At 65.0% G+C, this 55500-nt stretch carries 49 protein-coding genes; 32 read left to right on the top strand and 17 right to left on the bottom strand.

The genetic code is table 11. From position 1 onward, the window contains the following. Positions 1 to 216, top strand: a 216-nt coding sequence (locus Q0982_RS13770; RefSeq protein WP_299396501.1) for a LysR substrate-binding domain-containing protein, incomplete at its 5' end; no start/stop codon positions are given. Positions 217 to 410: 194 nt separating this feature from the next. Here the strand turns inward: Q0982_RS13770 and Q0982_RS13765 are convergent. After that, positions 411 to 2366 (bottom strand): transketolase, encoded by a 1956-nt coding sequence (locus tag Q0982_RS13765; RefSeq protein WP_299396500.1) that lies wholly within the window; start codon positions 2364 to 2366, stop codon positions 411 to 413. Positions 2367 to 2516: 150 nt separating this feature from the next. On the opposite strand from Q0982_RS13765, the gene Q0982_RS13760 reads away from it, so the two are divergent. The 7 genes from Q0982_RS13760 (at position 2517) to Q0982_RS13730 (ending at position 8959) form a co-directional block, all read left to right on the top strand. Further along, complete coding sequence (locus Q0982_RS13760; RefSeq protein WP_299396498.1) at positions 2517 to 3371, top strand: transketolase; 855 nt, start codon at positions 2517 to 2519, stop codon at positions 3369 to 3371. Further along, a complete protein-coding gene (locus Q0982_RS13755; RefSeq protein ID WP_299396497.1) occupies positions 3368 to 4396 on the top strand; it encodes a transketolase family protein in 1029 nt (342 codons plus the stop codon). The genes Q0982_RS13760 and Q0982_RS13755 overlap by 4 nt, the downstream gene beginning before the upstream one ends. 20 nt (positions 4397 to 4416) lie before the next feature. Then, a complete protein-coding gene (locus tag Q0982_RS13750) occupies positions 4417 to 5169 on the top strand; it encodes an SDR family NAD(P)-dependent oxidoreductase (RefSeq protein WP_299396495.1) in 753 nt (250 codons plus the stop codon). Between the two features lie 52 nt (positions 5170 to 5221). Beyond that, positions 5222 to 6133, top strand: a complete 912-nt coding sequence (locus Q0982_RS13745) for an NAD(P)-dependent oxidoreductase (protein WP_299396494.1) — start codon at positions 5222 to 5224, stop codon at positions 6131 to 6133. A gap of 63 nt (positions 6134 to 6196) precedes the next feature. Continuing rightward, complete coding sequence (locus Q0982_RS13740; RefSeq protein WP_299396492.1) at positions 6197 to 7153, top strand: TRAP transporter substrate-binding protein; 957 nt, start codon at positions 6197 to 6199, stop codon at positions 7151 to 7153. Further along, complete coding sequence (locus Q0982_RS13735) at positions 7150 to 7698, top strand: TRAP transporter small permease (protein WP_299396490.1); 549 nt, start codon at positions 7150 to 7152, stop codon at positions 7696 to 7698. Before Q0982_RS13740 ends, Q0982_RS13735 begins: the two co-directional genes overlap by 4 nt. Before the next feature lie 4 nt (positions 7699 to 7702). Beyond that, complete coding sequence (locus Q0982_RS13730) at positions 7703 to 8959, top strand: TRAP transporter large permease (protein WP_299396489.1); 1257 nt, start codon at positions 7703 to 7705, stop codon at positions 8957 to 8959. Here Q0982_RS13730 and Q0982_RS13725 read toward each other — a convergent pair. Further along, on the bottom strand, positions 8953 to 9933 hold the full coding sequence (locus Q0982_RS13725) for a LysR substrate-binding domain-containing protein (RefSeq protein ID WP_299396487.1): 981 nt from the start codon (positions 9931 to 9933) through the stop codon (positions 8953 to 8955). The genes Q0982_RS13730 and Q0982_RS13725 overlap by 7 nt on opposite strands. An 892-nt stretch (positions 9934 to 10825) precedes the next feature. Between Q0982_RS13725 and Q0982_RS13720 the strand changes: the two genes are divergently transcribed. The 10 genes from Q0982_RS13720 (at position 10826) to Q0982_RS13675 (ending at position 20580) form a co-directional block, all read left to right on the top strand. Next, positions 10826 to 11392, top strand: a complete 567-nt coding sequence (locus Q0982_RS13720) for a hypothetical protein (RefSeq protein WP_299396485.1) — start codon at positions 10826 to 10828, stop codon at positions 11390 to 11392. A 185-nt stretch (positions 11393 to 11577) separates the two neighbouring features. Continuing rightward, positions 11578 to 12411 (top strand): hypothetical protein, encoded by an 834-nt coding sequence (locus Q0982_RS13715; RefSeq protein ID WP_299396484.1) that lies wholly within the window; start codon positions 11578 to 11580, stop codon positions 12409 to 12411. A 155-nt stretch (positions 12412 to 12566) separates the two neighbouring features. Further along, complete coding sequence (locus Q0982_RS13710; protein ID WP_299396482.1) at positions 12567 to 13604, top strand: homocysteine S-methyltransferase family protein; 1038 nt, start codon at positions 12567 to 12569, stop codon at positions 13602 to 13604. A gap of 3 nt (positions 13605 to 13607) precedes the next feature. Further along, complete coding sequence (locus tag Q0982_RS13705) at positions 13608 to 14534, top strand: alpha/beta fold hydrolase (RefSeq protein WP_299396480.1); 927 nt, start codon at positions 13608 to 13610, stop codon at positions 14532 to 14534. An 80-nt stretch (positions 14535 to 14614) separates the two neighbouring features. Further along, complete coding sequence (locus tag Q0982_RS13700) at positions 14615 to 15928, top strand: O-acetylhomoserine aminocarboxypropyltransferase/cysteine synthase family protein (RefSeq protein ID WP_299396478.1); 1314 nt, start codon at positions 14615 to 14617, stop codon at positions 15926 to 15928. Positions 15929 to 16115: 187 nt separating this feature from the next. Next, positions 16116 to 17054: a dihydrodipicolinate synthase family protein gene (locus tag Q0982_RS13695; protein ID WP_299396476.1), complete on the top strand. Its 939-nt coding sequence runs from the start codon at positions 16116 to 16118 to the stop codon at positions 17052 to 17054. Beyond that, positions 17051 to 18508: a dihydropyrimidinase gene (gene hydA / locus Q0982_RS13690; protein ID WP_299396475.1), complete on the top strand. Its 1458-nt coding sequence runs from the start codon at positions 17051 to 17053 to the stop codon at positions 18506 to 18508. Before Q0982_RS13695 ends, hydA begins: the two co-directional genes overlap by 4 nt. After that, complete coding sequence (locus tag Q0982_RS13685) at positions 18509 to 19360, top strand: DUF2927 domain-containing protein (RefSeq protein ID WP_299396473.1); 852 nt, start codon at positions 18509 to 18511, stop codon at positions 19358 to 19360. A 1-nt stretch (position 19361) separates the two neighbouring features. Beyond that, entirely contained in the window at positions 19362 to 20033 is a 672-nt protein-coding gene (locus Q0982_RS13680) for an aspartate/glutamate racemase family protein (RefSeq protein WP_299396472.1), read from the top strand. Between the two features lie 58 nt (positions 20034 to 20091). Next, positions 20092 to 20580, top strand: a complete 489-nt coding sequence (locus Q0982_RS13675) for a YtoQ family protein (protein WP_299396470.1) — start codon at positions 20092 to 20094, stop codon at positions 20578 to 20580. Positions 20581 to 20759: 179 nt separating this feature from the next. Here the strand turns inward: Q0982_RS13675 and Q0982_RS13670 are convergent, their stop codons facing one another. The 6 genes from Q0982_RS13670 to Q0982_RS13645 all read right to left on the bottom strand — a co-directional run bounded on the left by Q0982_RS13670 (position 20760) and on the right by Q0982_RS13645 (position 27298). After that, entirely contained in the window at positions 20760 to 21650 is an 891-nt protein-coding gene (locus Q0982_RS13670) for an N-formylglutamate amidohydrolase (RefSeq protein ID WP_299396468.1), read from the bottom strand. Next, positions 21640 to 22665 (bottom strand): ABC transporter ATP-binding protein, encoded by a 1026-nt coding sequence (locus Q0982_RS13665; RefSeq protein WP_299396467.1) that lies wholly within the window; start codon positions 22663 to 22665, stop codon positions 21640 to 21642. The genes Q0982_RS13670 and Q0982_RS13665 overlap by 11 nt, the downstream gene beginning before the upstream one ends. Then, complete coding sequence (locus tag Q0982_RS13660; RefSeq protein WP_299396465.1) at positions 22662 to 23678, bottom strand: ABC transporter ATP-binding protein; 1017 nt, start codon at positions 23676 to 23678, stop codon at positions 22662 to 22664. Before Q0982_RS13660 ends, Q0982_RS13665 begins: the two co-directional genes overlap by 4 nt. 7 nt (positions 23679 to 23685) lie before the next feature. Further along, positions 23686 to 24627: an ABC transporter permease gene (locus tag Q0982_RS13655; protein WP_299396463.1), complete on the bottom strand. Its 942-nt coding sequence runs from the start codon at positions 24625 to 24627 to the stop codon at positions 23686 to 23688. Continuing rightward, entirely contained in the window at positions 24624 to 25601 is a 978-nt protein-coding gene (locus Q0982_RS13650) for an ABC transporter permease (protein WP_299396462.1), read from the bottom strand. The genes Q0982_RS13655 and Q0982_RS13650 overlap by 4 nt, the downstream gene beginning before the upstream one ends. A 92-nt stretch (positions 25602 to 25693) precedes the next feature. Further along, complete coding sequence (locus tag Q0982_RS13645) at positions 25694 to 27298, bottom strand: ABC transporter substrate-binding protein (protein ID WP_299396460.1); 1605 nt, start codon at positions 27296 to 27298, stop codon at positions 25694 to 25696. A 307-nt stretch (positions 27299 to 27605) separates the two neighbouring features. Between Q0982_RS13645 and Q0982_RS13640 the strand changes: the two genes are divergently transcribed. From Q0982_RS13640 to Q0982_RS13630, 3 genes are read left to right on the top strand one after another with little or no spacing between them, the layout of a single operon-like run. Further along, positions 27606 to 28568: a LysR family transcriptional regulator gene (locus Q0982_RS13640; RefSeq protein WP_299396459.1), complete on the top strand. Its 963-nt coding sequence runs from the start codon at positions 27606 to 27608 to the stop codon at positions 28566 to 28568. 44 nt (positions 28569 to 28612) lie between these two features. Beyond that, positions 28613 to 30145 carry a M81 family metallopeptidase gene (locus tag Q0982_RS13635; RefSeq protein ID WP_299396457.1) on the top strand — a complete coding sequence of 511 codons (1533 nt, stop codon included), beginning with the start codon at positions 28613 to 28615 and terminating at the stop codon, positions 30143 to 30145. Positions 30146 to 30183: 38 nt separating this feature from the next. After that, positions 30184 to 31161: a M14 family metallopeptidase gene (locus Q0982_RS13630; protein WP_299396456.1), complete on the top strand. Its 978-nt coding sequence runs from the start codon at positions 30184 to 30186 to the stop codon at positions 31159 to 31161. A 36-nt stretch (positions 31162 to 31197) separates the two neighbouring features. Here the strand turns inward: Q0982_RS13630 and Q0982_RS13625 are convergent, their stop codons facing one another. Both Q0982_RS13625 and Q0982_RS13620 read right to left on the bottom strand, forming a co-directional pair. Then, entirely contained in the window at positions 31198 to 32361 is a 1164-nt protein-coding gene (locus tag Q0982_RS13625; RefSeq protein ID WP_299396454.1) for a DegT/DnrJ/EryC1/StrS aminotransferase family protein, read from the bottom strand. 266 nt (positions 32362 to 32627) lie between these two features. Further along, positions 32628 to 33602, bottom strand: coding sequence for a Gfo/Idh/MocA family protein (locus tag Q0982_RS13620; RefSeq protein WP_299396453.1), 975 nt, complete (start codon positions 33600 to 33602; stop codon positions 32628 to 32630). A 255-nt stretch (positions 33603 to 33857) separates the two neighbouring features. Here Q0982_RS13620 and Q0982_RS13615 point away from each other — a divergent pair, with 255 nt between their 5' ends. The 4 genes from Q0982_RS13615 to Q0982_RS13600 all read left to right on the top strand — a co-directional run bounded on the left by Q0982_RS13615 (position 33858) and on the right by Q0982_RS13600 (position 37880). Then, positions 33858 to 34463 carry a CDP-alcohol phosphatidyltransferase family protein gene (locus Q0982_RS13615; protein ID WP_299396451.1) on the top strand — a complete coding sequence of 202 codons (606 nt, stop codon included), beginning with the start codon at positions 33858 to 33860 and terminating at the stop codon, positions 34461 to 34463. Between the two features lie 132 nt (positions 34464 to 34595). Beyond that, a complete protein-coding gene (asnB, locus tag Q0982_RS13610; protein ID WP_299396450.1) occupies positions 34596 to 36518 on the top strand; it encodes an asparagine synthase (glutamine-hydrolyzing) in 1923 nt (640 codons plus the stop codon). 132 nt (positions 36519 to 36650) lie between these two features. After that, the gene (locus tag Q0982_RS13605) at positions 36651 to 37067 is read left to right on the top strand and encodes a RidA family protein (RefSeq protein ID WP_299396448.1); all 417 of its coding nucleotides are present in this window, start codon (positions 36651 to 36653) and stop codon (positions 37065 to 37067) included. 147 nt (positions 37068 to 37214) lie between these two features. Further along, entirely contained in the window at positions 37215 to 37880 is a 666-nt protein-coding gene (locus tag Q0982_RS13600) for a trimeric intracellular cation channel family protein (RefSeq protein WP_299396447.1), read from the top strand. A gap of 90 nt (positions 37881 to 37970) precedes the next feature. Here Q0982_RS13600 and Q0982_RS13595 read toward each other — a convergent pair whose 3' ends face one another. The 4 genes from Q0982_RS13595 to Q0982_RS13580 all read right to left on the bottom strand — a co-directional run bounded on the left by Q0982_RS13595 (position 37971) and on the right by Q0982_RS13580 (position 41536). Next, positions 37971 to 39248, bottom strand: coding sequence for a sorbosone dehydrogenase family protein (locus Q0982_RS13595; protein WP_299396445.1), 1278 nt, complete (start codon positions 39246 to 39248; stop codon positions 37971 to 37973). A 343-nt stretch (positions 39249 to 39591) separates the two neighbouring features. Beyond that, a complete protein-coding gene (locus tag Q0982_RS13590) occupies positions 39592 to 40296 on the bottom strand; it encodes an SH3 domain-containing protein (protein ID WP_299396444.1) in 705 nt (234 codons plus the stop codon). Positions 40297 to 40366: 70 nt separating this feature from the next. Then, positions 40367 to 40684, bottom strand: a complete 318-nt coding sequence (locus Q0982_RS13585) for a c-type cytochrome (protein WP_299396442.1) — start codon at positions 40682 to 40684, stop codon at positions 40367 to 40369. 210 nt (positions 40685 to 40894) lie between these two features. After that, entirely contained in the window at positions 40895 to 41536 is a 642-nt protein-coding gene (locus Q0982_RS13580) for a VOC family protein (protein WP_299396441.1), read from the bottom strand. Positions 41537 to 41825: 289 nt separating this feature from the next. Between Q0982_RS13580 and Q0982_RS13575 the strand changes: the two genes are divergently transcribed. Beyond that, positions 41826 to 42257: a GFA family protein gene (locus Q0982_RS13575; RefSeq protein ID WP_299396439.1), complete on the top strand. Its 432-nt coding sequence runs from the start codon at positions 41826 to 41828 to the stop codon at positions 42255 to 42257. A gap of 97 nt (positions 42258 to 42354) precedes the next feature. On the opposite strand, the gene glxR is transcribed toward Q0982_RS13575, so the two are convergent. From glxR to gcl, 3 genes are all read right to left on the bottom strand, one after another. Continuing rightward, positions 42355 to 43269, bottom strand: coding sequence for a 2-hydroxy-3-oxopropionate reductase (gene glxR, locus Q0982_RS13570; RefSeq protein WP_299396437.1), 915 nt, complete (start codon positions 43267 to 43269; stop codon positions 42355 to 42357). 53 nt (positions 43270 to 43322) lie between these two features. Then, a complete protein-coding gene (gene otnI, locus Q0982_RS13565) occupies positions 43323 to 44120 on the bottom strand; it encodes a 2-oxo-tetronate isomerase (RefSeq protein WP_299396436.1) in 798 nt (265 codons plus the stop codon). 61 nt (positions 44121 to 44181) lie between these two features. Then, complete coding sequence (gene gcl / locus Q0982_RS13560; protein ID WP_299396434.1) at positions 44182 to 46008, bottom strand: glyoxylate carboligase; 1827 nt, start codon at positions 46006 to 46008, stop codon at positions 44182 to 44184. A gap of 314 nt (positions 46009 to 46322) precedes the next feature. On the opposite strand from gcl, the gene bhcR reads away from it, so the two are divergent. From bhcR to Q0982_RS13530, 6 genes are all read left to right on the top strand, one after another. Next, complete coding sequence (bhcR, locus tag Q0982_RS13555) at positions 46323 to 47186, top strand: HTH-type transcriptional regulator BhcR (protein ID WP_299396433.1); 864 nt, start codon at positions 46323 to 46325, stop codon at positions 47184 to 47186. 315 nt (positions 47187 to 47501) lie between these two features. Continuing rightward, positions 47502 to 50849: an adenylate/guanylate cyclase domain-containing protein gene (locus Q0982_RS13550; protein ID WP_299396431.1), complete on the top strand. Its 3348-nt coding sequence runs from the start codon at positions 47502 to 47504 to the stop codon at positions 50847 to 50849. Between the two features lie 5 nt (positions 50850 to 50854). Further along, positions 50855 to 52183, top strand: a complete 1329-nt coding sequence (locus Q0982_RS13545) for a YcaO-like family protein (protein ID WP_299396429.1) — start codon at positions 50855 to 50857, stop codon at positions 52181 to 52183. Beyond that, the gene (locus tag Q0982_RS13540; protein ID WP_299396427.1) at positions 52180 to 53580 is read left to right on the top strand and encodes a TfuA-like protein; all 1401 of its coding nucleotides are present in this window, start codon (positions 52180 to 52182) and stop codon (positions 53578 to 53580) included. The genes Q0982_RS13545 and Q0982_RS13540 overlap by 4 nt, the downstream gene beginning before the upstream one ends. A 25-nt stretch (positions 53581 to 53605) precedes the next feature. After that, positions 53606 to 55024 (top strand): hypothetical protein, encoded by a 1419-nt coding sequence (locus tag Q0982_RS13535; RefSeq protein WP_299396426.1) that lies wholly within the window; start codon positions 53606 to 53608, stop codon positions 55022 to 55024. Positions 55025 to 55145: 121 nt separating this feature from the next. Continuing rightward, positions 55146 to 55500, top strand: a 355-nt coding sequence (locus Q0982_RS13530) for a hypothetical protein (RefSeq protein WP_322097024.1), incomplete at its 3' end; no start/stop codon positions are given.

Genomic DNA, 55500 nt, shown 5'->3' with positions numbered 1-55500 from the left:
CTGACCAGCACCGTTGCCATCAAGAACATGATTCTTGAAGGGCATGGCCTTGCTTGGCTCTCGACGGAAAGCATCGAGGCGGAACGGCAATCGGATACGTTGGTGCTGGCGCATCCCGACAAGTGGCAGATTCCACTGGATATCCGGCTTTATCGGCTGGACCGCCGAATAGGCCCTCAGGCCGAGGCTTTGTGGGAAGAGACAGAGGTCCTTTGAGCGGTTGTCTGGCTGCTTGGACCGGCGGCCACAGATCCCATAGCACAGACGAAAAGCCGATGGCGCTGGACCGTTTTGCCGAAGGGTTCGCCTGGCGGCCAAGTGAACTTTGGCGGCCTCAGATTCAATGACCTTGTTTTGGCGCCCGTAACGCGCGGCCATACTTTTTCAGTGAGGGATTTCAGCAGAGCAGTCTAAATCTTCGCTCTGACTGCCTTGATTACTGTGTCCACAGTAAGGCCAAAATGTTGGTAAAGCGCCTCTGACTGTGCCGAAGCGCCGAAGCCTGTCATGCCGATGAATGTATCTTCTGGCCGCAACCATCTTTCCCAACCAAAGCCCACGGCGGCTTCGACCGCTATCCTTGGGGCCTCGCCCAATACGCTTTTCTGATAGTCAGTGCTTGCTTCTGCAAAGAGGTCCCAGCTTGGCATGGAAACTACGGCCGCCTTGATGCCGTCCTGGCCCAGACGATTGGCAGCCTCGGTGATCAGGGCGACTTCGGTGCCCGTGGAGATGAGTGTCACATCGCGCTGCCCATCCGCTTCGTGCAACACATATGCGCCGTGACGACAGGGATTCTCACGTGCTCCCGTGCGCACCGGCGCTGCATCCTGCCGGGACAGGGCGAGCATGGACGGCCCGTCCCGGCGTTCCAGCGCGATTTGCCAGCACTCCGCGGTCTCAATCGCATCTGCTGGGCGGAACAGGGTCATGCCCGGCATAGCGCGGAAGCTGGCCAGGATTTCAACGGGCTGGTGTGTCGGCCCGTTCGAGCCGGCGCCAATGGAATCGTGGCTGAAGACATGAATAACGGGTAGCCCCATCAACGCAGCCATGCGCATGGACGCCCGTTCATAGTCGCTGAAGGCAAGATAGGTGACGGCGATCGGGCGCAGCCCGCCGTGGGCCGCAATCCCGTTTGCCATCGCGCCCATCAGGTGTTCGCGTACGCCGCAGTGGACGTAACTGCCAGCGCTGTTCTCAGCGTTGAACGCGGACCGGGACCGCTTGTGGTTGGTCGGTGCCTCCAGATCGGCACAGAGCACGAGGCCCTCGGGCATCGGAGCGGCGAGCGCGTCGCACACGTCGCCGGAAGAGTGGATCGTGCCACGCGGAGTGTTCTCGCGGCCAGCCTTTGCTGCGATATCGGAGAAGATGTACTGAAGGGATGTCGGCAAATCCGAGCCCATGCGCCGTTCAAACTCTGGCCGGTCCGGGTGCTGCGCCAAACGTTCAACCCAGGCGGCGCGTTCTTCCTTGGCAACCGCGAATGAGGCGCGCCAATCCCTGTAAACACCTTCAGGTACGGAAAAGGACGCATGCCGCCAGTTCAGCGCCTCTTGCGCATCGATCCGATCTTGAGGGATAAGCGGCGTGCTATGGCCGCCGCGCTGTCCTTCCAACCGCGGGATGCCGCGCGCGATCCGGGTTCGGCAGGCGATCATAGAGGGGCGCGGGTCCGCCTTCGCGGCCTTGATGGCAGCGTCGATCTGCTCAATATCATGACCGTCAACGCTTTGGACATGCCAATGCGCTGCCTGGAAGCGTGCCGCGACATCCTCGGAGATCGCCAGATCGGTCGCGCCGTCGTCGGTGATCTGATTGTCGTCCCAAAGGAAGGCGAGCTTGCCCAGTTCCAGGTGCCCGGCGAGCGATAGCGCTTCCTGTCCCATGCCTTCTTGCAGACATCCGTCCCCGACAAAGGCCCAGGTGCGGTGGTCCACGAGGCCGTCAAACTCTGCCGCCAGCCTGGCCTCGGCAACGGCCATGCCGACGGCAGAGCAAATCCCCTGGCCCAGCAGGCCGGTCGTCAATTCTATGCCTGCGTCCTGTTCGATTTCCGGATGTCCCGCGCAGACCGACCCCAACTGGCGAAAGGTCTTGAGCGCGTCGAGCGAGACCTTCTCGTAGCCGGACAGGTGAAGCAACGCGTAAAGCAGCATGGACCCATGGCCGTTCGACAGAACGACACGGTCGCGGTCCGGCCAAAGCGGATCGGCGGGATCGACTTTCAGATGGCGCGCATAGAGGGTTGCCGCGATTTCGGCCATGCCGAGTGGCACTCCCTGGTGGCCTTCCCCAGCGGCCAGAATCGAATCGATCGCAAGAAAGCGAATTGCATTCGCCATCGATTGAACATCCGCCACCTCGTGCCTCCCACTTCTCGTCGAGGCAAAGACTTACGATCTTTTTCGGGGCGGAGTTGTGTAGTTTTCCTAAACATGTTTTGCGTTTTTTTAAAGTTTCAAGGGAGGGACCGGCTGTTAGCGTCTCGTCCAGAAGCTGGGAGGAACGGCATGGGCGTGGCCAAACGCACGGCACCATTATCCAACGTCTCACTTGAGATGCGTGCGTGGAACATCCGCCGCAGAGCGCTTTTGATGGGTGAGGTTCAGGGGCAGGGCTATATCGGACAGGCGCTCGGCATTGCCGACGTATTGGCGGTCTCATACTTCAATGCGATGGATTATCGGCCGGAAGACCCCGAGTGGGAGGGCCGCGACCGATTCTACCTGTCGATCGGGCACTACGCGATTGCGCTATATGCAGCCTTGATTGAGGCCGGGGTCCTGCCCGAAGACGAAATTCCGACCTATGGCATGGACGACAGCCGAATGCCGATGTCGGGCATGGCGTCCTATACGCCGGGAATGGAGATCACGGGCGGCTCGCTTGGTCAGGGTCTGGGGATCGCGGTCGGGGCTGCCTTGGGGCTGAAGCGCAAGCGTAACCCGGCGTTCGTCTATAACCTGATGTCGGACGGTGAGCTTGGCGAGGGCTCAACCTGGGAAGCCGTCATGTCGGCTGTCCAATGGAAGCTCGATAATCTGATCTGTGTTGTGGACTTCAATAACCAGCAGGCGGACGGGCCGACGCGGGATGCCCTGGCTGTAGGCGCTGAGGCGCCAAAATGGGAGGCCTTCGGCTGGCACGCGCAGGAGGTGGATGGCAACGACTTGGACGCGCTCGTGGCGGCTTTCGATGCGGCCCGCGCGCTCGATGATCCGCGGCCCCGCGTGATCATCTGCAACACGACGATGTGCAAGGGTGTCGATTTTCTGGAGGCGCGGGAAATCACGCATTTTGTGCGGGTCGAGCCGGATGAATGGGCGGAGGCCCTGGCCAAACTGGATGAGGGGAAGCCGCAATGACGACCGCTTCCATGGCCCGCAAATACGAGCCCCGCACAGCGCCAGATACCAAGGTCGCCACCTCTGCGATGATCGCATCGCTCGCGGCAGAAGGGTATGACACGGTGTCTGCGCCCTTCGGCACTGCACTCGTCGAGGCCGCGAAGTCGAATGATCGCATCGTCGGCCTGTCGGCAGATTTGTCGAAGTATACCGACCTGCACGTCTTTGCGGATGCGATGCCGGAGCGGTTTTACCAGATGGGCATGGCCGAGCAGCTCTTGTTTTCCGCTGCCGCCGGGATGGCGCGGGAAGGGTTCTTGCCGTTTGCCACCACCTATGCGGTCTTTGCCTCGCGCCGTGCCTACGACTTTATCGCCATGGCGATTGCCGAAGAAAATCTGCCGGTGAAAATCGCCTGCGCTCTGCCCGGCCTGACCACAGGATACGGTCCAAGCCACCAGGCCTTCGAGGATCTCGCGATTTTCCGAGGGCTGCCCAATATGGTGCTGATCGACCCCTGCGATGCCTGCGACGTGGCGGGCATGGTGCCCGCGATGATTGCAGAGCCCAGCCCGGTCTATGCCCGCCTTTTGCGAGGCAAGGTGCCAAAGGTGCTGACCCGCCACAAGCCAGACTACAAGTTCCAACTTGGCAAGGCGCAGATGATCCGCGACGGCAAGGACGTATTGGTGATCTCCTCGGGAATCATGACCATGCGCGCGCTTGATGCAGCCGAGCAATTGGAAAGAGACGGCGTCGATGTTGCGGTGCTGCACGTGCCGACGATCAAGCCGCTGGATGCTGGCACGATCATCTCCGAGGCGGGCAAAGGTCGACTCTGCGTGACGGCAGAGAACCATACCGTCATTGGCGGCTTGGGTGAGGCCGTCGCCGGGACGTTGATGCGCGCGGGCGTTCACCCGACATTTCGCATGATTGGTCTGCCCGACGAATTTCTTGAGGCCGGCGCGCTGCCAACGCTTCACGATTTGTACGGCCTCTCGACCCAAGAGGTCGCAACACAAATCAAAGACTGGCTCTGAGACCGGCAGGAGGACACAGAGTGCTTTTAGGTGCCAAGATCGCAATCGTAACCGGGGCGGCAAGCCCGCGCGGGCTCGGTAAGGCGACGGCGAAGCTCTTTGCAGAGCACGGGGCAAGGGTTGTGATTACCGACCTTGACGCGGGTGCCTCCGAAGCCGCGGCATCCGATTTGCCGGGCGATGGTCATATCGGCCTTGCGGGCAATGTGGTGGACAAAGCAGATTGTGCGCGGGTGGCAAAACATGTCGCGGATCAGTTCGGTCGCATCGACATTCTGGTCAACAACGCCGGGATCACGCAGCCGCTGAAACTGATGGAGATTGCGCCTGAGAACTACGACGCGGTCACGGACGTCAGTTTGCGTGGCACACTTTACATGAGCCAGGCCGTGATCCCGACCATGCGGGCGCAGAAATCCGGCTCCATCGTCAACCTGTCTTCTGTCTCGGCGCAGCGGGGCGGCGGTATCTTTGGCGGGCCGCACTACTCGGCGGCCAAGGCGGGCGTGCTTGGGCTGACCAAGGCGATGGCGCGCGAGTTGGCGCCGGACAACGTGCGCTCCAACGCCATCTGCCCCGGCTTCATCGCCACCGACATCACCGCAGGCAAGCTGACCGGCGAAATGCGCGCCCAGGTTCTGGCGGGCATCCCTATGGGCCGTGCCGGGACAGCCGAAGACGTTGCAGGCTGTGCCCTTTTCCTCGCATCGGACCTGTCGGCCTATTGCACGGGCTCCGAGGTCGATGTGAACGGCGGCTCGCTGATCCACTGAGGTTTTGATGACGCGGATAGTCTTTCTCGATCGTGCGACCATGGGACCCGGGGTGGACCTGATCCACCCCAACGCGGCTCATGAGTGGATCCAGCACGACCGCAGCACCGCCGAAGACGTCGTCACCCGACTTGCCGGGGCCAAGGTGGCCATTACCAACAAGGTCCCGATAACAGCAGGGGCTTTGGCGCAATTGCCTGACCTTCGGTTCGTCACCGTTGCTGCGACGGGATATGACTGCATAGACCTTGACGCCTGCAACGCCTGTGGCGTCACGGTTTCTAACGTGCGCGGCTATGCGAAGAGCACAGTCCCCGAGCACACCTTTGCGCTGATCCTCGCGCTGAAACGGGCGATCCCCGGCTATCGCAACGCCGTACTCAAGGGGCGTTGGCAGGAAGAGCAGCAGTTCTGTTTCTTTGACTATCCGATCAGCGATCTGGCAGGCGGCAAGATTGGCATCATCGGCGAAGGCGTCATTGGCCAGGCGGTCGGCAAGATTGCCGAAGCCTTTGGCATGGAGGTGATGTTCGCCGCCCATAAAGGGGTTGAGGGGCTTGGCCCACTATACACGCCATTCGAGCAGGTGCTGGCGGAGGCCGACGTGATCACCTGCCACGCCCCTCTGACCCCTGGAACCCGCAATGTTCTGGCAATGCCTGAGTTTCGCGCGATGAAACGGCGACCCATCATTGTCAACACGGCCCGTGGTGGCCTCGTGAATGAAGCAGATGCCGTGGCGGCTCTGGAAGAGGGACTGATTTCCGGTTTGGGCTTCGACGTTTTGACGTCAGAGCCGCCCAGTCCCGACAATCCGATTTTCGGGGCGGCGGCACGTCCCGACGTCATTCTGACGCCCCATACCGCCTGGGCAAGCGATCAGGCCATGGCCGAAGTCTGGCGGCAGGTTATTGAGAGTATTGATGCGTTCTTGTCGGGCGCTCCGGTGCGCACATTGACATGAACATCTTAGAAGAAGGCCGGATGACCGGTCACAACATGGTCATAATCAAGGGAGGAAGACCAAATGAAGACGAAGCTTCTGGCAGCCGTGGCCGTTCTGGCCATGACCGGGGCCGCTCAGGCCGAGGTCATCTTTGCGCATGGGGCCAATCCCGGCAACCCGCGCTATATCGCTGCTGAAAAATGGGCTGACCTCTATGCGGCCTGCGCCGGTGAAGAGGTGAACCACGCGCCCGCGGCGACCATGGGCAACGATGCGGAAATGCTGACTTCGGCCCAGTCCGGCGTCATTCAGGTTTCCGCAAACAGCCAGGGCGCCATGAGCCAGATTGTGCCCGAAGTTGGCCTTCTAGGGCTGCCGTTCCTGTTCAGCGACCTGCCGACCGCCTGGGCCGTTGTGGACGGCGAGGTCGGTGACATGATCGACGAGCGCGCGCAGAGCGCTGGCCTGAAAGTGCTTGGCTTCTGGGACAACGGCATTCGCAACATCACCCATACAAGCAAGCATGTGTCGTCGCCCGAGGATGTCGCGGGCATGAAGATCCGTACGCCCCCTGATCCGATGACGCTTGCCATCTTTGAAGCGCTTGGCGCGAACCCGGCTCCGCTGGCCTGGTCCGAACTGCCGTCGGCCCTGCGGTCGGGTGTGTTCGAAGGGCAGGAAAACCCGCTGGTCAATATCCATTCGGCAAAACTGCATGACATCACGCCCTACGTGACGATGACCGGCCACAAATACGAATCCACGCCCGTGGTCGCGAGCATGGCCTGGTGGTCCGGTCTGGATGCGGCAAAGCAGGAATGCGCCTTGAACGCGACAGCCGAGGCCGGAGAAATCCAGCGCGGCTTGTCCTTGAAGGGTGACGCAACGCTGCGTCCGCGCATGACCGAGGAAGGCGCGCAGTTCGCCGAAGCGGACAAGGCAGCCTATATCGCAGCGACCGCGTCGGTCTATGACCAATACGCAGCCGACTACCCAGAGCTGGTTGCCGCCCTGAAAGCGGCCGCTGGTCTGGAGTGAGCGAGCCGACACGAGACATGGGACAAGGGCCTACGGGCCCTTTCCTTTCCGCCTGCCGTGGCCTGACGGCCCTCCTTGACTGGAGCGGCCGGATTGTCGCCGTTGCTTGCCTTGCGGTGATGTTCGTTCTCTTGTTTGTCAATGTCGTTCTGCGCTATGCGGTCGGAGACGGGATCCCCTGGGCCTATGAGATCCATGCCATCCTGTTGCCTTGGCTCGTCGCTGGCGGTGTCCTGATCGCCGCCGCACAGGGGCGCAACATTGCGATCACGATTCTGCCCAACCTTATGAGTGCCAACGCTTTGCGGTGGCTGATGGTGATGGTCAGTCTCCTGATTTTTGTCATCTGCGTTTCCGTGGTGTGGACGGGCCAACCCACATTCCGGGCCGCGCAGTTCCAAAGCCTCGCGACCCTGGGGCTGAAGCAAGTCTGGGGCTATGCCAGCCTGATCTATGCCTTTGGGGGTATGGCCGTTATCGCTCTCATGGATGCGACCCGCGCCTTGCTGGGCGATATCAGACACGCTGGCACGAGCCTGAGCTAAGTCCATGACCGCGCCGCTTCTCTGGGCCTTCTTTCTGCTTCTCGTGCTCTCGGTGCCTGTCGCGCATGCGATGCTGGGCGGTGCCGCAGCCGCCCTGTGGCTTGACGGCAGACCGATGGCCGTGTTGGCCCAGCGGCTTTACACGCCCACCCAGAGCTTCCCGATGCTTGCCATTCCGTTCTTTATTCTGGCGGGCAACCTCATGATGTCGGGCCGCTTTGGCGAGTATCTTGTCAACATTGCCCGGCTTCTGGTCGGGCGATTCAAAGGCGGGATGGGGCAGGTTTCCATCCTTGGATCGGTGATGTTTGGTGGCGTCTCGGGCTCTGCTGTGGCTGACGCGAGCGCCTTGGGAAATGCGCTGATCCCGGTGCAGAAGAAGGCGGGTTATCCCGGCGGCTTTGCCGCCGCTATCAATTCGTCATCGTCGACAATCTCCGTGCTGATCCCGCCCTCGATCCCGTTGATCCTCTACGGGCTGATTTCGAATACCTCGGTGATTGATCTGTTTGTGGCCGGACTTTTGCCGGGCCTGATGCTCGGGCTTGGCATGTTTATCATGGTCTGGATCATCGCCCGGCTGCGCAACCTGCCAAGCGCACCGCTTGAGGGAGGCTTTGCTGCATTCAAAAGTCAGGTCTACGCCGCGATTCCAGCCATGCTCATGCCTGTCTTCGTGATCGGTACGCTCCGCTTTGGGATCGCAACGCCCACCGAGGTCAGCGTCATGGCAGTTGCCTATGCGCTTTTGGTCAGCGGCTTTGTCTACCGGGACCTGAACCTAAAGCTCTTGTGGCGCGCCGGCGTGGATACTGCCGCCATGACTGGTGCCGTCATGATCATCATCATGGCCTCGTCAACGATCCAGTGGGTGCTGACTGCAGAACGCGTACCACAGGACCTTGCTGCCTGGGTAGCAGTCTCGATCTCCGAGCCCTGGATGGTCATCATTGCGCTGAATATCGTAATGCTCGTGGTCGGCGCGTTTCTCGATCTGCCCGCGGCTGTTCTGCTCCTTGGTCCGATTTTCGTGACGATTGCCAAGGCGATTGGGCTTGATCCGGTGCAGCTCGGCCTGATGATCGTGGTCAACCTGTCGATCGGGCTTTACACACCGCCGGTCGGCACCACGCTCTTCATATCCTCATCCATTGCCAAAGTAGGGATCGGCGAGGCGGTGAAGGCCCTTTTGCCTTTCTATCTCGTCGCGCTCACGGTCTTGGCCCTGATCTCATTCGTCCCTGCATTGACGATCTACTGACTGGTCTCTCCAGACAAAAGCTCATCATTCGGTGCGACCCGAAATGTGCAGCCGAGATTCTCCAACATTCTGCGCACCTTTCCCTGGTGCTCTTTCGCCTCGTCTGAGACCCATTCGAAGAATCTGTTGACAACACGGCGGTTCAGGTGCCGGGCCGGGCAGACAAACCAATAGGCCGCAAATTCGATAGCCGGCGTTTCAGGCAGAAACGGCACAAGCTCGCCGCGCTCGATCTCACCCCGGCAGAGCATGGCGCTGTCCAGCGCCACGCCGCCCCCCTGTTTGGCCATCTCAATGGACATAGAAGACCGGTCAAAACGGAAAGGATAGGTCAGGTCAGGGATCTCGAAACCGCTGGCGGCCAGCCAAAGCTCCCAGCGGTATAGCGACTTGACGCTGTCGATCAACTGCGCAGCCTGCAAACGCTCGACGGCGTTCGATACTTCTTTTGTCCGTTCGAGGAACCCTGGGCTGCACAGCGGCAGCACGGCATCATGCATAATGCACTCGACGGTCAGCCCGGCCCACTCGCCAAGCCCATAGCGCAAATCCAGATCAATCGCTTCCGTGTCGAATTCCGAGAACTCTGGCGTGGCATCAATTCGGATGTTCCAGTCAGGGTTGTCAGAAGCAAAACCGGCAATCCTGGGGCCCAACCAGCGCACGCCATAACTTGGGGATACCCGCATGTTCAGGCTACGCTGTCCCCGCTGCTGTCCGATTGCGTTCCGCGAGTTTCGCAGTGCTGCAAAAGCTTGCGTCGTGGTCTGAAACAACCGGTCTCCATCCAAGGTTAGCTTCAAACGCCGCTTTTCTCGGCGAAAGAGCTTCACGCCGAACTGCGTTTCGAGAAGCTTGATTTGCTGGCTCACCGCCGACGGCGACACACCCAACTCGGCAGCCGCCTTGGTCACTGTTCCAAGACGTGCTGCTGCCTCAAAGTATTCTGTCGCCTTTAGATTGATGTCACGCATGTCTTGACCCTAGACAAATCTGAATGCCTTTCAATCAAGTGGATGAAGCGCAGATCCTTTTTGAAGTTGCCTTTGTCCGTCCTTGCGGAAATTCGCCAAGGTCTCCCTCGTTCTCATATTGCGCCCTTCTATCCATGGGTAGCAGGGGCGCGTCCCCGCTCCTTGCTCGATTGGCCGCTGTATCCTGCCCCATACTTATGCGGACAAGAAACGCAAAAGAAACGGAGTTGAACAAGCGCTAACCAGGAGAAGCGCGGCCGGGCCTATGAGGCCACAAAGCTGCGCGACCCGATACGGCAAGCACGCCGACACATTCCTCGCCGGCATTCTCTTGGCGGCTTCCGTCTCTTGGTGGAGCAGTTGAGTCCCGACCCTAGTGCGGTCTTGCTGCTACGCTGCTGCCTCAAGCAGGTTTCGCAAGTATCGCTGGTATCGCGCCCTCGATTTGAACCTGCATTCAGATCTCACAATGCTACGTCCACACAATAGGGTTGTCGGTGGGCTTGCACTCCTAATCGGATCCAACTGATCGCTTAGGTAATAGTTGTGTGTCCTCACTCCGGTGGCTGGACTGGGTTGAGGGTGCAGTTCCCGTCCTTCAAACAATTGAACAGTCGAGCAGACCGCTGGAATAACCGGGCGCTGCCGGTTTAGAGCTTTGCCGGGTGCTACGAAGACTGCTGCAAACCGCTCATCGAGCAAACCGGTAACACATTGTTTTTGCGTGTATTTTAGGCCTCAGTGGCCATTCCCCAGGGGACGGCAGATACTTCCGATCTTCTGTCAGCCGGCCTGCCCCTTGGTCCCGCGTGCGGCCCGCCCCGCCTTCACCGTTTCTTTACCCTCTTCGGCGCACATTCGGGTGTGCAAAGCAACTTTAGATTGATGTGATATGCCGTACCGTTCGGTGAGCCTGACGGAGCTCCCGCCGGAGCATCCGGTCGCCGTCTTCGCCGCCAGTTGGCAGGAGGCCGCGAAAGGGCGCGGGCCGCTGCCCTGGTCGGGTTTCGACCCGGCCGCCCACAAGGCCGTACTGCCCTGGCTGCTGCTGCTCAAGCGCGAACCGGCCGCCGATCCGGCGCTGGCGGAGTCCTGGCACTACGCCCTCTGCGGCACCGGCTGCACCGAGCTCTTCGGCTTCAACAGCGAAGGCAGGGTCTTCGCCGAGTGCCTGCCGCAGGCGGCAGCAGCGGAGCGCCTGGAGGAACTGGCCCGCCTGGTCGAAAGCGCGGAGCCGCTGTTCGCTCACAGCGACGTCCCGATCGAGGGCCGGGAGTTCCTGCGGGTGTTCCGGGGCCTCTTTCCCTTTGCCAGCGATGAAGCACCGGACGGCGTCATCGATCATGTGCTCTACGTCATCGCCCGCGAGGATGAGCGCGTGCTGCAGGCACGCTGTGCGCCGCGCGCGAAACCGGGTGTGGATGCGCCGGGCCGTGAAAACGGCCTCGGCGCGGAGTAAGCACGACCGCGGCGCGCACTGCGGCGTTGCCACGCTGTCTGCCGAAGCTTCTTCCTTCGCCGAAGTGCTGGCCCGGAGAAGTACTGGTCCGGTATCGTGATCCGGTGCCGCAACCCGATACCATAGCGACCCCTGCACCACACGTGGTAGACTGATGGTCTGTCAGGTCTGCGGAGAGACTCGCGATGGCGGTGAGGTTTCGCGTGGGTGCAGATGGCGTAGGTGCAGGAGCACCTGCGGCGGTTGGCATCTGGATGCTGCTGCTGGTGATTGGCGCCAGTCCGATCAGTGCCAGTCCGATCAGTGCCAGTCCGATCAATGCCAGTCCGGTGAACGCAAGCGCGGCGGGCATGGCCGCGGGAGGCCCATCGCCGGCGGCGATACCGGTGTCGGTGGAGGCGCCGCCTGACGGGACATCCCCCGGGACATCCCCCGGGACATCCTCCGGGACCTCCGGCAACGAGGCCACACCGCTGGCACCTCAACGCCCCGCGACCTCTCAAGGGCCTGCACACCGCAACGACATCCTGCGCCGGCTTCAGCGGGAGCCCCTGACGCTCTTCGACTGGGGGCTCGCCAACCTCGAACGCGATCTTCATCGCGCCAGCCAGCAGCTTGGGCAGGAGGACTTCGCCAACGTGCCGCCGCGCAGCAGCGCCACCTACCGCTGGCGCGACGGGCGGATCCGCCTCTCAGCCTCGTTCTTCGTGCCCGCCGCCGCACGCACCACGCAAGGCTGTGTCGTCCAGTTCCGCCGCCTCGTCGATGCCCTGGTGGCGGAGGCCCCCCAGGGGCCGGACGCCGCCAGCTGGTACCTGGGCAGCGCCTTTCAGCCCAGCGGCCACTTCTGGACAAGCCGCTTCGAGGACACCGGAGCCAAGCTGCTGCAGGTCGTCGATCTGCGGGTCTCGCTGCGCGCGCCGTCCTATGACAAGCTGGCCGGCGACACCCGCCGCATCGATTGCTCCGGCCCGCTAAACGCCGCTGAAGAGGCCTTGAGGTTCGAGGCAATCTCCTGATTTCAAAGAAAAATTCGAGGGTGCCGGCTTCGTTTCAGCGTTGCCGCGATACATTTCCTTTGTTTCTGATTCAGGAAATCATGGAGAAATAGACCACCGCTAGGGTGCCCTCCCGTCGCCGGAATTCATGCGCTGTTCCGAACCGGGAGACCCCAATGTCCGCAACCCAGAGCCCGCCCGAGGCCCAAAGCCCGGCCCGAAGCCGGGCCTCGAACCAGACGCCGAACCAGAGCGGGCGCCAGGCCAAGTACCGTGCCAGGCTGCCGCAGTTGGACGGCGGGCTGTTCCTGACCGATGGTGGAATCGAAACCACCCTGATCTTTCACGACGGCTTCGAACTGCCGCACTTTGCCGCTTTTGACCTGATGAGAAAGCGCGAGGGCCGTGACGCCCTGCGCCGCTACTTCTCGCGCTATGCGGAGATCGCCCGGTCCAACGATCTCGGTTTCGTCTTCGAAAGCCCGACCTGGCGTGCCTCTTCCGACTGGGGGCAGAAGCTCGGGTACTCGGATGCGGACATCGCAGAGGTCAACCGCGACTCCATCACCTTCCTGGCCGCCCTGCGCGAAGACTTCGAAAGCCCGGATACGCCCATGGTGATCAGCGGCTGCGTTGGGCCGCGTGGCGATGGCTACGATCCGGGCCGGATGATGACCGCGATGGAAGCGGAAGCCTACCATCGCAAACAGATCCGCGCCTTCGCCCGCTCCGAGGCGGACATGATCACGGCCATTACCATGACCTACGTCGACGAGGCCATCGGCCTGGCCCGCGCAGCCCTGGCCGAGGGCATGCCGGTGGTGATCTCTTTCACCGTCGAGACCGACGGGCGACTGCCGTCGGGACAGAGCCTGAAGGAGGCCATCGCGGCGGTCGATACGGCGACCGACAACGGTCCGGCCTACTTCATGATCAACTGCGCCCATCCGACCCACTTCGACGAAACCCTGAAGCCGGGCGAAGCCTGGGTCAGCCGGATCAAGGGGCTGCGCGCCAACGCCTCCTGCCTCAGCCATGCCGAACTGGACGAGGCCGAGGACCTGGACGACGGCGACCCGGAGGAGCTCGGTCAGCAGGTCCGCGCCCTGCATGGGGCGATGCAGCATATCACCGTGCTCGGCGGCTGCTGCGGAACCGACCACCGCCACATCGAGGCGATTTGCCGGGCCTGCACCACGGCCAAGGCCGCCTAGTCCATGATAGGCGCCGCATACCACCGCGCCTGCGCGCGTGACACCGGTTTCGACTCGGGGGCACAGCCCCCTCTGGGCGGAGAGGCTTTCCCGGAAGATCGGGCGCGCCGCCGCTTGCCGCTGCTGGCGCTGCACAGCTCGGCCTCGCTCGGGGGCCAGTGGAAGGCGTTGTCGCAGAGTCTCGCCTGGGAGCGCGACGTGCTGACCCCCGACCTGCCCGGTTACGGTACGGCGTCCGACTCTGCCATCTTGATGCATGCGGCCAACCTGGAAACCGAGGCGCGCTGGCTCCTGGCCCAGGCCGGCGCTGGGGAGCGTTCGTTCCACCTCGTCGGCCACTCCTACGGCGCCGCCGTGGCGCTGAAGCTCGCCATGCTGGCACCCCAGCGGATCCGCAGCCTGACCCTGATCGAACCGGTTCTGTTCCATCTGCTGCGCCAGGCCGGGGGGTCGGGCGCCAGGCTGGAACGGCAGATCCTCGGCGTGCGCGACCGCGTACGCGGGGCGGTGGCGGCGGGCTGGCCGGCTCATGGCATGGGCGCCTTCGTCGATTTTTGGTCCGGCCAGGGCGCCTGGCACCGCATGGACCTGCCGCGCCGCCAGATCCTGGCGCGCCAGGCCAAGGCTGTGCTGCGGAACTTCGAAGCCGTTCTCAGCGAAGCCTGGTTGCTGGACGATCTGGCGCCGCTGACTTTTCCGATCCAGGTCATCAGCGGGGAGCGGTCCCCCGATGTAACCCTGCAGATTTCAGAGTTGCTCACCAATGCTGTCGGCGGTGTCCGCGCAACCCGCATCTTCGGGGCCGGACACATGGCGCCCGTGACGCACACGACGGCCGTCAATGCGGCGGTGATCTACCACATCGAACGGGCCGAGAACCGCCGCCTCTGGGCCGCGCCCGAGGCGCCGGCAGGCACGCTCGTCGCCTGACCTCTTCGCACCCGATCCGACTCCTTCGCTACCGAGACGCCGCTCCAACACCAGGTATTCAGAACAGAGGACACCAGACTATGACCACCATGAAGCCGGAATCCCTTGCCCTCCACGCCGGCTACCGTGCCGACCCCACCACCAATGCGGTGGCGGTTCCGATCTATCAGACGACGTCTTACCAGTTCAACGACTCGGCCCACGCGGCGCGGCTCTTCGACCTTTCGGAGATGGGCAACATCTACACCCGGGTCATGAACCCCACCAACGACGTCTTCGAGCAGCGCATCGCCGCGATCGAAGGCGGAGTGGCCGCCCTGGCGCTGAGCTCCGGCCAGGGGGCGACCACGCTGTCCGTACTGAACGTCGCCCAGGTCGGCGACAACATCGTGTCCTCCACAGACCTCTACGGCGGCACCTGGAACCTCTTCGCCAACACCCTGAAGTCCATGGGGATCGAGGTGCGCTTCGTCGACCCGGAGGACCCGCAGAACTTCCGCCGCGCCACGGACGAGCGGACCCGCGCCTACTACGCCGAGACCCTGCCGAACCCCAAGCTGCAGGTCTTCCCGATCCGCGAGGTGGCGGCTATTGGCGAGGAACTCGGCGTGCCGCTGATCATGGACAACACGGCCTCGCCGATCATCTGCCGGCCCTTCGATCACGGGGCCCACATCATCGTGCACTCCTGCACCAAGTACATCGGTGGCCACGGCAATTCCATCGGCGGCGTCATCGTCGACAGCGGCAGCTTCGACTGGGTGAAGCATGCCAAGCGCTTTCCGCTGCTCAACCAGCCGGACCCCAGCTACCACGGCGCTGTCTGGACCGAGGCCACCAAGGAACTGGGCCCGGTGGCTTACATCGTGAAGGCGCGCTGCACCCTGCAGCGCGACCTTGGCCTGGCGCTCAGCCCCTTCAACACCTTCAACTTCATCCAGGGTCTGGAGACGCTGTCCCTGCGCATGCGCGAGCACTGCAGCAACGCCCAGGCGGTGGCCGACTTCCTGGCCAAGGACCCGCGGGTTGCCAAGGTCATCTATCCGGGCATGACGCCGGAGGATCGCAGCGAACGCACCGAGACCTATCTGCCCGAGGGCAAGGGCGGCCTCGTCGGCTTCGAGATCAAGGACGCGACCACCGAAACCGGCGCGGCCTTCATCGACGCCCTGCAGATGATCTACCACGTCGCCAACATCGGCGACACGCGCACCCTGGCCATCCATCCGTCCAGCACGACCCATCAGCAGCTCAAGCCGGAAGAGCAGCTCGCCACCGGCGTGACGCCGGGCTACCTGCGGCTTTCCGTCGGCATCGAGCACATCGACGACATCCTGGCCGACATCGACCAGGCGCTGACCGCCGCCGTCAAAGGCAGGGCCCGGGCGGCCTGACCGCCCAGCAGGGGTCCGGGTCCGAGCCATCGGGCCCGGACCTCGCTTTCTCCTTACCTCCCGGCCCACTCCAGGGCGGCCTCTCGTGCAGAGGCCGCCCCGTTTTTTCTCCCGCCCTTGACGTGCTTCGTCCGGTCCTGAATCCTGGCACCCGGTTGGCATGCAATACAGGCGGGAGAGGGTGGTCATGCGCATTTCAGAAGAGACCAAGGGCGTTTACATCATCGCGGCGACGCCCTTTGCCGAGGACGGCGCGCTGGATCTCGCCAGCGCCGAGAGCCTGACCGATTTCTACCTGGAGGCCGGCGTTCACGGCATGACCATCCTCGGCATCATGGGGGAGGCGCCGAAACTGACGGCGGAGGAGTCCGTCACCTTCCTTTCCACCGTGCTGGCGCGGGTCAACGGGCGGGTGCCGGTCATCGTCGGGGTCTCCAACCCCGGCCTCGACAACCTGGCGCGCCTCGCCCAGACCGCCATGGACAAGGGGGCGGCCGGCGTCATGGTGGCACCCTTTCCCGGACTCAACACCGAGACCAAGCTGCTGACCTACTACGCCCAGGTCTGCGAGGCCCTGGGCGCCGACGTGCCGCTGGTCTATCAGGACTATCCCCAGACCACCTCCGTGCCGGTCTCGGTGGAGACCCTGAACACCCTGATCGACCGCCACCCGCAGCTCGTCATGCTGAAGCACGAGGACGCGCCGGGTCTCGCCAAGATCACCGGTCTGCGCCAGAGCGCCGAGCGCGGCGGGCGGCGGCGCATCTCCATCCTGGTCGGCAACGGCGGCATCCACTACCCGCAGGAACTGGCGCGCGGCGTCGACGGCGCCATGACCGGCTTTGCCTATCCGGAGATGCTGGTGCAGGTCTACGACCTTTTCACTGCCGGCAAGGCCGAGGCGGCGGAGGACCTCTTCGATGCCTACCTGCCGCTGGTGCGCCACGAGCTGCAGCCGGGCCTGGGCCTCGCCATCCGCAAGGAGGTGCTGCGCCGCCGTGGCGCCATCGCCTCCGCCAAGGTCCGCGCGCCGGGGCCGAAGCTCTCGGCAGAAGATCAGGCGGAACTCATCCATCTCATCGCGCGCATGGAGGCGCGGCGTTCTACCCTCGGCCTGGCGGCGTGAGCGCCTATGACCTGATCCTGCGCGGCGGCACGCTCGCCACCGCCAGCGAGACCTTCGCCGCGGATGTTGCCGTAAAGGACGGGCGCATCGCCGCGCTGGGAACGGACCTCGGCACGGCGGCGCGGGTGATCGACGCAGGCGGTCTGCTGGTGCTGCCCGGCGGGGTGGACGCCCACTGTCATGTGGAGCAGATGTCGTCGACCCGCATCTGGACGGCGGATGACTTCCATTCCGGCAGTGTGTCGGCGGCTTTCGGCGGCACCACCACCTTCCTGCCCTTCGCCGCTCAGCACCGCGGCCAGTCGCTGCGCGAGGTGGTGAAGGACGCGGAGGAACGCTGCGCCCCCAAGGCGGTGATCGACTACGCCTTTCATCTCATCATCTCCGACCCCACGGTGCAGGTGCTGGGCCAGGAACTGCCGGCGCTCATCGCCGACGGCTACACCTCCTTCAAGGTCTACATGACCTACGACCTGCTGAAGATCGACGACCGGCAGATGCTGGACGTGCTCTGTGTGGCGCGGGAGAACGGCGCCACCACCATGGTCCATGCGGAGAACAACGAGGTCATCTCCTGGATCAGCGAGCGCCTGCTCGACCGCGGCTACGGCGCGCCGAAGTACCATGCCGTCAGCCACCCGCGCATCGCGGAGAGCGAGGCCACCAGCCGCGCCATCCAGCTCGCGCGCCTGGTCGATGCCCGCTTGCTGATCGTCCATGTTTCGGCGCCGGAGGCGGCGGACGCCATCCTCGCCGCGCGCAACGCCGGCCTCAAGATCTACGGCGAGACCTGCCCGCAGTACCTCTTCCTCACCGCGGAAGATCTGGACCGCGAGGGCATGGAGGGCGCCAAGTTCTGCTGTTCGCCGCCGCCGCGCGACAAGGCGGCGCAGGAAGCGATCTGGCAGGGTCTGACGAACGGTACCTTCCAGGTCTTCTCCTCCGACCACGCACCCTACCGCATGGACGAAACCGGCAAGCTGAAGCACGGACCAAACGCCACCTTCAAGCAGCTCGCCAACGGCGTGCCGGGCCTGGAGCTGCGCCTGCCGCTGCTGTTCTCCGAAGGCGTCGGCAAGGGGCGGCTGAGCCTCAACGAGTTCGTCGCACTGACCGCCACCAATCCAGCCAAGATCTATGGTCTGCATCCTCGCAAAGGCAGCCTCGCCGTGGGCGCCGATGCCGACCTCACGCTCTGGGATCCGGCGTGGGAACGGACGATCAGCTACGACATGCTGCACGACAACGCCGGCTACACGCCCTACGAGGGGATGACGCTGACCGGCTGGCCGCGGTTTGTGGTCTCGCGCGGCCGTGTCATCGTGGAAGACGAGACACTGAACGCCGAGCGCGGGTCCGGCGACTACATCAAGCGCGCGCCGGAGATTGCCGCACCGGGCGCCCGCGAGCCGGAACTTGATCCGGCCCGCAACTTCGGCGCGGACCTGTTTTAGGTGATTGGTGCCAGGAAAGGCATCGCATGTCGTCCCGCCATTCAGGTTTGGCTGATCGCAATTGCCCTGCTAATCGGCCTGCAAGTGTCCGCGCTAGGCGTGCTCGCCGATTCGCCTGATGACTTCTCCGAATCGTTATCCGACGAACAGGTCGTCGAGAACTTCCTGAAGATCGCCTTCGGTTTCGAAGGAGTGGAGATCCCGGAAGAGAACCTCAGGCTGTTCCGCTGGGAGGATGACCTGCGTATCGCCGTAGCTCCCGGCATGACGTCTCAGGAAACTGAGATACTCAAGGCTCATCTCGATGATCTCGCGCGCTTCATCGGCTTGGCTCACAGCTTCGAGCCGGATCCATTGGAGGCAAACGTCCTTTTGCGGGTTGGGCCCTTTGAAGAGATTCTGCTTGATCTTGATGCCCTCTCAGAAGCTTACAACAAGGGTGCGTCTCAAGGGCTTCTAGACCGTCAACCGACTATTCCCAACATGCTTCCGGCACTCAAAGAAGTGCTCACTCGGGAGAGAGTTGCCGGTCGGATGGAGAACGTTTGTCTGGCAACGGTCCAATGGTCTCGCGGCGAGGTCCGCGCCTATGTCGCCATTCACACTGGCTTGGAGCCGGAGCAGTTTCAGCACTGCGTCGTCGAGGAGCTCACCCAGATGCTCGGCCTGATGAACGACAACGATGGCGTGCACCCTTCGATCTTCAATGACCAGAATGAGTTCGACTCGCTGACTGAACACGACGTTTGGCTTCTACAAATGCTTTATGATCCGGTGATGGAGGGCGGCATGACCAAGGACGAGGCAGAGCGGGTCGCGCGCTCGATCATCCGCTACTATCGGAACCAATAAATTGGCAAGGTCACCTCTCAATCGCATCGTCATCGTCAATCCCAACTCAACTGCGGCGGTGACCGAGGGGATCAGCGCGGCGGTGGACGACCTGCGCCAGGCGGAGGGTCCGGCGATCGACTGCGTGACGCTCGAAGAGGGGCCGCCGGCCATCGAGACCCAGGATCACATCGACGGCGTGGTGGCGCCGCTGCTGGCACGGCTGAAGGCGGAAGCGGCGGACGCTTCGGTCATCGCCTGCTTCAGCGATCCGGGGCTGCAGGCAGCCCGGGCGCAGATGGCGACGCCGGTCTTCGGCATCGCCGAGAGCGCCTTTCGCCATGCCCTGACCCGGGGCCGGCGCTTCGGCATCCTCGCGATCCTGGAGGCCTCCGCCGTCCGTCATCGGCGCTACGTCGCCACGCTTGGCCTCGGCGAGGCCTTTGCCGAGAGCCGACCGCTCGATCTCGGCGTCCTGGACCTGCAGGACCGCGACCGGACTTTCGCGCGCCTGGTCGAGGTCGGCAGCGCCCTGCGGGACCGCGACGGGGCCGATGTCCTGGTGCTGGGCTGCGCCGGCATGGCCGGCTACCCTGAGGATCTGGCCGATTCTCTCGGCGTTCCGGTCATCGAGCCCTGCCGGGCGGCCGCCGAGGCGGCGCTGGCGACTCTGGAGGAGGCGCAGCGGGCTTGATTGTGCTAGAACCCGGCCCAGCTTCTTTCACATCGGACAGACCACGGGGACCAGCGACATGAGCGAGCGGCTTTGGAAGGTTTATCTCTCCGGCGAGATCCATACCGACTGGCGCGAACAGATCGCCGACGGCGTCGCGGCCGCCGGTCTGCCGGTGCGCCTGGACGCGCCGGTGACGGTGCATGCGGACAGCGACGACTGCGGCGCCGTCATCCTCGGCGAGGAGGAGAATCCCTTCTGGCGCGACCAGAAGGGCTCGCGTATGAACGCCATCCGGACCCGCACCCTGATCGCCGAGGCCGACGTAGTGGTGGTGCGCTTCGGCGACAAGTACCGCCAGTGGAACGCCGCTTTCGACGCCGGCACCGCCGCCGCGCTGGGCAAGGCGCTCATCACCCTGCACGACCCGGCCCTGACCCACGCCCTGAAGGAGGTCGACGGCGCCGCCCTGGCGGTCTGCGAAACCCCGCAGCAGGTGGTGCAGACGCTCGCCTACGTCATCCGCGGCGAGCTGCCCGGCCGCAGCGGCAGCCTGGCGGCGGAGTAGGGCTAGGCGGAATTCCCCCTCACCCAGCTTCGCCTAAGCTCGGTCTTCGACCTCTCTAAGTCTCCGCAACCCTCTCCCGCCAGGGGAGAGGGTTTGTTTGCGAGCCGCTGCTGCTTGTTCCCTCTCCCCTTGTGGGAGAGGGAGGGGCCCGCGAAGCGGGAGGGTGAGGGGGACAGCGTCTACCGTGGCTCTGCGTTGCGCGTCCACGCCACGATGTCCGCGACGAGCCGCCTCAGGTTTGCGCGGAGAGGCTTGAAGCCCTCCGTGGCGGTCAGCGTCGTTTCGTCCATGTAGAGCGCGCGCTTCATTTCGATCTGCAGGGCGTGGCGGTTTTCGGCGGGCCGCCCGTGGCTGCGGAGGATTTCCGCGCCCTTGTAGGGATCGTTCACCGAGACGCTGTAGCCCAGGGCGCGCAGGCGGTCGGCGACGAAGCCGGTGAACGCGGGATCGCAGCTCCGCCCTTCGAGATCGCCCAGCACCATGTCCGGCCGTTCGACCCCCGGACCGTCGGGCGTGATCGCCGTGCCGACCGACTTCATCGAATGGACGTCGAGATGCCAGACGACGCCGTGGCGCGCCTGCACCGCGTCGAGCCGGTCCTGCAGCGCCCGCCGGTAGGGTTTCCAGCAGCGCTCGATGCGTGCCGCCAGGGCGGCAACGGAGAGCGGCTGGTCGAGAAGGGGGCTGCCGTCGCCGGTCCTGGCGCGGAACAGGCCGATACCGAGCGCCGTCTTCGGGCCGGGATCGAGCGGCTCCGGCCAGGGGCCGTCCAGCAGGGCCGGGTCGACATCGTCGAGGCGGCGGTTGGGGTCGATGTAGGCGCGGGGAAAGCGGGCGGCCAGCAGCCCGGCGCCCTGGGCCGGGGCATCGCCGAAGAGGACATCGACCAGCCAGTCCTCGGCGCCGCGCAGGACCGGCATTGGCACCGCGACGCGGAAGTCCTCCGGATAGACACGGCCCGAATGGGGCGAGTCGATCAGGACGGGGGAAGGCCGCACGGCGGCGGTGAAATCGAAGGCCCGGTCGTCGAAAGGCGGCGCTGGCGTGTCCGGCGCCGGCTCAGCCGTCATTGAGGTGGCAGGCGGAGAGGCGTCCCGGGGCGATCTCTTTCAGCGCCGGGCGTTCGCGTGCGCAGCGCTCCGTCGCGAAGGGGCAGCGCGGGTGGAAATGACAGCCGCTGGGCGGATCGAGCGGCGAGGGGATCTCCCCCTTTACCGGCGTGTAGGCGCGCTTGCGCAGGTCGATGCGCGGGACCTCGGCCAGCAGGGCCTGGGTGTAGGGGTGGTTGGGCTGCTCGAAGAGTTCGCCGGTGGGCGCGACCTCGACCACCCGTCCCAGGTACATGATGACGATGCGGTCGGAGATATGCTCGACCACCGAGAGGTCGTGGCTGATGAAGAGATAGGTGAGGTCCAGGTCTTCGCGCAGGTCCATGAAGAGGTTGATGACCTGGGCCTGGATCGACACGTCGAGGGCGGCGATGGCCTCGTCACAGACCAGGAAGCGCGGCTTGACGGCCAGCGCCCGGGCGATGCCGATGCGCTGGCGCTGACCGCCGGAGAACTGGTGCGGATAGCGGCGGCGGAAGTCGGCATCGAGGCCGACCCGCAGCATCACGTCGGCCACGTAGTCGTCCATCTCTTTGGGCTCGATCATGCCGTGCACCTTGGGTGCCTCGCCGATGATGTCGAGCACGCGCATGCGCGGATCGAGGGAGGCGAAGGGATCCTGGAAGATCATCTGGACGGCCAGAGCCGTCTCTCGGGAAACCGGCTTGCCGTCCTGCCAGATCGGCCGGCCGTCGAAGGTCAGGCTGCCTGCGCTGGGCGGCAGGATTCCCGCGACCATGCGCCCGAAGGTGGACTTGCCGCAGCCGGACTCGCCGACCAGACCGAGCACCTCGCCCGGCGCGATCGCCAGGCTGACGCCGTCGACGGCATGGACCGTTTCCTCGCGAATGTCCGCGCCGAGACGCTGGGCGATCCTGCCGGCGAGGTCGAGGGTCTTGACGAAGCGCTTGCTCACCTCCTCGGCGGTGAGGATCGGCGCCGCGGCGGCGCTTTGCTGCTGAAGGGCCTCGCTCATGCCGCCTCTCCGTCGCGCGGCCGGCCCGCCAGGGGCCGCACGCAGCGCACCAGGCGCCCGTCGTCGGTGCGCTGTTCGGAGGGTTCCTCCTCGCAGGCGATGTCGGCGTGGGGGCAGCGGCTGCGGAAGGCGCAGCCGTCCGGCAGGTTCAGCAGGGAGGGCGTCATGCCGGGAATCTGGAACAGCCGCTCGCCGCGCTGGTTGCGCCCGGGCACCGAGCCGATGAGGCCGGAGGTGTAGGGGTGCGCCGGCTGGTCGAGCACCCGGTCGACGCTGCCCTGCTCGACGATCTTGCCCGCATACATGACCGAGATCTGGTCGGCGAGACCGGCCACCACCGCCAGGTCGTGGGTGATCCAGATCAGCGCCGTGCCGGTATCGCGGCAGAGATTCTGCGCCTCGTAGAGGATCTGGCCCTGGATGGTCACGTCGAGGGCCGTGGTCGGCTCGTCGGCGATGATCAGGTCCGGTTCGTTCAAAAAGGCAATGGCAATCGCGACGCGCTGGCGCATGCCGCCGGAGAACTGATGAGGGTAGGAGGCAAGGCGCTCGTCCGGCGCGGCGATGCCGACCCGCACCAGCGCTTCGCGCGCGATGTCCAGCGCCTGTTCCTTGGAGACGTCGCGGTGGGCCAGTACGGCCTCGGTCATCTGGGTGTCGACCCTGAGGACCGGGTTCAGGGTCATCATCGGGTCCTGGAAGATCATGGCGATCTTGGAGCCGCGCAGCTTGCGCTGCTCCTCCTCGGGCAGATGCACGAGGTCGCGGCCCTGGAACAGGATCTCGCCATCGACAATGCGGCCCGGCTGATCGACGAGGCCGAGGATGGAAAAGCCGGTGATGGACTTTCCGCTGCCGGATTCGCCGACGAGGCCCAGGACCTCGCCGGGCGCCACGTCGAAGCTGATGCCGTCGACCGCCTTGACCACGCCTTCCTTGGTGAAGAAGTGGGTCTTGAGGTTGCGGACGGACAGCGTCGGCTCGCCGCGTTCCCCTGTCGTTGGCACGCTCATCGGCCGCTCACCGTCGAAGCCTCGGGTTCAGGACGTCGCGCAACTGGTCGCCGACAAGGTTGATGGCAACGATGGTGACCAGGAGGGCGATGCCCGGGAAGAAGGAGATCCAGTACTTGCCGGAGAGCATGTACTCGTAGCCGTTGGCGATCAGCAGACCCAGGGAAGGCTCGGTGATCGGCACGCCGAGGCCCAGGAAGCTCAGCGTGGCTTCCAGGGCGATGGCGTTGGCCACCTGCACCGTCGCCACCACGATGAGGGGCGGCAGGCAGTTGGGCAGCAGATGATTGAAGACAATGCGCCGGTGGGAGAGGGCCAGGCAGGTCGCCGCTTCGATGTATTCCTTGCGGCGCTCGACCAAAGCGGTCCCGCGCACCGTGCGCGCATAGTAGGCCCACTGAATCGCGATCAGCGCGATGATCACCTTGTCGACACCCTTGCCCAGGGCGGCCAGCAGGATCAGCGCGATGAGGATGGTGGGGAAGGAGAGCTGCAGGTCGACCAGACGCATGATCACGGTATCGACCTTGCCGCCGAAGTAGGCGGCAAGCACCCCCAGCGACATGCCGATGGTCAGCGCGATCGCCGTGCTCATGGCGCCGACGCCCAAGCTCATGCGCAGGCCGTAGATGATGGCCGAGAGCATGTCGCGCCCCTGCGGGTCGGTGCCCAGCCAGAAGGTCTGGCTGCCGTCGAAGGTCGTCTCGCCGGGCGCCAGGACGCCGTTCATGATGTCGAGCTGCAGCAGGTCGTAGGGGTCCTGCGGCGTGATGAAGTCGGCGAAGATCGCCAGCAGGGCCAGAAAAACCACGAGTATCAAGGACGCGACGGCAACCGGGCTGGCGGCGAACTCCGCCGCGAAACGGGCCGCCGGAGAGCCGCGCCAGCGGCCCGGCGTCAGGACTTCGTTCTCGGCGAGCACGCCGGTGGGTTTGGCGGCGTCGGTCATGCCTTGGCCTCCGAAAGACGCACCCGCGGATCGAGCACGCAGTAGAGCATGTCGACCACGAAGTTGATGAGGATGAAGATGAAGACCGTGAGCATCAGATAGGCCACAACGACGGGCCGGTCGAGCGCCTGGATCGAGTCGATCAGCAGCTTGCCCATGCCCGGCCAGGCAAAGACGGTCTCGGTGACCACGGCGAAGGCGATCATGCTGCCCAGCTCCAGGCCCAGGATCGTCACCACGGGGATCATGATGTTCTTGGCGATATGCACCAGCACAATGCGGCGCTCGGAGAGCCCCTTGGCACGGGCGAACTTCACGTAGTCCTGCAGCATGACCTCGCGGGTGCCGGCGCGGGCCAGACGGATCACCAGCGAGGTCTTGAAAAGCGCCAGGTTGATGGCCGGCAGCAGCATGTGGGACAGCCCGTCCCAGGTGAGGAAGGAGACCGGCACGCCGAGGACATCAACGGTATCGCCGCGGCCGGTGGACGGCAGCCACCGCAGGATCACCGCAAACAGCAGGATCAGCATCATGCCCTGCCAGAAATTCGGCAGGCTGAAGCCCATGATGGAGCCGGTCATGATGGTCTTGCCGGCGAGGGAATTCGGTCTGAGCCCGGCGATCATGCCAAGCGGCACACCCAGGAAGATGGCGAAAAGCAGCGCCAGAAAGGCCAGTTCCAGGGTTGCCGGCAGCTTGGAGAGAATCAGTTCCACGGCCGGCGTCGCGTAGACGAAGCTGTTGCCCAGATCACCCTGAAGCGCGTTGATCACGAAGATGTAGAATTGTTCCCAGAGCGGCTTGTCGAGCCCGAGGCGGGCGATTGCCGCCTCCATCTCCGCCTGGTCCGCATCCGGCGAGATCATCATGTCGATCGGATTGCCGATCGCATAGACGCCGATGAAGACCAGCACCGCCATGGCGGCGATGACGAAGAGGCTCTGGCCCAGGCGGCGAAGAAAGTAAACCAGCATCGGCGCTGCCCCCTAATGGGACCTGTTCCGTCGCGCAAAAGGATCGCAGGGGACGGGCCTTGAAGCCCCGCCCCCTGCGGCCCTGCACAGCTTTAGCCGGCGGGCTTAACGCCCGTGGCAATGGTGTACTGATCGGTCCGCGGCGTGTAGCTCAGCCCTTCGCGATAGGCCCAGGGCGTCACTTCGTAGTGCAGCGGCAGGATGGCGTAGTTCTCCATCGCCTTCTGGCTCGCCTGGCGCAGGATCGACTCGCGCTTGTCGTCGTCGACGGTGGCCAGCGCTTCCTCGATCATGGCATCGAGCTCCGCATCGGAGTAGCGGCCGCGGTTGGTGCCGCCCATGCCCTTGTCCTTGTCGCGGGTTGCCACCAGCGCGCGCAACGGCGAGGACATCTCGCCGGTGCCCGAGCCCCAGCCCGCCATGTAGAGGCTGAACTCGTACTTGTTCCGCCGGGCGAAGAAGGTGCTCTTGGTCATGGCGTCGACCTCGGTCTCGATACCGACACGGGTCAGCATCTGGGCCACCGCCTGGGCGATCTGCGCGTCGTTGATGTAGCGGTCGTTGGGCGAACCCAGGACGAGCTTGAAGCCGTCGCCATAGCCGGCATCGGCCAACAGCTTCTTGGCCGCGTCAGGGTCATAGCTGTCGTGCACGGCGCCCGGCGTGGAGCCGAACATGCCCTGCGGCAGCAACTCGCCTGCCGGCACGGCCACGCCGCCCATGATGCGGGCCACGATGGCCTCGCGATTGATCGCCTTGGAGACGGCCTCGCGCACGCGCGCATCCTTGAAGGGGTTCTTGCCGTCCGTGCCGTCGATGCCCGGGGTCGGCTCCTGCTCGTGATCGAAGTGCAGGTAGATCACCCGGTTGGAGAGGCCCTGGGCAACCTCGAAACCCTCGCTCTTGATGCGTTCAAGATCCTGGAGCGGCGGCTTGTCGATCATGTCGACGTCGCCGGCCAGAAGCGCGGCGACCCGCGGGCCGTTGCTGGTGATGGGCCGGAAGGTCACCGTCTGCCAGTGCGGCTTGGTGCCCCAGTAATCCTCGTTGCGCTCCAGAACGATCTTTTCGCCGCGGGTGAATTCCTTGAACTTGAAAGGCCCGGTGCCGAAGGCCTTGGAGCCGTCGTTGAAAGCCTGGGTCTTCGGATAGGAGTCGATACCGGTGCAGCCGTCCGGGCTGAAGCCGATGTCGCCGGTCACGCCGTTGGCTGTGGCCGAGAGCACGCCCCAGGTCGACACCTCGACCGGCAGAAGCGGATAGGGCTTGGCCGTCTTCAGGATCAAGGTGTGAGAGTCCTTGATCTGCATGTCCGTGATCGCCTTGGTATAGACGGTGAAAGACGAGGGGCTGTCTTCAACAGTCGGGATGCGGCAGACGGTGAAGACCACGTCCTTGGCGGTGAAGGGCGAGCCATCGTGGAAGGTGACCCCTTCGCGCAGCTTGAACTCCCAGGTCGTGTCGTCGACGGGCTTCCAGGAGGTCGCCAGGGCCGGCTGCAGTTGCTGCTTCTCGTCCTGCAACACCAGCGAGTCGTAGGTATGCCGCCGCATGGCGTTGTTGGGACCAAGGTTGTGGTAGTGCGGGTCCAGCGCCGAAGGCTCCGACGACAGCCCGATGGTCAGTTCCTGCGCGGCGACCGGCGTGGCCAGAACGGCGGCCAGCGACACCGCACACAGCAGAGTGCTCTTTCGCATGAATTCGTTCCCCATAGACGTAGCCTCAAGACGCGGCAGAAAGGCTATGCGTCCGCATTGATGGCTTTGCGCCTGTTCCTGTGTGACCCTCAGTGCCCAAGTTCGGGCGTCCAGGGCGGTTTATCACGGCTCCTTACCAATCGCCGGCCGGTGTAGCGCAGGCCACCCGGCCCTCGACGGCGGAACCTTGCCGGGTATAATGGGAGCGTCTAGTCTTGCTGTCAAAGCGAAATCATCATTGGCGCAGGGGTGGCGCACAATCAGGAAAAGCAAGCCATTTTGGCTGTTTTTCATATAACAAAACATTATGGACACCATGTTTGAATCGCAAAGGCCGGCTGAGAACAAGGGCCAACCCACGGCCCGCATGATGGAGGCCTTCCATGCGGTCATGGACGCCGGCTCCGTCAGTGCGGCGGCCCGCCACCTGGGGGTGACGCAACCCGCGGTCAGCCGCCTGCTCAAGCAGTTCGAGGCGGAGTTGGGTGTCTCCCTGTTCAATCGCGCCAAGGGAAAGCTCAGCCCGACGCCCGAGGCCCATCGCCTTTCCGTCGATGTCGGCCGCGCGCTTGACGGCATTGAAAGAGTCAGGCGCTCGGCCGAGGACGTGCGCCGCCACGGCGTCGGCCGCCTTCGGGTCGGCGTCACGCCGATGCTCTATGAGGGCGTTCTGCACGGCTTGATCGGGGGCTTTCTCGCCAATCATCCGCATCTGGTGCTGACGCTGGAGAACGGCCTGACCGACACCATGATCGACTGGCTGCTGCGCGACCAGGTGGAGTTGGCCTTTGCGTCGCTGCTGGACAGCCATCCCGGCGTCGATACGATCCCCCTGGTCGAGACCCACAGTGTCGTCGTGCTGCCGGCGAATCATCACCTGGCCGCCAAGAGATCGATCCGTGCGGAGGACCTGGCCGAGGTGCCGCTGATCACCATGACGCGCCGTTACTCCTCACGGCACCGGATCGAACAGCTGTTCCGGCGCGCCGGCGTACCCTTCCGCCTGCGTGCCGAAACCAACCTTTCGCGCACCATCTGCGACCTCGTGCGCACCAGCGAGGGGGTTGCCATCATCAATGCCCTCACCTGGGGCGGCAGCGGCCTCACGGACCTGGTGGCCCGGCCGCTCTATCCCCGTCTGGTGAACCGCTACGGCGTGCTGCACCTGGCCGACCGCGGTTTCTCCCGCCCGGCCGAACAGCTGATCGCCACGACCCGCCGCTACCTCGCCGAAACCATGCCCGACCTCTACCTCGGCGAACCGTCATGAGCTCCGTTCCGTCATGAGCTCTTTTTTTTCATGAGTACTGGGCCATGAGTATTGGGCCGCGTGTCGCCGTCGGCGGATTCGCGCTGGAGTCCGTCTCCTTCCTGCCGCAGCAAACCGGCGTCGAAGACTTCGAGCGCGAGGCGCGCCGCGGCGGGGACCTGATCGATGCGCTGTCGGGCACTGCAAGCGTAGCTGGCGGCTTTCTGGCGGCGCTTGAGGCCGGCGGCGCGCAGGCGGTTCCCTTGGTGCACACGGACTGCTCGGCGGCGGGGCCGGCGAGCGATGCCGCCTTCGAGCGATTTCGCGACGAGCTTCTGCAACGGCTGGCGGACGACGGTGCACTCGACGGCGTCCTGCTGTTTCTGCACGGGGCCATGACGACGCCGGCGCGTCCGGATCCGGAAGGCGATCTGCTGACGGCCCTGCGGGCTCAGGTCGGTCCGGATCTGCCGGTGATGGTCGCCTTCGATCTCCACGCCAACCTTTCGCCCCGCAGCGCGGCACTTTGCGACGCGCTCTTCGGGTTTCATTTCTCGCCGCATGTCGATATGGCGGAAACCGGGATGCGGGCCGCGCGCTGTCTGCTGGCGAAACTGGAAGGGCGCGTCGACCCGCAACTGGCTCTGGTGAAGGTACCTCTGGTCCTGCCGAGCATCTTTACCGCCACGGCGCTGGCCCCGCTCTCCGACCTCGTGGCGCGGTCTCTGGCGCTTCCGGAGGAGGTGCCGGGCATCATCGATGCCTCGATCTTCTGCGGCTTCGCCTATGCTGATACGCCGGACATCGGCTTTTCCGTGGCCGTGGTCGCCAACGGCGACAAGGCCCTGGCGCAGCGCGAAGCAGAGAGGTTGGCTTCAGAGATCTGGCGCAACCGAGCCGCCCTGCTGCACGACGACATGGTGCACAACCTGAGCGACGGCATTGCGGTGGCTTCACGGCAGGCACGGCGGGCTGACCGTCCTGTTGTGGTGTTGGAGCATGCGGATCGGCTGAACAACTCGACCTGGTGTCTGCGGCGTTTGCTGAACGAAGCTCCGGCGCTTGCGGTCCACTGTCCCTACTTCTGGGACCCGGCAGCGGTCGAGGCGGCCAGCGCTGCCGGCGTCGGTGCACGCGTGTCTTTGGTGCTCGGCCACAACACCGAGGAGCGGGCGGGCGGCCCCCTGGCCGTCGAGGCAGAGATCCTCTGGGTGGGGGAGAAACGGTTCGCCGGCACTGGGCCGATGCGCCGTGGGCGGCAAGTCGACCTTGGTCCGGCGGCGCTGCTGCGCATCGGCCGGCATACGGTTTCGGTCGTTTCCGTCTGCACCTCGGCCATCGATCTGGACGCCCTGGAACAGTTCGGCATCGACTTCGCTGAACTCGACGTTCTGCTGCTGCGCTCCAAAACCCATTTCCGCGCCGTTTTCGAGCCTCTTGCCGCGTCCATCGTCATCGTCGACACGCCGGACTGGGGGACTGCCGACCTGAGCATCCTGCCTTACCGTCACGTCCCGGCTGGGATTTACCCGCTGGGGCGCGAAGCGCCCGCGCCCCATCCTGATCGTCGGGGTGCGCCCATGCATCCTTCCGCCTAAGCCACTTGAACCGAGAAAACCCGTAGAGGGAGCCTGCAATGCCCGAACCCGCGATCGACAGCTATCCCATCGAACTGGAAGCGCCGGACATTTCCGCCTATGCCGCCGGCAATACCGGCATCGACTACATCACCCGCTTCGACGCGGCGGAGCCGGGACCCCACGTGATGATCACGGCTGTCGTTCACGGCAACGAGATCTGCGGGGCCATTGCGCTCGACTGGCTGTTCCGCAACAACGTGCAGCCGGTCAAGGGCTCACTCTCGCTCGGCTTCATGAACGTGGAGGCCTATCACAGTTTCGATCCGGCGAATCCCACGGTCTCGCGCTTTGTCGACGAGGATTTCAACCGTCTCTGGGCAGCCGGGACGCTGGACGATCCGTCGCGGGACTCCGTCGAGTTGCGGCGTGCCCGGACGGTGCGGCCTTACATGGATGGCGTCGACGTTCTTCTCGACATCCATTCCATGCAGCACAAGACGCCGCCGCTGATGATGGCGGGGCCGTTGCCCAAGGGGCGGAAGCTGGCGCGCGACGTCGGCCTGCCGGAAATCGTCGTCAGCGATGCCGGCCATGCCGCCGGCAAGCGCATGCGCGACTACGAAGGCTTCGCCGAGGCCGCCAGCCCGAAGAACGCGCTGCTGATGGAATGCGGCCAGCATTGGGAGGCGATGGCGGGCCCGCTGGCGATCCATACCGCCCTGCGGTTCCTGCTGGTGACCGGTACGGTGGCGCCGGACTGGGCCGCCGCCGCTGAGGAACTAGCCGGCGTGACGCTGCCCCAGCAGCGCTTCATCGAGGTGACCGGCCCGGTGACCATCGAAACCGAGGATTTCAGCTTTGCCGAGGACTACAAAGGCATGGAGGTGATTCCGGAGGCGGGCAGCGTGATCGCCCACGACGGCGCCAAGCCGGTGACCACGCCCTACGACGACTGCGTTCTGATCATGCCCTCCCGCCGTCTGAACCCCGGCGCCTCGGCAGTCAGGCTGGGCCGCTATGTGGAAGCGGTGTAGGGAAGCCGTTCAGGGCGCCGTCTTCGCGGGGCAGCGCTAAGCCTTCAGCGCGCCGATCAGGGTGTCGCAGACCCGCGCAACGGTGGGCTCATCCAGATAGCCATGCATGGGCAGCGCCAGCGCTTCGGCGCTGGCCCTTTCGGATACCGGCAGCGACCCCGCCCCGTCCCCGTAGGCGGCATAGGCCGCATGCAGGTGAAGCGGTTTGGCGTAGTAGATGGCGCTGGCGATCCCGGCCGCGCGCAAGGCCTCGCGCAGTTGGTCGCGCTGGGCCGCGCGGACGCAGTAGACGGCCCAGGCAGAGCGCCCGTCCGGCGGGCCGGCGGGCATGCGCAGGTGGCCGCGGAGGCGCGCTTCGTACCAAGCCGCGGCCTGCGCGCGTGCCTCAAGTTCGCGGTCGAAGACATCCAGCTTTGCCAGCAGAACCGCTGCCTGCAGGCTGTCGAGGCGGCTGTTCATGCCCACCTGCCGGGCTTCGCCGGTCGCGTCGAAGCCATGGCCGCGAAGCCGGCGGCAGTGCTCCGCCAAGCCCGGGTCGTCGGTCAGGATCGCGCCGCCGTCGCCGAAGCAACCCAGGGGCTTTGAGGGATAGAAGCTGACGGTGGTGATCGGTGCCAGGCTGCCGACCGGCCGCGCGGCCGGACCGCTCCCCTGGATTGCCCCGAAGCTCTGTGCCGCATCGGCAAGGACGTGCAGGCCCGCTGTCCGTGCAAGCGCATGGATCGCCGGATAGTCCGCCGGGCGGCCGAAGAGGTCGACGGGGATCACCGCGCGGGGCGTCAGCTTTCCTGCCTTGCGGACCGCTTCGACAGCGTCTTCCAGGCGCTGCGGGTCCATCGTCAGGGTCGTGTCGTCGATGTCGACGAAGACCGGTGTGGCGCCGGCCAGGACCACGGCACCGGCCGTCGCGGCAAAGGTGAAGGGCGGGACGAAGACCGCATCGCCACGCCCCACGCCCATGGCCATCAGCGCGATCTGCAGCGCGTCGGTTCCATTGGCCACGGCGATCGCGTGGCCGACGCCGGAATAGGCTGCCAGGCGCGTCTCCAACGCGCCGACGGCGCCGCCGAGAATGAAGTCGCCGCCGCTGAGCACGGCCGCCATGCGATGTTGGATCGCCTCGCCGATGACGGCCATCTGCTTTTGCAGGTCGACGAGGGGCACCGGCGGCAGCGGCGAGGGTTCCGGGACGGCGGCCATGTCTAGAGCATATTCCGACCAATTGGAGCCATTTGACCGAGGCCCTTTCTTGGCATGGCAAGGCGCAGTGCGCAATGCGATGTGGGGCATCGGATGAGCACTGCAACGCAGCCAGGCGAAGAAAGAGCCCGGCCTTCGGTGGTCGCTGGCGGCTCATCGGCAGCGTTGCGCTGATTGCCCGATGCGCCGCATCGCGCTTCACAGCGCGCCTTGCCCAATGAGCCGCCAGCGACCATCAAATTGACTCCAATTGGTCGGAACATGCTCTAGCTGCCGACCTTCCTGGCGGGCCCTTGATCGCTGTTCACCTCCATCACGAAGCGCGTATGGGCCTGCAGTTCGCGGGTGGCGATCAGGGCCGCTTCCAGCGCGCGGCGGCCTTCCTCGCCGGAAACGATGGGGCGCCGTCCTTCGCGTACACAGGCGATGAAGGCGCCGATCTCGCGCTCCAGGGCGTCGACCTCCTCATAGCTCTCCTCGCGGATATCGACGGCGGCTGCCGAAACGCCGTCGCCGGCGCGGCGGGCGATGCTGAGGCTCTGGGAATCGAAGTTGACGCTCAGGTAGCTGCTGGGCTGGAAAATCCGCATGCGCCGCTCGGTCTTGAAGCTGATCCGGCTGGCCGTGATGGTGGCGATGCAGCCGTTTGCGAATTTGATGCGCGCGGTACAGATGTCCTCGTGATCGGTAAACACCGGCGCGCCGGCCGCATCGATCGCCAGGATCGGCGAATCGACCAGCGACAGAACCAGGTCGATGTCATGGATCATCAGGTCGAGCACCACGTTGACATCGGTGCTGCGCCCGCTGAAGGGGGCGATGCGGACGGAATCGATGTAAAGCGGCCGCGTAACGTGGCGCCGCAGGGCCTCGGCCACCCCGGAAAACCGCACGAGATGGCCCACTTGCAGGATGCATGCGCGCTTCTTGGCCAGTTCGACCAGGGCGTCGGCCGTCGCCAGGCTGTCGGTGATCGGTTTCTCCACCAAGACGTGAATCCCCCGCTCCAGGCATTCGCGGGCGACCTCGAAGTGGGCCTGGGTCGGTACGGTCACGCTGGCCGCTTCAATCCTGCCGAAGAGTTCGCGAAAGTCGGAGACTGCAGGCACGCCGAGGGTCTCGCCCACGGCCTTGGCCCGCGCCATGTCTATGTCGGCGACAGCCACCAGTTCCGCCTGTTGAGAGGCGGCGATCTTCTGGGCGTGGTACGTGCCGAAATGCCCCGTTCCGATCACGGCCATCGGCAGTCTTTCAGAAACCAACCGGACCTCCTGGCCCTAGCGCCGCCCCTCATGGCGGATAGTCGCACCCTTTGCGGTCCCGGCAGCCCGAGCCGTCAGCCCGCCTATTCTTTGCGTTTCAACCCTTCTTGTCCACGGAGGAATGCCGCTATTCCGGGCCTGGGTGGGCAAAGTCTGTGGTCCCAAATCGCCGCCTCGGCGGTCTGACCGGGCCGGCAGGCTGGCTTAACCGCCGCGAAGCCGCTATGGGGGGGCATGTTCGACGCACGTCTTCGCAAGGTCATCGACCCGCCGCTTGACAGGGCCGGCCGGCACTTGGCGCGTCTGGGCGTCACCGCCAACGGGGTGACGGTGGCGGGGTTCCTGGTCGGCTGCGGCGCCTGGGCGCTGCTGGCCCTGGAAAGCTATGGCTGGGCCTTGGCTCTGATCCTGCTGAACCGGCTGGCGGACGGGCTGGACGGGGCGGTGGCCCGCCACGGACGGGTGAGCGACCTTGGCGGCTACCTCGACATCGTGCTGGATTTCCTCTTCTACTCCGGCGTGATCTTCTTTTTCGCTGTCGGGCGACCGGAGGAGGCGCTGGCCGCGGCCTTCCTGATCTTCTCCTTCATCGGCACCGGCGCCAGTTTCCTCGCTTTCGCCACCCTGGCGGCCAAGCGCGGCGTTACCACCGCCGCCCGGGGCAAGAAGTCGATCTACTACCTGGGCGGCCTGACCGAGGGTACGGAAACAATCGGGCTCTTTGTTGCGATCTGCCTGTTTCCGGACCTCTTCGCCTGGTTTGCCTGGCTTTTCGGCGCGCTCTGCTGGCTGACGACAGGCGTCAGGATCTACTCAGCGGTGGAAACGTTCAAACACTAGGCAGGGCCTGCGCACTGGCAACTCAGTGTGGAAAAGCACTGGGGCATGGAAAAGCGCTGGGCATGGAAAAGCGCTGGGGCCAAGCCGCCTTGTCTTCCAAATCTTAACGTCCAGGGCCTAGAAGCAGTCATCATGTGCGGACTTGTCGCCATCTTTTCTCAGGGAGAGCCCGTTTCCGCCGAGCTCTTGGAGCGCGGTCTGTCCCGGCTGCACCACCGCGGGCCGGACGGCAGCGCTGTCTGGGTGGCCGCGCACGGCCGGGTCGGACTGGGCCATGCGCGCCTCAGCATCATCGATCTGGAAGGCGGCGCCCAGCCCATTGCCAGCGAAGACGGCGACCTGCGGATTGCAGTCAACGGGGAGTTCTACGATTTCGAGCGCGAGCGCGCGCGGCTGGAACGCCGGGGCCACCGCTTCCGAACCCGGTCCGACAGCGAGATCGCGCTCCATCTCTTTCAGGACCTTGGCCTGCGCAGTGTCGCGCAGCTGCGCGGCGAGTTCGCCTTCGTGCTTTGGGATGAAGCGCACCGTCGTCTGATCGCTTGCCGGGACCGCTACGGCGCCAAGCCGCTGTACTATGCCTGGCATCGGGATCGCCTCTACCTGGCGTCGGAAGTGAAGGCGCTCTTTGCCGCCGGCGTGCCGGCGTCCTGGGATGTGGAGAGCATGGTGCGCGGCAGCGCCCTTCGCGGGCCGTCGCGCACTTTCTATGCCGGCGTCAGGGCTGTGCCTCCCGGCCATTGGCTCCTGGTCGACGACCAGGGCCTGCGTTTGGAGCCTTACTGGGACGTCGACTATCCGCGCAGCGGCGCGGCACGTACGGACCGGCCGGAGGGCGATTGGGTCTCTGCGTTCAGAAGCGAGTTGGAGCAGGCGGTCAGGCTGCGCCTGCGGGCGGACGTGCCGGTCGCCTGCTACCTCAGCGGCGGCATCGACTCCTGCGCGATCCTCGGCCTGGCGGCGCAACAGATGACCAAACCGCTGCACGCCTTTACCCTGCGCTTTGAGTCTGCGGACTTCGATGAGGGTGGCATCGCGCGGGATATGGCTGCCCTTGCCGGCGCCGCGTACGACCCCATTGTCGTCAGCGAGGACGGTCTTGCCGAGAACCTGTCGGATTCGGTCTTTCATGCCGAGCAGCCCTTCAGCAATGCGCATGGTGTCGCCAAGTATCTGCTGAGCCGCGCGGTCCGTGATGCCGGATACAAGGTGGTTCTGACAGGAGAAGGCGCGGACGAGGTACTGGCAGGCTATCCGCACTTTCGCGTCGACCTGCTGGTACAGGAGTACGACAAGCTGGGCGACGAGGCGGTTCGGGACCGCATGGGCGAGATCCTCGCGGCGAACGGAGTGTCCATGGGTCTGCTTCTGCCCAGAAAGACCGGCGATCTTTCGCCCGGACTCAAGGACCTGCTCGGCCGCAGCCCCACCTGGATGCATCAGCACTTTACCGCCTGGGACGACAGGATTGCGGTCTATCGCGATGTGGCCGACAGCGAGCGGGCGCGCGACCCCGCCCAGATACTGCTGGCCGAACTCGATCTGACCGCGAGGGCCAAAGGCCGCTCGCCGCTGAACCAGGCCCTCTACCTCTGGGCCAAGACCATGCTGCCGAACTACATCCTCACCGTGTTGGGAGACCGGGCTGAGATGGCGCACTCCGTGGAAGGGCGTCTGCCCTTTCTGGACCACCGGCTGGGCGAGTTCCTCCAGGCTGTGCCGTCCGATCTGAAGATCCGTGGCATGACCGAGAAGTACCTTCTGCGCGAAGCGGTGCGCGATGTCGTGACTCCGGAGCTGTACCGCAGGCAGAAGCACCCCTTCGTCGCGCCGCCCATGGGCCTGGAGCCGGGTGGCCGTTTGTACGAGTTGACGCGCGACGTCCTGACAAGCCAGGCGGCGGCCGCCGTGCCCTTTCTCAACAGCGCCGCTCTGCGCAGCCTTGCCGACGGCCTGCCGAAGCTGGCGCCCAAGCAGCGCAGGGCGCTGTCGGGGCGTATCCTGCGCGCCCTGAGTACGATCTTGCTGCATCAGCGCTTGGGCCTGGCCGGATAGAGCCCAAGCGCCCATACCTTCGGCCGCCTTTGTATCCCGGCGGGCCGGGCTGCGGTTGCAGCCCCCGGCCCTGCAGGCGCATGCTACGCGTGAAGACGAAATCCGACGCAGCAGCGGGAGTGCAGGCAGCAGATGATCAAGAACTTCAATCCGCCGGAAGTCTGGGCGCCCTTCGGCGCCTTTTCCATGGGCGTGGTCCAGGGCGAAGGGCAGATTGTCTACCTGAAAGGCCAGGTTGCGCTCGACCCTGAGGGCAAGGTCGTGGGCAGGGGCGACATGCCGGCGCAGCTGCGTCAGGTGCTGGAAAACATCCAGGCCGTGCTGGCCCACGTCGGCGGCACCATAGCGGACATTGTCTCGCTGACCCAGTACGTGACCGACATCGAGACCTTCATGGCCTCCGGCGCGATCCGGCAAAAGTTCTTTGCCGAGCCTTATCCCGTGACCACCACGGTGGAGGTTTCGCGGCTCTACGATCCGGACCTGATGGTGGAGATCACAGCGATCGCCGAAGTTCCCCGCGACCGCTTCCGCGCACCCGGCGACTAGACACTTCCTCTGAACACTCCGCAGAACAGGGACCCAGACGCGTGGTTCGGGCCCTGTGGCACCGCTGAGCACTCATCAACTAGCATAGAGGGCCGGTTCCGCGCAGCGGAACGGCAATGGCTCAAGGCCGCGAAAGGCAGGTTAGACATGCTGGAAATCGAAGCGCCACCGCAACTGGTGCTGACCATCGACATGCTGGCGGTGATTGTTTTTGCCGTCTCGGGCGCCCTGGTGGCCTCGCGCAAGAGCCTCGACATCGTCGGCTTCATGTGGCTTGCAGTGCTCACAGGCGTCGGCGGCGGCACGCTGCGCGACCTGCTGCTGGGTGTGCCGGTGTTCTGGATGGTCGCGCCGCACCACGTCATCGCCTGTCTTGTCACGGCGGTGGTCGTGCATTTCACCGCGCATCTGGTGGAGTCCCGCTACCGGGTGCTGTTGTGGTTCGACGCCCTGGGCCTCGCCCTGGTGACGGTGGCCGGCACCGCCAAGGGCTTGGACAACGGCACCGGCGCGCTGGTCGCGGTGGCCATGGGCGTGGTCACGGGTACTGTCGGCGGGATCGTGCGTGACCTCGTCGGCAACGAGCCCTCGGTCATTCTGAGGCGCGAGATCTACGTGACCGCCTCGGGGCTCGGCGCCTGCACCTACGTCATCCTGGCCGAGCTGGCGTTGCCGGCGCTGGTTGCCGGCACGATCGGCGTCTTCGTCACCTTTGCCATCCGTGGCCTCGCCATCACCTACAATTGGTCGATGCCCGCCTACCGCCACCGCCCCGGCCGCACGCTCGAGGAGATCGAGCAGGCGCGGAAATAGGGGGTAATGCGGCTGAAACGAGGACGCCGGACGTTGGGGTGCCTTGGGCGTTCAGCCGCGCCGCCGAGGGACGGCGCGGCTGATTTCGCCTCAGTTCGGCGTCAGCTTGTAGATGTCGCCTTGATCGACGGCGGCATAGAGACTGCCGTCGGGCCCTTGAACGACCGAGCGGAAGCGGCCGGCGGCCATGGGCAGGGACATCGTCATCACGCTGTCGACAGACTTGTCATCGTCAGCGAGATCGATGATGTCGATGCGCATGCCGACCGGGGTTCCGCCGAAGCCGATTCCCATGATCCCGACGGCCAGGCGGCCGTTCCAGGTGCCCCATTGGTCGCCGTCCAGGAACGCGGCTGAGGAGGTGCCCTGCGAGAGGCCGTTGTTGGTCCAGGCCGGCGGCATCGCGTCGGGGTAGGTTGCGGTGTCGGTCATCGGCATGAACTTCACCCGCTCCACCGGATCCATGCCTTCCATCTGATTGGGCATGTAGCCGCAGTAGTTGACGGGGCAGTCGCCACGGCCGGCCATGTTGGGGCGCGGGTCCCACCCGCCGTTGCCGCCGTTCACAAGCACCGTGATTTCGTCGGAGTGCCAGGGGCCGTGCTCGGCCACGACCGGCTGGCCGTCGCTGGGCCGGAAGGCGATGCCCTGAACGTTGCGGTGGCCGTAGGTGAAGATGCGCGGATCGAAGCCCGCGGGCGGACTGTTGTCCGCCACCGCATTGCCGTCCCGGTCGACGCGCAGCACCTTGCCGCCGAGCAGCGTCGGCGATTGCGGAACGGCGCCGTTATGGGTGTCGCCGGTGGTCAGGTAGAGATGCCCATCCGGGCCAAAGCGGACGCGCCCGCCGTTGTGCGCGCCAGGGCCGCCGAAGGGATGGTCGGTGGCTTCCGGCTTGTAGGGGACGTCCTCGATGATGTCGGTGCGCTCCGACACCGCGCTGAAATCGCCGCTCACCGTCAGGCGCATGAGACGGTTGCTGCCCGGCGCCGTCATGCTGGACGTCGAGTAGACGTAGATGAAGCGGTTCGCGTCAAACTCCGGATCGACGGCCACACCCTGCATACCGGCCTGGCCCTCGCAGAACAGGTCGTCCGCCGTGCTCGGATAGCCCTCGGCCCCGGTCATGCCCAGGAGGGGATTGACTTCGCCGGAGGGCAGCCGAACCGAAAGACCGAGGCACTTCTCGGTAAAGAACATGGTCCCATCCGCGAGGAAGGCCATGTCCCAGGGGCTCTCCAGCCCGGACAGAACCGTTGTGTGCGTGAGGCTGGGCGCGCCGGCATGCCCATCTGCAAGGACCGGGGTATAAGCCATGGCAGAGGCCACGACCGCGCTGAGGGACCAGAGAGTCAGATTGCGTCTCATTTTAGATCCTCCCGTAGTTTTTTATGTTTGTTACTCTGTTTAATCAGAGTGAGAAGATCGTAGCCCAGACGCAAGTCACTTCAACTGCTTTCCTCAGCGCGAAGTGAATGCCCCGGCGCGAAATCGAGCAACACTGCGTGTGAGCGCCGCAGTTCATGCGCTCGCGCAGACGGATGCCGGCCTGCTTGGTGTCGTCCGATCCAACCTAGAGCAGATCCGCGTTTGATGGAATCGCCGCAGGCGATCCATCAAGCCGGTGAATCTGCTCTAACTCTTAGGTGTAGAGCGGATTCACATGTTTAGGCGCAAACACCAAAGTGTTTCCGTCTAAACATGATCCGCTCTAGTCGCCGAAAACTGCGGCGTTTGATAACGCGTAGCGTTGGTCGTCGACCCGGATGAGATGGCGGCCGTCCTCGGTCCGCCAATCGGTGTCGAAGCCGTTGCCGGACATCGTGGCGTTGGCTGAGATGAAGCGGCCATGCGCGAAGAACAATGTGCGCTTGAAGCCGTTGGAGAACGTCACGACAAGCGTCGCATCACCACCGCTGCCGCGCGCGACGCCGAATGCGCACTGGCCCATCGACTGATCGCGGACCTGCGCGCAGGAGAGCGTTCCGCTGGCGTCGAAGTCGCCGCGGCCCGCACGCGCTGCGCTGTCGTCGGCACCCATCGGCACGGTCCCGTCCGGTGCGCGCGCCGGGCGGAGCGAGTCCGCCGCAACATAGCCGCGGGTCCGTCCGTGAAGGGGCCGGACCTTGCACCAGACCTGGCTTCCGGCAGGCGCGCAGCCGAGATTGGCGAGGATCGCGCCATCGGCGAGTGTCCCGATCACGGACGCATTCGACGCCGGCGAGGCGCGCATCTCCGTCCCGTCGCGGGCCGTCACCTGCCAGCGCCGTGGGCCGCCGTCCTCGGGTGCGGCGATACCCAGCCCGGCGGCTGTGTCATCGGCCTTTGAAGAGTGGTCTGCGGCCCAGGCGTTCAGAGCGATCATGCCTGCGGCGATGGTGCCGGCAGCGATGGCGCGGAGAATCCTGTGATGCATTGGCTGTCTCGTCACCCCGGCGGACGAGGCAGCGGCAGTCTTGCCCGTTCGCTACGCATCGGGCCTTTGACTACTGGAAGGTCGCCGAAATGTAGGCGGCAAGGTCGGCGATGTCTTCATCGGACAGCTTTTCGGCCCAGGACATCATGATGGCGGAGTTGGGCCCGACCATCTCCCGGGCGCGATACTGCATCAGCCGGTCTGCGATGTAGTCTGCATCCCTGCCGGCAATCGACGGGAAACTCGCCATGCCCCTTCCGGCCTTGCCGTGGCAGTTGATGCAGCTCTCTGCGTACTGCGCCTCTCCGGCTGCGGCGTCCTCGCCCCGGGCGTGCGACACAGTGAGGGCCAAGGCTGCGCAGACCGTGAGCAGGTGCAGCGCTTTCATTCCGATTTCCTCCCGATCCCTTATGGTTCTTGTCTAGGGACGCAACGGAGAGACTACGACGCCCGCGTGGCTTGTCAATTCCGCGACACCCCGACCCCAAAACCGTATGTGTGCCGGGACGACAGAGGCAGATAGAGTTGTCGCGCCAGAAAGGACCCGCCGGAGCCCGCCGGAGGGCCATAATGTCTGTGACGAAGGACCCAAAGCGGGCTAGCTTACGTCGCCCGCGAAACAAATCAGGTTGCCGTCGGGGTCCTGCACAATGAAGGTGCGGGCGCCCCATGGTTCGGTTTTCAGGGTCTGGTGGAATGGGACCTTCGCTTGCTGAAACTCCAGGAAGAGCGGCTTGGCATCATCGAGCGTCAGCGTCGCGGAAAGGGCGTCACGCTCCTTGGTTCGAAACGCAGCGTCGAACACCGGTCCGCCAACCTTCCGCAGGTTCAGACGCCCGCCATCACGATAGACCTGAGCGTGAAATGGCGGGTTGCCATAAAAGAACCCGGTTTTGAAGCCGAGCTTTTCGACATAGAACCGGCAGGCACGCTCCATGTCGGAGACGAAGAGCTGCGGTTCGGCCGCCATGATCGTCGGCGTGCGGGCGCGGGAGGGTGCTGATGCGGTCATTGTCTCCATACCTTTCATGAGCGCCGGCCAGGTCTCGAAACCGTGCTTTCTGGCGATGAGCTCCTGCGCGTCGCTGAGCTTGAAAGCGGCGTGCAGGACCTCCTTGTCGGACAGATTCTGATATCGGGCCAGGAACCGGCTGATCTGGGCCGCGACAGGAAAATATCCTTCACGGTGCCATCGCAGGAAAAGCTTGGCCTGTTTTCTGAGGTTTTCGATGTTCGGCATGGGCGCGCTTCTTGATAGGACTGTGTCGTAGGCGGGCAATGCCCCTCCGGCTTGCAAGCCGATGCGCCCTACAGCAACGCGTTAGAAGCTAGGAAGGTTCAAACCTGGCGTCAAGGAACCAAGGCCGTGGGAGGCCGCTTTTCAATCGAACGCTGCCGCCGCGCGCTGGATCCCGCGCTCGCCAGCCCCAGAGAATTGGGCTACGAAGGCAAAGGGCCTGCTCGGCGACGAGCGGGCCGAGGACAGAGATCTGCGTCACCTGTTCGGTGACAACATCTGAGGGACCAAGATGACAAAGCGCGGCCGCTGCCTTTGCGGAAACACACGGTGGGAGTTTGAAGGCGAGGTCACCTGGGCCTGTTACTGCCACTGCGACGACTGCCGCCGCAATTGTGCCGCACCGGTGGTGGCCTGGCTCGGCGTACCCGCCAAAAACTTCAAGTGGCTGGGAGACGCGCCGAAAACCTTCGAAAGCTCCAGAGGAGTCAGGCGGCACTTCTGCGCTACCTGCGGCTCCCCGATGGGATTTGAAGCGGATCATTACCCCGGCGGGATGCACCTTTACGCCGCTTCTTTGGAAGACCCCGACGATTTCGAGCCGACGTTCCACGTGAACTACGAGAGCAGGCTGCCCTGGCTTCACATCGACGATGATCTTCCAAAGTACGAAGGGACGCTGCTTCAGTCACCGGAAGACCCAAAGGGCTACGCATCAAAGTAACTGCGGATCGCCGTTGAAGCAGAGGGCGCAGCTGGCCGGAATGGAAAAGGCCCGCCGGAACGAACCGGCGGGCCTTTGTTGTGCCTTGCGGGCGAGCCTATTCCGCTGCCGCGGAGGCGGTCTCGTCTTCGGCCACCGGGTGGGCGGCCATCAGCTCCAGCGCGCGCACCATGGCGGAGTGGTCCCAGCCGGCCCCGCCGTTGGCGGCACAGGCGTTGAACAGCTCCTGCGCGGTCGCCGTGTTGGGCAGGCTGACGCCCAGGGCCTTGGCGCCCTGCAGCGCGAGGTTCAGGTCCTTCTGGTGCAGCTCGATGCGGAAGCCCGGGTCGAAGGTGCGCTTGATCATGCGCTCGCCGTGGATCTCCAGAATGCGCGAGGTGGCAAGGCCGCCCATCAGCGCCTGGCGCACCTTGGCCGGGTCGGCGCCGGCCTTGGAGGCGAAGACCAGGGCCTCGCCCACCGCCTCGATGGTCAGCGCGACGACGATCTGGTTGGCCACCTTGGTGGTCTGCCCGACGCCGTTGGCACCCACCAGGGTGATGTTCTTGCCCATCAGCTCGAAGATCGGCTTCGCGGTCTCGAAGGCGGCTTCGGTGCCGCCGACCATGATGGTCAGCGAAGCGCCCTTGGCGCCCACCTCGCCGCCGGAGACCGGGGCGTCCAGATAGTCGCAGCCGAGCGCGTTGATCTTCGCTGCGAAGACCTTGGTCTCGATGGGCGAGATCGAGCTCATGTCGATGACCAGCTTGCCGCTGGAAAGCCCCTCGGCCACGCCGTTCTCGCCAAACAGCACAGCTTCCACCTGAGGCGTGTCCGGCACCATGGTGATGACGATGTCGCTGGCCTCGGCGACCGCCTTGGCGGTCTCGACGATTTTCAGGCCCTTGCCCGTCAGCGCGTCCGGCGCCGGGGTGCGGTGCACCGTGCTGGTGACCTCGTGCCCGCCGTCCAGCAGGTGGCCGACCATCGGCGCCCCCATAATGCCGAGACCAATGAATCCGATCTTTGCCATGACGTTTCCGTTCCTTGCTTTGCGTTTGTTTTCGGCACCTTGCGGCGCGCGGCTTATTCGGCCGCGGCGCTGGCGGCGAGGTAGGGTTTCAGCCAGCCGAGGCCTTCTGAGGTGCCGGCCTTGGGCTTGTACTCGCAGCCGATCCAGCCTTTGTAGCCCATCCGGTCGATGGCGTCGAAGAGGAAGGGATAGTTGATCTCGCCCGTGCCCGGCTCGTGGCGGCCCGGATTGTCGGCCAGCTGCATGTGGGCGATCTTCGCCAGGTTGGTCTCGATGGTGCGCGCCAGATCGCCTTCCATGATCTGCATGTGATAGATGTCGTACTGGAAGAACAGGTTGTCCGAGCCGACCGTCTCCATCACTGCGAGAGCCTGGGCGGAGGTGGAGAGGTAGAAGCCGGGGATGTCGATGGTATTGATCGCCTCGATCAGAAGGGCGATGCCGGCTTCCTGGGTCTTGGCGGCGGCGAAGCGCAGGTTCTCGACATAGGTTTCCGCGACCTTGTCCGGATCGACGCCGTCGGGGCGGATGCCGGCCATGGCGTGCAACTGGGTGCAGCCCAGTGCCTTGGCGTAGTCGATGGCCGTGCCGACGCCGTCCTGGAACTCGCCGATTCGGTCCGGCAGGCAGGCCAGCCCGCGCTCGCCGGCGTCCCAGTCGCCGCCCGGCATGTTGTGCAGCACCTGGGTCAGGCCGTTGCGGCTCAGCGCCTCGGCCAGGGCCTCCTTCTCGAAAGCATAGGGAAAGAGATACTCCACGCCTTGAAAGCCATCCTTGGCGGCCGCGGCAAAGCGGTCGAGGAAGTCGTGCTCGCCGTAGAGCATCGAAAGGTTGGCGGCAAACTTGGGCATTCCTTGGGTCCTCCTGAAATACGTCCGGCCCTGGGGCCTCGGCCGATGCGTCTTGATGCGCCTATTCGGCCGGCTCCAGCACGTCGATGTCCTCATCGATGCCGGCATTCTCCCGCGTGGTCGGCACGCCGTCGGTTCCGAGCGAGGGATCGAGGCAGAGAATCTCCTCGAACTCGTTCACCGCGTCCAGTTCCGTGCCCATGGAGACGTTGGTGACCCGCTCCAGAATGAACTCGACCACCACCGGCACCTGGTATTCATCCATCAATTGGTGGGCCTTGTCGAAGGCTTCTTTGAATTCGTTGGGACTTTTCACCCGGATCGCCTTGCAGCCCAGGCCCTCTGCCACCGCGACGTGATCGACGCCGTAATCTCCCAGCTCCGGGTTGTTCACGTTCTCGAAGGAGAGCTGGACGTTGTAGTCCATGTCAAAGCCGCGCTGCGCCTGGCGGATCAGGCCGAGGTAGGAATTGTTCACCACGACGTGGATGTAGGGCAGCTTGAACTGGGCACCGACGGCCAGTTCCTCGATCATGAACTGGAAGTCGTAGTCGCCGGAGATGGCGACGATCTCGCGCTCGGGGCACGCCTTGCGCACGCCCAGCGCCGCCGGCATGGTCCAGCCCAGCGGGCCGGCCTGGCCGCAGTTGATCCAGTTGCGCGGATTATAGACGTGCAGGAACTGGGCGGCGGCGATCTGCGAGAGGCCGATGGTGGTGACGTAGCAGGTGTCGCGCCCGAAGACCTCGTTCATCTCCTGATAGACCCGCTGCGGCTTCAAGGGAACCGTATCGAAATGGGTCTTGCGCAGCATGTGGGTCTTGCGGTGCTCGCATTCGCCGGCCCAGGCCGAGCGGTCCTTCAGCTTGCCGGCGGCCTTCCATTCTCGGGCGACCTCGACAAAGAGCTCCAGCGCCGCCTTGGCGTCGGAGACGATGCCGTAGTCCGGCATGAAGACGCGGCCGATCTGGGTCGGCTCGATGTCCACATGCACGAAGGTCCGGCCCTTGGTGTAGACGTCGATGGAGCCGGTGTGGCGGTTGGCCCAGCGGTTGCCGATGCCGAGCACGAAGTCGGACTGCAGGAAGGTTGCGTTGCCGTAGCGGTGGCTGGTCTGCAGGCCCACCATGCCGGCCATCAGCGGATGGTCGTCGGCAATCGCGCCCCAGCCCATGAGAGTGGGAATCACCGGCACGCCGGTGACCTCGGCGAAGTCGACCAGCAGGTCGGAGGCATCGGCGTTGATCACCCCGCCGCCGGCCACGATCAGCGGCTTCTCCGCTTCGTTCAGCATGGTGAGCGCCTTTTCGACCTGGGCCCGGCTGGCGGCGGGCTTGTAGACCGGCAGCGGTTCGTAGGTCTCGTCGTCGAACTCGATCTCCGCAAGCTGCACGTCCAGCGGCAGATCGATCAGGACCGGGCCCGGCCGGGCCGAGCGCATCAGATGGAAGGCCTGCTGAAAGGCCCGCGGCACCAGAGCGGGCTCCTGGACCGTGACCGCCCACTTTGTGACCGGTTTGGCGATGGATTCGATGTCAACGGCCTGAAAGTCCTCCTTGTTCATCCGGGCGCGCGGCGCCTGGCCGGTGATGCAGAGGATCGGGATCGAGTCTGCCGAGGCGGAGTAGAGCCCGGTGATCATGTCGGTGCCCGCCGGCCCCGAGGTCCCGATGCACACGCCGATGTTGCCGGCCTCGGCCCGGGTGTAGCCCTCGGCCATGTGTGAGGCGCCTTCGACATGGCGCGCCAGGACGTGATCGATGCTCTGGCGCTTCCTCAGCGCTGCGTAGAGCGGGTTGATGGCGGCGCCGGGGACGCCGAAGGCGGCTGTCACGCCCTCCTTCTCCATCACGCGCACGGCGGCTTCGGCGGCGGTCATCTTGGGCATAGCGGACTCCCTCGTTCAGGTGATGGCCAGGCTTCTTGGTGAGCGTTCCAACCAAAAATAAGGTCTGGTATACCAATGTCAACAAAAATGGAAAATTATTCCGCATTGTGGAAATACTGAGATATATCTGTTTTGAAACAATATGTTAGGATGATCTTTGTGGCGGTGGTGTTTGGAATGCCGTACCGAAAACCAATGTCCGGGCGCTTTTTCCGGCTTACATCCCGAAGGGCGGCCCCCTATGCTGCGCCCCGGGGTCTCAGGTCCCGTGGGGCCTGGCGCCCCGAAGGTTCCAGTGAATGGAGTGTTTGGTGATGGCGAGAGCGGCGTCGCGCACGCGTGAGCAGACAAGGCCTGCAGCGCAAAAATCGGCTGGCCAGAAGCCGGCAGCCCAGGGCGGCCAGGTCCAGTCGCTCGACCGCGCGATTTCGATCCTCGAGCGCCTGGCGGAGGCCGACGGCATGAGCCTGACCGATCTTTCTCAGTCGGTCGGGCTCGCCCCTTCGACCACCCATCGGCTGCTCACCACCCTGCAGCAGCGCCGCTTTGCCGACTTCGACGAGGAGTACGGCGTCTGGGTGGTCGGCGTCGGCGCCTTCAACGTCGGCAACGCGTTTCTGCGGTCGCGCAAGATCGTTTCCCTCGGCCGCCCGGTGATGCGCCGCCTGATGGAGGACGTCGGCGAAACCATCAATCTGGCGGTCGAGGACAAGGGCGAACTGGTCTATGTGACGCAGTTCGAAAGTCACGCCCCTATGCGCGCCTTTTTCCGCCCCGGGCGCCGTGCGCCCATGCACTCATCGGCCATCGGCAAGGCGATGCTGGCGGAGATGGGCGAGGACGCGCTGCGCGATTTCCTCCACAGGAAGGGGATGCAGCGCTTTACCGACCGGACCATCGTCGAACCGGCGGCCTTGCGCGCGCAGCTTCAGCAGATCCGCCAGCGCGGCTGGGGTGTTGACGACGAAGAGCATACCATCGGAATGCGCTGCGTGGCGGCGACCATCCACAACGAACACGGCGAGGTCATTGCCGGGATCTCAATCTCCGGACCCAGTGTGCGGGTGACCGAAACGCGTCTGGGGGAGCTTGGCGCCAGGGTGGTCCAGGCGGCGGAGGAGATCACCGAGCAGATCGGGGGTGTGGTGCCGCGCAGGTTGCAGGCGGCTGCCCCCTGAGGGCCGGGTCCGATCCCGCCAACCCCGGCAGGGGTGCTCCTGACCCCCGGTGCCGGCCCCGGTTCCCGACAATGTGACAGAAAACACGTCGACGCCTTTCCCGAAGCGATAGTATAGAGGCTGCGAGGGAGAGCGAAGAGTGGGGAAAGTGCGCGCTTTGCAGGGGAGATGGATGACCGGCGGCGCCCGTGCGCCTGCCGGGTGGCGTTGCCATGCCACAGTTCGGTCACAGGCCCGGCCTGGACCGTCCGTTAGCCTGCGCGCGGACAGCGCGGTGCGGCTGGGCTGCTTGAGCCCGGGAGAGGAAAGGGCGCGATGGCCATTCGCCAGTGGCTGACGGCAATCGGCCTTGGTGGCCTCGCCGACACCTTTGAAGAGAACGATATCGATCTTGAGATCGTGCCCGATCTCAACGAGGACGATCTTCGCCAGCTCGGGCTGACGCTGGGGCAGCGTAAGCGCCTGCTGCGCGCCGCCGAGGCGCTGGGCACCCAGGAGCCCGCAAAGGCCGAGCCGGAGGCCCGCCGGGCCGACCGCGTTCCCGCCGAGCGGCGGCACCTGACCGTCATGTTCTGCGACATCGTCGGCTCGACCGTTCTTTCCGAGCGCCTGGAGGCAGAGGACCTGCTGGAGGTTGTGCGCCGCTATCAGACCTACTGCGCGTCGATCATCGGCACTCACGAGGGCTACATCGCCCGCTACGTCGGCGATGGCATCCTGGCCTACTTCGGCTATCCCATGGCGCATGAAGATGCGCCGGTCCACGCCCTGCACGCGGCGCTCAGCATCACCGCCGGCATCGGCGAGTTGGAGATGCCGGCGGAAACGCAACTGGCGGTGCGGATCGGCGTGGCCTCCGGCGTCGTCATCGTCGGCGACCTGATCGGCGGCGGGGCCGCCGTCGAACAGCCGGCCATCGGCGTCGCGCCCAATCTGGCCGCAAGGGTGCAGGGCATCGCCGGTCCCAATGAGATTGTGGTCGCCGACGTGACCTACCGCCTGACCCAGGATGCCTTCGACTTCGAAGACATGGGCAGCCGGGAGTTTCAGGGGCTCACCGAGCCGGTGCGCACCTGGCGCGTGCTCGGCGAGCACAAGGGCGACCGCGCCGACGTCAACTTCGGGCGCTGGACCCAGACCTCCTTCGCGGACCGCAGCGAGCCGCTGGACCTGCTGCGTGCCCAGTGGCGGCAGGCGCAGGATGGCCACGGTCGGGTGTTGATGATCTGCGGCGAACCCGGGATCGGCAAGTCACGCCTGACTCACCAGTTCCTGCGCGAGGTCGAGCAGGACGCGACGGTGCAGATCTATCAGGCATCGCCCTACAACCAGGATTCGCCGCTGCATCCGATCATTCAGCGTTTTCGCCTGATCGCCGGTGTCGATCATGGCGACGGGCCCGCTGTCATCCGCGAGAAGCTCTCAGCGGTGGTGCAGGGCGAAGGCCCTGAGCGCGAGCTGCGGGTCAACGTCTTCACCGACCTCTTGAGCCCGGTGTCGATCGACAACCCCCAGTCGCAGGCGGCCGCCAAGCAGGCGCGCGAGCGCACCCTACGCACCATCGTCGACTACTTCTCGCTGCTCACGCGCGTCCAGCCACTGGTGGTCGTTGTGGACGACTTTCAATGGCTCGATCCGACCTCCATCGAACTGCTCGACCGCGTCGTCAATACTATTGCAGACAAGCGCGCCCAGGTGCTGATCACCTGCCGCACAGACTTCTACGCACCCTGGGGCACGCTTGCCCACGTGAATCATCTGGAGCTCGGACGGCTGCCGGCAAAAGACACCCAGGCGCTGATCGCCAGCCTCGCCCAGGGAACCGCACTCTCCAAAGCCATTGTCGGCGAGATTGCCGAAAAGGCCGACGGCATTCCCCTCTTCGTCGAGGAACTGACCAAGTCGGTCATCGAGCTCGATTTCGAGCGGGCCGCGAAGGGCAAGAACCGCCGCCGGGATGAAGCCGCCCGCGTACCCATCTCCCTGCATGACTCGCTGATGGAACGGCTCGACCGTGTGGGGGCTGCCAAGACCGTCGCCCGGGTGGGGGCGGTGCTCGGGCGCTCCTTCTCGCGCGATCTGATCTCGACGGTCGGCGGCTTCGATCCGGACCACCTGGACAATGCCCTGATCGCTCTGTCCGATGCCGGCCTGATCCACCGCGATGTCGACCAGCGCGGCAAGGAGACCTTTATCTTCAAGCACGGCCTGGTCCAGGAAGCCGCCTATGCATCGCTGCTGCGCGAGGAGCGTCAGCGCCTCCACGCTGAAACCGCGCTGGGCCTGCGCAAGCTGCGTCCCCGGATCGAAGACGAGCGGCCGGACCTGGTGGCTCACCACGTCAGCGCGGCGGGCCTCTATGACGAAGCCGCGCGGCTGTGGCTGCAGGCCGGCCGCCTGAGCCTGGCCCAGTCGGCGCTGGTCGAAGCGGTCCACCATCTGCGCCGCGGTCTGGAGGCGCTGGACGAGCTGCCCGACAGCAAGGAGTACAAGGGACTGCGCCTGCAAATCCTGATCCGCCTGGGCCCGGCCCTGATCGCATTGCACGGTCCGGGTTCGACGGAAGTCGAGCAGATCTACGGCGAGGGCTACGAGCTCTGCCGCAGCCTGCCCGAGTCCCGCGACCACTTCCCGGTCTATTGGGGATGGTGGCGCCGTTCACGCGATTTCAACGAAATGGGCCAGCGCGCCGACGAACTGCTGGTCCGCGCCAGGGGCCGCAAGGACGAGGAGTTGCTGCTCCAGGCCCACCACTGCCAATGGGCATCACACTTCAACCGCGGCGACCTCCATGGCTGCATGGGGCACATCGACGCGGGTCTCGCCCTCTACGACAAGGGCGATTACCGCGCCCATGCCACGCTCTACGGCAATCACGATGCCAAGGTCTGCGGTCTTGGCGAGAGTCTGCTGGTCTACTGGCTTATGGGCCGGCCCAACGAGGCCATGGAGTACGAGCGTCAGGCCAGGGCGTGGCTGGAAAATCTCGACCACGGCGGCAGCTGGAGCCACTACAAGTACATCACCATCATGCATCGGCTCTATCAGCGCGATCCGGTGGAGGTTCTGCGTATTGCCGACGAACTGATCGCCTTTGCCGACGAGCACGGCTTCAAGGACGACCGGGCCAAGGCGCTGGTTTTTGCAGGCTGGGCGCACTCGCGCCTCGGCAACCTCTCCAAGGGCCTCGGCGAGATCCGCGAAGGATTGGAGCGCCAGAAAGACATTGGCACGCAGGAGGACTTCCCCGTCTACTACGACATGTTTGCCGAGGTTCTTGCGCTGAACGGCCGCATCGACGAAGCCCTGGAAGAATGCACAGCGGCGCAGGCGGAGTTCGAGTCACTCGGGCTCCGCATATGGCTGCCGGAGCTGCGTCGGCGCATCGGCTATCTGCTGCAACTGCGCATGCCGCATGATCCGGAACCGGCCATCGCCGCCTATCGCAGCGCCCTGGACCTGGCCAGCGACCAGGGCGCCAGGACCCTGTCGCTGCGCGCCGCGACCAGCCTGGCCGGGCTGCTGCGCGTGCAGGGTTACAGCGAGGAAGCCCGCAAGACTTTGGAACCGCGCCTTGTCGGGCTCGAGACCATGGCGGGCACGGCGGACTATGCCGCGGCGACCGCCATTCTCTCCACCGCGCGGGGCCGCAGAAGCGGATAGGAGCGATGACCGAAGCCGCGCGACGAGAGCAGGCCTCTGGCGATTCTGGCAGCGCCGTGCCGCCGGCTGCGGTGCCGCCGGGCTCTGCGAAGGTCTACCGCGGCGGCACCCATCGCAGCCGACGGCCGGAAGAGACGCTGGCCCGGGTGCTGCCCTTTGCCAGGCAGATTGGAATCACGCGCCTCGCCAACGTGACCGGGCTGGACAGCATCGGCATTCCCGTCTTCATGGCCTGCCGTCCCCTGTCGCGCTCCATCGCTGTGTCGCAGGGCAAGGGCCTCACGGTGGATGAAGCCAGGGTCTCGGCCTTTATGGAGTCGGCCGAGACCTTTCATGCCGAACGCATCGCAAAGCCGCTCCGGATGCTCTCGTTCAACGAGCTGGCAGTCTCGGAGAGGGTCATCGACGTTTCCGGGTTGCCGCGGTCGCGCCTGGGCGATTTTCATCCCGAGCAGCCGATCCTCTGGATCGAGGCCGGGCACCTCGACCCCCGCCGTTCCACGTCGGGCGATCGCGGTGCGCCGCTCTGGGTGCCGCTGGAATTGGTCTCGACCAACTTCACCTTGCCGCAGCCGCCCGGCAGCTATGTCTTTCCCGCCGACACCAACGGCCTGGCGTCCGGCAATACCTTCGAAGAGGCTGCGCTCCACGCGGTCTGCGAACTGATCGAAAGGGATGCGCTCAGCCTCTGGAGGCTCGGTGGCGATGCGGTGCGCGCCGCCAGCAAGATAGACGCCGGGACGGTGGACAGCGCGGCTGCCCGTTCGCTCCTGGACCACTATGCGCAGGCTGGGCTTTCGGTCGGCCTTTGGGATGTCACCTCCGACGTTGGCGTGCCGGTCTTCTGTTGTGCGGTGGCGGAGCCCAGCGACCACAGCGTCGAGGCGGAACTGGGGGCCGGCTGTCATCCGGACCGGGAGGTCGCGCTGCTGCGCGCCCTGACCGAGGCGGCGCAGTCGCGCACCACCCGCATCGCCGGGTCGCGCGACGACTACGTGCCCGAATCCTACGACAGCGCCGCCAAGCTGGCGCGCAACCGCACCGCGCGCCTGTGGCTGGCGGACCCGCCGCGGCGCAGCTATGGCGATGTTCCGAACCTCAGTGGTGCGGACATTGCCGGCGACCTTTCGGCGGTGGTGGGATGCCTTGCGGCGGTCGGCGTCGAAGAGGTCGCCGCGGTCGACCTGACCAAGCCTGAAATCGGGATCCCGGTGGTGCGCGCCGTGGCCTCGGGACTGGAAGGCGCCTACCAGGGCGAGGGCAGCGACTACCGCCCCGGCCGCCGCGCCCGGGCACGCGGGCTCAGCCTGCCCACCGAGAGGACGGGCACATGACCGTCACCGTCTTCCTCGGCCCCAGTCTCCCGCGGGAGGAGGCCGCCGGCCTGTTGCAGGCGGACTATCGCGCGCCGGTGCGACAGGGCGACGTATACCGTCTTGTGCAGGAGAGCCGGCCCGCCGCCATCGCGATCATCGACGGATACTTCCAGGAGGTGCCCTCGGTCTGGCACAAGGAGATCCTCTGGGCCATGGACCAGGGCATTCCCGTCTTCGGCGCGGCCAGTATGGGGGCTCTCCGCGCCGCCGAGCTGGAGCCCTTCGGCATGGTGGGTGTCGGCAGGATCTACGAAGGGTTTCGGGACGGTGTCTTCGCACCCTTCGAAGACGAGGCTTTTGAAGACGACGACGAGGTTGCCGTCGTGCACGGCCCGCCCGAGCTGGGCTACCCGGCGCTCTCGGACGCCATGGTCGATCTGCGCGCAAGCTTCGCCGCGGCGGCGCAGCAGGGTGTCATCGATGCCGGCCTGCGCGACCGTCTGGTTGCCGTCTACAAGGAGCGCTTTTTCCGGGAGCGCAGCTTCGCGTCCCTGCCTGCCGTGATGGCTGAACTGGGCCTTGAGCGGGGCGAGAGTTCTGCCCTCCTGGACTGGCTGGAAACGGGCCGCGTCGATCAGAAACGCGAAGACGCCCGGGCGCTGCTGCAGCACCTGAGCGGAGGGGCCGCGGACCGCCACGAGACGGAGCCGGCATTTGTTTTTGAACGAACAACCCTTTGGGCGCAGTTCGTCGAGCAGTCCGAGGGGGCGGCGCCCGTCCTCAGCGCGGCAGAGCGAAGAGTGATCGAGGAACTGCGGCTTGATCCCCAACTCTATGACTCGCTGCGGATGACGGCGCTCCTGCGCCTGCGGTTGTATGCGGAGGACTCGCTGCCCGTGGCGGATGCCGCCGCACGCCGCAAGGCTCTGGACCGGCTGCGGCGCCGGCACGGGCTGTTGTCGCGTGAGGCCCTGGACCGCTGGGCTGCGGCTTGCGATCTCGACCGCGCCGGTCTCAACCGGCTGCTCGACTTCGAGGTGGCGCTGGACCACAGCCGGGACGCGGCGGGCCAAGACCTGGACGCCGCCATTCTCGACGTGTTGCGTAGCGAGGATCGCTACCGGACGCTCGCCGAGCGCGCCCGCGACAAGGAAGAGCGGCTGCAACAGACTTTTGAGACGGAGGCTGCCCCTTCTGCGCTCTCGTCCGAGTCTCTGCTGGACTGGTATTTTGAAGACTGCCTGGGGCGCCGCGCGCCGGACGATGTTACCGGGTTTGCGCGAGACCTTGGCTTCGACGGACTGAAGGACTTGCTTGCTGTCCTCGCGCGCGAGAAGGTTTATCGTGCGCTGCTGGCGGATAAACAGGCGCCTCTCGCGCAGGCCACCGACGGCCGGGGAAGCGGGGCGGCGTGAGAAAGGTGGAAGGGGGGAACCGCGGATGACCGCGTTCTGGGAAAGGCTGGATGCCGTGGACGGTGTCGTCGGCGGCACGCGCTTTCGTCTGTTTCCGCAGATGCCAAGCCTGCATGGCTTTTCCAGGCCCGAAACCGTTCGCGTCTCGCCGCCGCCGGGAACCATCGCGCCCGGTCCTTTCGATGGCGCGATGCGCGTGGTCGATGCGATCGACAAGCCGGCGCCCTACACCTTCCCCTACATGCCGCCCTACCGTGGGCCGGCATATGCTCCGGCCGAGGCCGGGCCCGACGGCCACTTCGACCACATTCCCCTGGATGACCGCCGCTTTCTTGCGGCTCACATGTACGGCTCGGTGCGCTTTGTCCTGGATATCTGGGAAGGCTATCTGGGGAAGACCGTCGACTGGTACGACCCCCGGGACCGTTTCATCATCGAACTGGTGCCCGACGTGGCCTGGGACAACGCCCATGCCGGCGTCGGCTTCATCGAGACCGGCGGTCGCACCTCTGCCGACGGCGAGTATCAGCCCTTTGCCCTGAACTTCGATGTTCTGGCGCACGAGGTGGGGCATACGCTGCTGTTTTCGGAGGTCGGGATTCCGGGATCTGGGGGACTGACGCCGCAGTACCTCGGGTTCCATGAATCGATGTCCGATCTGGTGGCGCTGCTGTCGACACTGCACTTCGAAACCATCATCGACGATCTCATCGACCAGACCGGCGGCAACCTCTACGTCCTGAATTTCCTCAACCGCATCGGCGAGCTGTCGAACAGCGAGCAGATCCGCATTGCCAGCAACGATACCCATATGGAGGACCTGGCCTCGCTGCGCCTCACGGCTGATGGCGAGTGGATCGATCCCAGCGGCCAGGGACGCAAGTCGCACGACCTGGCCCAGCCGCTGACCGGTGCGATCTTCGACAGCCTCGTGGAGATCTACCAGGACGGCCTGGTGCGGCGTGGCATCCTGCCGCGCGACGGCGACCCGCGCGGCTGGACGGAAGACAGCGTGACGGCCAGTCTCGATCGTCTGCAGCAGATACACGAGGGCGCGGTCAGCCACCATCGGTCAGCCTTCGTCGACTCGCTGATCGAGGCCAGGGACTACATCGGCTTTGCCCTTGCCGTCGCCTGGCACCGTCTCGACGCCGATCACTTCAGCTTCGGCCGTTTCACCCGCACGTTCCTTGAGGTCATGGCGGAGCTGGGCCAGGAACAGAACCTGCCGGCCTTCGCCGAAAACTTCCAGGCGCGGGGCATCGGTATCGCGGGGCCGGAGGCTACGCAACGCCAGCCGCCGCGCAGTGCGGCTTACGCGCTGCGCTGGGCCTGGGTGCAGAATCAACGTCGCCATGCAGCATCCCGGCCGCCACGGGATGACCCGGACAGCCATGCCCAGGTATACGGCATGATCAACCACAGTTTTCGCGTAGAGGTGTAGTTACCTTGCTTGTTACTTCATGCAGCAGTGTTATGATCCGCCGCGCTGGGGGAAATTCTGGATTCCCGGTGCGGGGCTCGGCGGTGCCGCAACCTTTGAGCTTCGAACACGGGAGGGGATGATGAATTCCGATGAAGTTTCGATCTTTGACGAGACACTGCTGGCCTCATCGCAAGTGAGACTCTTCGGGCGTTTCTACCGGGGACTAAGGCTTGACGAAGACGGATTGGGGGCGCTCAACGACGATAGCCGTCCTCAGAATCGCAATCCTCTGACCGATAAGCTGAGGTCGGAGCTTGATCCGCGCTTGGCGCGCATCTATGGCTTCTCCTACGAGGGCAGCTACTACAAGCTCGATGCGCCTTACGTCTTCCTGGTGCATGGGGAAGGGGAAGAGATCAACGAGCCGGACCTCCACATCGGCAAGGTCGGCGTCGAGATGAAGGACGAGCGCTTCCTGGAAGGCGTCAGGATGT

This window comes from Pelagibius sp. (assembly GCF_028281305.1).
GTDB lineage: Bacteria > Pseudomonadota > Alphaproteobacteria > Kiloniellales > Kiloniellaceae > Pelagibius.
Note: the sequence above shows the minus strand (reverse complement) of the source record. Positions and strands in the feature narration are given on the sequence as shown.

What these genes read in the sequence shown, in the direction of transcription:
- Q0982_RS13760 (WP_299396498.1), top strand. Translation starts at nt 2,517, where the DNA reads ATGGGCGTGGCCAAACGCACGGCACCATTATCCAACGTCTCACTTGAG.
- Q0982_RS13755 (WP_299396497.1), top strand. Translation starts at nt 3,368, where the DNA reads ATGACGACCGCTTCCATGGCCCGCAAATACGAGCCCCGCACAGCGCCA.
- Q0982_RS13740 (WP_299396492.1), top strand. Translation starts at nt 6,197, where the DNA reads ATGAAGACGAAGCTTCTGGCAGCCGTGGCCGTTCTGGCCATGACCGGG.
- Q0982_RS13730 (WP_299396489.1), top strand. Translation starts at nt 7,703, where the DNA reads ATGACCGCGCCGCTTCTCTGGGCCTTCTTTCTGCTTCTCGTGCTCTCG.
- Q0982_RS13725 (WP_299396487.1), bottom strand. Translation starts at nt 9,933, where the DNA reads ATGCGTGACATCAATCTAAAGGCGACAGAATACTTTGAGGCAGCAGCA.
- Q0982_RS13720 (WP_299396485.1), top strand. Translation starts at nt 10,826, where the DNA reads ATGCCGTACCGTTCGGTGAGCCTGACGGAGCTCCCGCCGGAGCATCCG.
- Q0982_RS13715 (WP_299396484.1), top strand. Translation starts at nt 11,578, where the DNA reads ATGGCGGTGAGGTTTCGCGTGGGTGCAGATGGCGTAGGTGCAGGAGCA.
- Q0982_RS13710 (WP_299396482.1), top strand. Translation starts at nt 12,567, where the DNA reads ATGTCCGCAACCCAGAGCCCGCCCGAGGCCCAAAGCCCGGCCCGAAGC.
- Q0982_RS13705 (WP_299396480.1), top strand. Translation starts at nt 13,608, where the DNA reads ATGATAGGCGCCGCATACCACCGCGCCTGCGCGCGTGACACCGGTTTC.
- Q0982_RS13700 (WP_299396478.1), top strand. Translation starts at nt 14,615, where the DNA reads ATGACCACCATGAAGCCGGAATCCCTTGCCCTCCACGCCGGCTACCGT.
- Q0982_RS13695 (WP_299396476.1), top strand. Translation starts at nt 16,116, where the DNA reads ATGCGCATTTCAGAAGAGACCAAGGGCGTTTACATCATCGCGGCGACG.
- Q0982_RS13675 (WP_299396470.1), top strand. Translation starts at nt 20,092, where the DNA reads ATGAGCGAGCGGCTTTGGAAGGTTTATCTCTCCGGCGAGATCCATACC.
- Q0982_RS13670 (WP_299396468.1), bottom strand. Translation starts at nt 21,650, where the DNA reads ATGACGGCTGAGCCGGCGCCGGACACGCCAGCGCCGCCTTTCGACGAC.
- Q0982_RS13665 (WP_299396467.1), bottom strand. Translation starts at nt 22,665, where the DNA reads ATGAGCGAGGCCCTTCAGCAGCAAAGCGCCGCCGCGGCGCCGATCCTC.
- Q0982_RS13660 (WP_299396465.1), bottom strand. Translation starts at nt 23,678, where the DNA reads ATGAGCGTGCCAACGACAGGGGAACGCGGCGAGCCGACGCTGTCCGTC.
- Q0982_RS13655 (WP_299396463.1), bottom strand. Translation starts at nt 24,627, where the DNA reads ATGACCGACGCCGCCAAACCCACCGGCGTGCTCGCCGAGAACGAAGTC.
- Q0982_RS13650 (WP_299396462.1), bottom strand. Translation starts at nt 25,601, where the DNA reads ATGCTGGTTTACTTTCTTCGCCGCCTGGGCCAGAGCCTCTTCGTCATC.
- Q0982_RS13645 (WP_299396460.1), bottom strand. Translation starts at nt 27,298, where the DNA reads ATGCGAAAGAGCACTCTGCTGTGTGCGGTGTCGCTGGCCGCCGTTCTG.
- Q0982_RS13640 (WP_299396459.1), top strand. Translation starts at nt 27,606, where the DNA reads ATGGACACCATGTTTGAATCGCAAAGGCCGGCTGAGAACAAGGGCCAA.
- Q0982_RS13635 (WP_299396457.1), top strand. Translation starts at nt 28,613, where the DNA reads ATGAGTATTGGGCCGCGTGTCGCCGTCGGCGGATTCGCGCTGGAGTCC.
- Q0982_RS13630 (WP_299396456.1), top strand. Translation starts at nt 30,184, where the DNA reads ATGCCCGAACCCGCGATCGACAGCTATCCCATCGAACTGGAAGCGCCG.
- Q0982_RS13625 (WP_299396454.1), bottom strand. Translation starts at nt 32,361, where the DNA reads ATGGCCGCCGTCCCGGAACCCTCGCCGCTGCCGCCGGTGCCCCTCGTC.
- Q0982_RS13620 (WP_299396453.1), bottom strand. Translation starts at nt 33,602, where the DNA reads ATGGCCGTGATCGGAACGGGGCATTTCGGCACGTACCACGCCCAGAAG.
- Q0982_RS13615 (WP_299396451.1), top strand. Translation starts at nt 33,858, where the DNA reads ATGTTCGACGCACGTCTTCGCAAGGTCATCGACCCGCCGCTTGACAGG.
- asnB (WP_299396450.1), top strand. Translation starts at nt 34,596, where the DNA reads ATGTGCGGACTTGTCGCCATCTTTTCTCAGGGAGAGCCCGTTTCCGCC.
- Q0982_RS13605 (WP_299396448.1), top strand. Translation starts at nt 36,651, where the DNA reads ATGATCAAGAACTTCAATCCGCCGGAAGTCTGGGCGCCCTTCGGCGCC.
- Q0982_RS13600 (WP_299396447.1), top strand. Translation starts at nt 37,215, where the DNA reads ATGCTGGAAATCGAAGCGCCACCGCAACTGGTGCTGACCATCGACATG.
- Q0982_RS13595 (WP_299396445.1), bottom strand. Translation starts at nt 39,248, where the DNA reads ATGAGACGCAATCTGACTCTCTGGTCCCTCAGCGCGGTCGTGGCCTCT.
- Q0982_RS13590 (WP_299396444.1), bottom strand. Translation starts at nt 40,296, where the DNA reads ATGCATCACAGGATTCTCCGCGCCATCGCTGCCGGCACCATCGCCGCA.
- Q0982_RS13585 (WP_299396442.1), bottom strand. Translation starts at nt 40,684, where the DNA reads ATGAAAGCGCTGCACCTGCTCACGGTCTGCGCAGCCTTGGCCCTCACT.
- Q0982_RS13580 (WP_299396441.1), bottom strand. Translation starts at nt 41,536, where the DNA reads ATGCCGAACATCGAAAACCTCAGAAAACAGGCCAAGCTTTTCCTGCGA.
- Q0982_RS13575 (WP_299396439.1), top strand. Translation starts at nt 41,826, where the DNA reads ATGACAAAGCGCGGCCGCTGCCTTTGCGGAAACACACGGTGGGAGTTT.
- glxR (WP_299396437.1), bottom strand. Translation starts at nt 43,269, where the DNA reads ATGGCAAAGATCGGATTCATTGGTCTCGGCATTATGGGGGCGCCGATG.
- otnI (WP_299396436.1), bottom strand. Translation starts at nt 44,120, where the DNA reads ATGCCCAAGTTTGCCGCCAACCTTTCGATGCTCTACGGCGAGCACGAC.
- gcl (WP_299396434.1), bottom strand. Translation starts at nt 46,008, where the DNA reads ATGCCCAAGATGACCGCCGCCGAAGCCGCCGTGCGCGTGATGGAGAAG.
- bhcR (WP_299396433.1), top strand. Translation starts at nt 46,323, where the DNA reads ATGGCGAGAGCGGCGTCGCGCACGCGTGAGCAGACAAGGCCTGCAGCG.
- Q0982_RS13550 (WP_299396431.1), top strand. Translation starts at nt 47,502, where the DNA reads ATGGCCATTCGCCAGTGGCTGACGGCAATCGGCCTTGGTGGCCTCGCC.
- Q0982_RS13545 (WP_299396429.1), top strand. Translation starts at nt 50,855, where the DNA reads ATGACCGAAGCCGCGCGACGAGAGCAGGCCTCTGGCGATTCTGGCAGC.
- Q0982_RS13540 (WP_299396427.1), top strand. Translation starts at nt 52,180, where the DNA reads ATGACCGTCACCGTCTTCCTCGGCCCCAGTCTCCCGCGGGAGGAGGCC.
- Q0982_RS13535 (WP_299396426.1), top strand. Translation starts at nt 53,606, where the DNA reads ATGACCGCGTTCTGGGAAAGGCTGGATGCCGTGGACGGTGTCGTCGGC.